General features: G+C 59.0%; 51 protein-coding genes (1 of these 51 running past the window's edge). 35 read left to right on the forward strand and 16 right to left on the reverse strand.

Annotated features, from left to right (window positions below; all coding sequences use genetic code 11):
- Nucleotides 1-106 precede the first annotated feature (106 nt).
- On the reverse strand, nt 107-673 hold the full coding sequence (locus ACNAZA_RS17825) for a hypothetical protein (protein WP_415797870.1): 567 nt from the start codon (nt 671-673) through the stop codon (nt 107-109).
- A 2,106-nt stretch (nt 674-2,779) separates the two neighbouring features.
- On the opposite strand from ACNAZA_RS17825, the gene ACNAZA_RS17830 reads away from it, so the two are divergent.
- Genes ACNAZA_RS17830 through ACNAZA_RS17845 form a run of 4 tightly spaced genes read left to right on the forward strand, consistent with a single transcriptional unit; the run spans nt 2,780 to nt 7,492 of the window.
- Nucleotides 2,780-4,732 carry a transposase gene (locus tag ACNAZA_RS17830; RefSeq protein ID WP_415797871.1) on the forward strand — a complete coding sequence of 651 codons (1,953 nt, stop codon included), beginning with the start codon at nt 2,780-2,782 and terminating at the stop codon, nt 4,730-4,732.
- A 3-nt stretch (nt 4,733-4,735) separates the two neighbouring features.
- Complete coding sequence (locus ACNAZA_RS17835; RefSeq protein WP_415797872.1) at nt 4,736-5,701, forward strand: TniB family NTP-binding protein; 966 nt, start codon at nt 4,736-4,738, stop codon at nt 5,699-5,701.
- Between the two features lie 25 nt (nt 5,702-5,726).
- Nucleotides 5,727-6,668 (forward strand): TniQ family protein, encoded by a 942-nt coding sequence (locus ACNAZA_RS17840; RefSeq protein WP_415797940.1) that lies wholly within the window; start codon nt 5,727-5,729, stop codon nt 6,666-6,668.
- Nucleotides 6,665-7,492 carry a TniQ family protein gene (locus ACNAZA_RS17845; protein ID WP_415797873.1) on the forward strand — a complete coding sequence of 276 codons (828 nt, stop codon included), beginning with the start codon at nt 6,665-6,667 and terminating at the stop codon, nt 7,490-7,492. The genes ACNAZA_RS17840 and ACNAZA_RS17845 overlap by 4 nt, the downstream gene beginning before the upstream one ends.
- Nucleotides 7,493-7,592: 100 nt before the next feature.
- Here ACNAZA_RS17845 and dmpG read toward each other — a convergent pair whose 3' ends face one another.
- Complete coding sequence (gene dmpG, locus ACNAZA_RS17850; RefSeq protein WP_415797874.1) at nt 7,593-8,630, reverse strand: 4-hydroxy-2-oxovalerate aldolase; 1,038 nt, start codon at nt 8,628-8,630, stop codon at nt 7,593-7,595.
- Between the two features lie 14 nt (nt 8,631-8,644).
- Nucleotides 8,645-9,604 carry an acetaldehyde dehydrogenase (acetylating) gene (locus ACNAZA_RS17855; RefSeq protein ID WP_415797875.1) on the reverse strand — a complete coding sequence of 320 codons (960 nt, stop codon included), beginning with the start codon at nt 9,602-9,604 and terminating at the stop codon, nt 8,645-8,647.
- A 724-nt stretch (nt 9,605-10,328) separates the two neighbouring features.
- Between ACNAZA_RS17855 and ACNAZA_RS17860 the strand changes: the two genes are divergently transcribed.
- From ACNAZA_RS17860 to ACNAZA_RS17940, 17 genes are all read left to right on the forward strand, one after another.
- Complete coding sequence (locus ACNAZA_RS17860; RefSeq protein ID WP_182284422.1) at nt 10,329-11,159, forward strand: alpha/beta fold hydrolase; 831 nt, start codon at nt 10,329-10,331, stop codon at nt 11,157-11,159.
- A gap of 67 nt (nt 11,160-11,226) precedes the next feature.
- Complete coding sequence (locus ACNAZA_RS17865; RefSeq protein WP_415797876.1) at nt 11,227-12,132, forward strand: VOC family protein; 906 nt, start codon at nt 11,227-11,229, stop codon at nt 12,130-12,132.
- Nucleotides 12,133-12,190: 58 nt separating this feature from the next.
- Nucleotides 12,191-13,363 carry an acyl-CoA dehydrogenase family protein gene (locus ACNAZA_RS17870; protein ID WP_415797878.1) on the forward strand — a complete coding sequence of 391 codons (1,173 nt, stop codon included), beginning with the start codon at nt 12,191-12,193 and terminating at the stop codon, nt 13,361-13,363.
- Between the two features lie 106 nt (nt 13,364-13,469).
- Nucleotides 13,470-14,654, forward strand: a complete 1,185-nt coding sequence (locus ACNAZA_RS17875; protein WP_415797879.1) for a flavin reductase — start codon at nt 13,470-13,472, stop codon at nt 14,652-14,654.
- Nucleotides 14,655-14,711: 57 nt separating this feature from the next.
- Nucleotides 14,712-15,599 carry a LysR family transcriptional regulator gene (locus ACNAZA_RS17880; protein ID WP_415797880.1) on the forward strand — a complete coding sequence of 296 codons (888 nt, stop codon included), beginning with the start codon at nt 14,712-14,714 and terminating at the stop codon, nt 15,597-15,599.
- A gap of 159 nt (nt 15,600-15,758) precedes the next feature.
- On the forward strand, nt 15,759-16,235 hold the full coding sequence (locus ACNAZA_RS17885) for a hypothetical protein (RefSeq protein WP_182284417.1): 477 nt from the start codon (nt 15,759-15,761) through the stop codon (nt 16,233-16,235).
- A complete protein-coding gene (locus tag ACNAZA_RS17890) occupies nt 16,214-16,849 on the forward strand; it encodes a DoxX family protein (RefSeq protein ID WP_415797881.1) in 636 nt (211 codons plus the stop codon). Before ACNAZA_RS17885 ends, ACNAZA_RS17890 begins: the two co-directional genes overlap by 22 nt.
- Nucleotides 16,850-16,863: 14 nt before the next feature.
- Nucleotides 16,864-17,661 carry a 2-keto-4-pentenoate hydratase gene (gene mhpD, locus ACNAZA_RS17895; RefSeq protein WP_415797882.1) on the forward strand — a complete coding sequence of 266 codons (798 nt, stop codon included), beginning with the start codon at nt 16,864-16,866 and terminating at the stop codon, nt 17,659-17,661.
- Between the two features lie 208 nt (nt 17,662-17,869).
- Nucleotides 17,870-18,955, forward strand: a complete 1,086-nt coding sequence (gene dctP, locus ACNAZA_RS17900; protein WP_415797883.1) for a TRAP transporter substrate-binding protein DctP — start codon at nt 17,870-17,872, stop codon at nt 18,953-18,955.
- A gap of 61 nt (nt 18,956-19,016) precedes the next feature.
- Nucleotides 19,017-20,393, forward strand: a complete 1,377-nt coding sequence (locus ACNAZA_RS17905) for an MFS transporter (RefSeq protein WP_415797884.1) — start codon at nt 19,017-19,019, stop codon at nt 20,391-20,393.
- A gap of 180 nt (nt 20,394-20,573) precedes the next feature.
- Nucleotides 20,574-21,704, forward strand: coding sequence for a porin (locus tag ACNAZA_RS17910; RefSeq protein ID WP_415797885.1), 1,131 nt, complete (start codon nt 20,574-20,576; stop codon nt 21,702-21,704).
- Nucleotides 21,705-21,794: 90 nt separating this feature from the next.
- The gene (locus tag ACNAZA_RS17915) at nt 21,795-22,268 is read left to right on the forward strand and encodes a hypothetical protein (RefSeq protein ID WP_415797886.1); all 474 of its coding nucleotides are present in this window, start codon (nt 21,795-21,797) and stop codon (nt 22,266-22,268) included.
- 45 nt (nt 22,269-22,313) lie between these two features.
- Complete coding sequence (locus ACNAZA_RS17920; RefSeq protein ID WP_182284411.1) at nt 22,314-22,496, forward strand: hypothetical protein; 183 nt, start codon at nt 22,314-22,316, stop codon at nt 22,494-22,496.
- A 72-nt stretch (nt 22,497-22,568) separates the two neighbouring features.
- Nucleotides 22,569-23,267, forward strand: a complete 699-nt coding sequence (locus ACNAZA_RS17925) for a hypothetical protein (protein ID WP_415797887.1) — start codon at nt 22,569-22,571, stop codon at nt 23,265-23,267.
- 20 nt (nt 23,268-23,287) lie between these two features.
- Nucleotides 23,288-24,799, forward strand: a complete 1,512-nt coding sequence (locus ACNAZA_RS17930; protein ID WP_415797888.1) for an MmgE/PrpD family protein — start codon at nt 23,288-23,290, stop codon at nt 24,797-24,799.
- A 144-nt stretch (nt 24,800-24,943) separates the two neighbouring features.
- Entirely contained in the window at nt 24,944-25,648 is a 705-nt protein-coding gene (locus ACNAZA_RS17935; RefSeq protein WP_415797889.1) for a TetR/AcrR family transcriptional regulator, read from the forward strand.
- 90 nt (nt 25,649-25,738) lie between these two features.
- Nucleotides 25,739-26,710, forward strand: coding sequence for a Bug family tripartite tricarboxylate transporter substrate binding protein (locus tag ACNAZA_RS17940; RefSeq protein WP_415797891.1), 972 nt, complete (start codon nt 25,739-25,741; stop codon nt 26,708-26,710).
- 9 nt (nt 26,711-26,719) lie between these two features.
- Here ACNAZA_RS17940 and ACNAZA_RS17945 read toward each other — a convergent pair whose 3' ends face one another.
- From ACNAZA_RS17945 to ACNAZA_RS17985, 9 genes are all read right to left on the reverse strand, one after another.
- Nucleotides 26,720-27,154, reverse strand: coding sequence for a bacteriohemerythrin (locus ACNAZA_RS17945; protein ID WP_415797892.1), 435 nt, complete (start codon nt 27,152-27,154; stop codon nt 26,720-26,722).
- Between the two features lie 5 nt (nt 27,155-27,159).
- Entirely contained in the window at nt 27,160-28,128 is a 969-nt protein-coding gene (locus tag ACNAZA_RS17950) for a PDR/VanB family oxidoreductase (protein WP_415797893.1), read from the reverse strand.
- Nucleotides 28,129-28,131: 3 nt separating this feature from the next.
- Nucleotides 28,132-28,995 (reverse strand): fumarylacetoacetate hydrolase family protein, encoded by an 864-nt coding sequence (locus ACNAZA_RS17955; RefSeq protein WP_415797894.1) that lies wholly within the window; start codon nt 28,993-28,995, stop codon nt 28,132-28,134.
- 16 nt (nt 28,996-29,011) lie between these two features.
- Nucleotides 29,012-30,025, reverse strand: coding sequence for a cupin domain-containing protein (locus ACNAZA_RS17960; protein ID WP_415797895.1), 1,014 nt, complete (start codon nt 30,023-30,025; stop codon nt 29,012-29,014).
- Between the two features lie 10 nt (nt 30,026-30,035).
- On the reverse strand, nt 30,036-31,022 hold the full coding sequence (locus ACNAZA_RS17965; RefSeq protein WP_415797896.1) for an ABC transporter substrate-binding protein: 987 nt from the start codon (nt 31,020-31,022) through the stop codon (nt 30,036-30,038).
- A 20-nt stretch (nt 31,023-31,042) separates the two neighbouring features.
- Nucleotides 31,043-32,179 (reverse strand): CaiB/BaiF CoA transferase family protein, encoded by a 1,137-nt coding sequence (locus ACNAZA_RS17970; protein WP_182284401.1) that lies wholly within the window; start codon nt 32,177-32,179, stop codon nt 31,043-31,045.
- Between the two features lie 13 nt (nt 32,180-32,192).
- The gene (locus tag ACNAZA_RS17975) at nt 32,193-33,371 is read right to left on the reverse strand and encodes an acyl-CoA dehydrogenase family protein (RefSeq protein ID WP_415797897.1); all 1,179 of its coding nucleotides are present in this window, start codon (nt 33,369-33,371) and stop codon (nt 32,193-32,195) included.
- Between the two features lie 96 nt (nt 33,372-33,467).
- Nucleotides 33,468-34,670, reverse strand: a complete 1,203-nt coding sequence (locus ACNAZA_RS17980) for a Rieske 2Fe-2S domain-containing protein (RefSeq protein WP_415797898.1) — start codon at nt 34,668-34,670, stop codon at nt 33,468-33,470.
- Between the two features lie 26 nt (nt 34,671-34,696).
- A complete protein-coding gene (locus tag ACNAZA_RS17985; protein ID WP_415797899.1) occupies nt 34,697-35,614 on the reverse strand; it encodes an SDR family NAD(P)-dependent oxidoreductase in 918 nt (305 codons plus the stop codon).
- A gap of 838 nt (nt 35,615-36,452) precedes the next feature.
- Between ACNAZA_RS17985 and ACNAZA_RS17990 the strand changes: the two genes are divergently transcribed.
- The 6 genes from ACNAZA_RS17990 (at nt 36,453) to ACNAZA_RS18015 (ending at nt 45,682) form a co-directional block, all read left to right on the forward strand.
- Nucleotides 36,453-36,950 carry an RNA polymerase sigma factor gene (locus ACNAZA_RS17990; RefSeq protein WP_415797900.1) on the forward strand — a complete coding sequence of 166 codons (498 nt, stop codon included), beginning with the start codon at nt 36,453-36,455 and terminating at the stop codon, nt 36,948-36,950.
- Between the two features lie 119 nt (nt 36,951-37,069).
- Complete coding sequence (locus tag ACNAZA_RS17995) at nt 37,070-38,092, forward strand: FecR family protein (RefSeq protein ID WP_415797901.1); 1,023 nt, start codon at nt 37,070-37,072, stop codon at nt 38,090-38,092.
- Between the two features lie 133 nt (nt 38,093-38,225).
- Nucleotides 38,226-41,078, forward strand: coding sequence for a TonB-dependent receptor (locus ACNAZA_RS18000; RefSeq protein ID WP_415797902.1), 2,853 nt, complete (start codon nt 38,226-38,228; stop codon nt 41,076-41,078).
- An 81-nt stretch (nt 41,079-41,159) separates the two neighbouring features.
- Complete coding sequence (locus ACNAZA_RS18005; protein ID WP_415797903.1) at nt 41,160-43,673, forward strand: PKD domain-containing protein; 2,514 nt, start codon at nt 41,160-41,162, stop codon at nt 43,671-43,673.
- 67 nt (nt 43,674-43,740) lie between these two features.
- Nucleotides 43,741-44,346, forward strand: coding sequence for a biliverdin-producing heme oxygenase (locus ACNAZA_RS18010; protein ID WP_415797904.1), 606 nt, complete (start codon nt 43,741-43,743; stop codon nt 44,344-44,346).
- Nucleotides 44,321-45,682, forward strand: coding sequence for a tetratricopeptide repeat protein (locus ACNAZA_RS18015; RefSeq protein WP_415797905.1), 1,362 nt, complete (start codon nt 44,321-44,323; stop codon nt 45,680-45,682). Before ACNAZA_RS18010 ends, ACNAZA_RS18015 begins: the two co-directional genes overlap by 26 nt.
- 33 nt (nt 45,683-45,715) lie before the next feature.
- On the opposite strand, the gene ACNAZA_RS18020 is transcribed toward ACNAZA_RS18015, so the two are convergent.
- The 3 genes from ACNAZA_RS18020 to ACNAZA_RS18030 form a co-directional block, all read right to left on the reverse strand.
- Nucleotides 45,716-48,202: a TonB-dependent siderophore receptor gene (locus tag ACNAZA_RS18020; protein ID WP_415797906.1), complete on the reverse strand. Its 2,487-nt coding sequence runs from the start codon at nt 48,200-48,202 to the stop codon at nt 45,716-45,718.
- Between the two features lie 104 nt (nt 48,203-48,306).
- On the reverse strand, nt 48,307-49,320 hold the full coding sequence (locus ACNAZA_RS18025; RefSeq protein WP_415797907.1) for a FecR domain-containing protein: 1,014 nt from the start codon (nt 49,318-49,320) through the stop codon (nt 48,307-48,309).
- Nucleotides 49,321-49,323: 3 nt separating this feature from the next.
- Nucleotides 49,324-49,839, reverse strand: coding sequence for a sigma-70 family RNA polymerase sigma factor (locus tag ACNAZA_RS18030; RefSeq protein WP_415797941.1), 516 nt, complete (start codon nt 49,837-49,839; stop codon nt 49,324-49,326).
- A gap of 35 nt (nt 49,840-49,874) precedes the next feature.
- Between ACNAZA_RS18030 and ACNAZA_RS18035 the strand changes: the two genes are divergently transcribed.
- The 7 genes from ACNAZA_RS18035 to cutA all read left to right on the forward strand — a co-directional run bounded on the left by ACNAZA_RS18035 (nt 49,875) and on the right by cutA (nt 56,088).
- A complete protein-coding gene (locus tag ACNAZA_RS18035; protein WP_415797908.1) occupies nt 49,875-50,075 on the forward strand; it encodes a hypothetical protein in 201 nt (66 codons plus the stop codon).
- A 162-nt stretch (nt 50,076-50,237) separates the two neighbouring features.
- Nucleotides 50,238-50,708: a (2Fe-2S)-binding protein gene (locus ACNAZA_RS18040; RefSeq protein WP_415797909.1), complete on the forward strand. Its 471-nt coding sequence runs from the start codon at nt 50,238-50,240 to the stop codon at nt 50,706-50,708.
- The gene (locus ACNAZA_RS18045) at nt 50,709-53,012 is read left to right on the forward strand and encodes a xanthine dehydrogenase family protein molybdopterin-binding subunit (protein ID WP_415797910.1); all 2,304 of its coding nucleotides are present in this window, start codon (nt 50,709-50,711) and stop codon (nt 53,010-53,012) included.
- Between the two features lie 237 nt (nt 53,013-53,249).
- Nucleotides 53,250-53,789, forward strand: a complete 540-nt coding sequence (locus tag ACNAZA_RS18050; protein ID WP_415797911.1) for a MarR family winged helix-turn-helix transcriptional regulator — start codon at nt 53,250-53,252, stop codon at nt 53,787-53,789.
- Nucleotides 53,790-53,832: 43 nt separating this feature from the next.
- Complete coding sequence (locus ACNAZA_RS18055) at nt 53,833-54,579, forward strand: class II aldolase/adducin family protein (RefSeq protein WP_415797912.1); 747 nt, start codon at nt 53,833-53,835, stop codon at nt 54,577-54,579.
- Nucleotides 54,580-54,592: 13 nt separating this feature from the next.
- Nucleotides 54,593-55,606 (forward strand): 2-dehydropantoate 2-reductase, encoded by a 1,014-nt coding sequence (locus tag ACNAZA_RS18060; RefSeq protein WP_415797913.1) that lies wholly within the window; start codon nt 54,593-54,595, stop codon nt 55,604-55,606.
- A gap of 101 nt (nt 55,607-55,707) precedes the next feature.
- Nucleotides 55,708-56,088, forward strand: a complete 381-nt coding sequence (cutA, locus tag ACNAZA_RS18065; RefSeq protein ID WP_415797914.1) for a divalent-cation tolerance protein CutA — start codon at nt 55,708-55,710, stop codon at nt 56,086-56,088.
- 98 nt (nt 56,089-56,186) lie between these two features.
- On the opposite strand, the gene ftsY is transcribed toward cutA, so the two are convergent.
- Nucleotides 56,187-57,401 (reverse strand): signal recognition particle-docking protein FtsY, encoded by a 1,215-nt coding sequence (gene ftsY / locus ACNAZA_RS18070; RefSeq protein ID WP_415797915.1) that lies wholly within the window; start codon nt 57,399-57,401, stop codon nt 56,187-56,189.
- Between the two features lie 64 nt (nt 57,402-57,465).
- Between ftsY and ACNAZA_RS18075 the strand changes: the two genes are divergently transcribed.
- On the forward strand, nt 57,466-57,671 hold the beginning of the coding sequence (locus ACNAZA_RS18075) for a M16 family metallopeptidase (RefSeq protein WP_415797942.1). Its footprint extends 1,243 nt past the window's final position; 206 of the gene's 1,449 nt are visible here — the first part of the coding sequence; its start codon is at nt 57,466-57,468; the stop codon falls past the right edge of the window.

Consider the following 57,671-nt stretch of genomic DNA (forward strand, 5'->3'; position numbering starts at 1 on the left):
CGCTTTGAGCGCTGCGTTGTATTGCTTCCAGTTGGTGGTGCGATAGCGAGGTTTGGACTGCGGGGAATGACTCATCGCACGAGGCTACCTGACCCTAGCCTGCGATTTATGCAACAACGCCAATAGGGTTAAAAGCTGCTTGTAAATCCCATCCATAATTTCCATTAAGTGATTTTCTTGCGTGAAAAATTATTTCTCTGGTTTTTATATTTGCATAGTCTAAATTACCTATATCGCTTAATCCAACCATAAGGTAATGATGCAATGTTGAATACATTGAGAGTGGGTATGTATATCTCAAGTTTTTGTATTTTATTTTCTGGAGTAAAACTTCATTGATTTTCTCAAAAATTTCTTCTTTTACTCCACTGATGTGAAAGAATTCAGAATTAATTGCCATATATCTATAAATATATCTGCTCCACTCATGTGCATCTTTTTCATTATTAGATATATAGCAGCTCTGGCACATTAGCATCATAACTGCAAGGGCATCTAAGTTATGTATTATTTCAAGCTTATGGGCTAATCTTCGAATTCCAGGGTTTCTTCCATTGCGAAAATTATTTCTCCATTTTTCGACTACTAGCTTAACCTCTGCACTTAATTTTGATTCTATTTTAGATATTTGATTTTGATTTATTGAAGTATTTTTTAGAATTACCCAAAACATAGAGTTAATAACCTGGGCGCTTCCAGGAAATAGGCGATCGGCGGTGTTGACAAGTGTGGATCGAGGCCGATGTTGGCCTTTTTGATATTTGGACCACTTGTTCCGGTGATGGCCGATCCCTTCCTCAGTTCTCCAGTAAGCGTCACTCTCGATTAGGCGCCCCAGTGCATAGGCGCTTTTGCTCTGGCTTAGGTGTTGGAGATATCGGACCCAAGCCACGGTAGATAAGACATCGACATCACATCGTCGTGCCTTTTTCGTTGCTGGATCTTGTCCCAAGTCGGTGTTGGGAGTGCTGGGGGGGCGCAAAGGTATGTCTTTATTTTCAAAGGCTTGCATAACTTTTTCTGCGATGAAAGCGGGTAAATTTGGACCCTATATGCCCCCTCGACTATGCCGCAAACCATCTTTAGGATGGTGACAGAGCGAAACTAAGTGAGACAGGCGCTATGCGAGACAGCGGTGACCACCCAATCAAGCGTGAAGTGCTAGAGGAACTGACGGCTAGGCACGGTCTGGTGATGGGGGGGCGAGATCTTCAGCAGGCACTCGGTTACCCCAGCCCAGCAGCCTTTCGGCAGGCGGCATCACGAGGAAATTTACCTGTAGCTGTGTTTGGTATGCCGAAGAGGCGCGGCCGGTTCGCGCTGACTCATGAGGTCGCTACGTGGATATGGAAGTGCAGGCTTGGAGCAACCGAGCCCTCCACCGCTTGTAGCGGCGAGACCTGTGATGCAGAGCACATAAAGGACTGCTAGATAGCTAGCGATCGTTATCGAGCACCAGAAAACTGATGTTCCTAAACCTCGAGAAACAAGGAGAAATTCGCCGCCGGAAAAACAAACGCCAATCCCCTTTTCAGAAGACTGGCGCTGCTCGGTAGCTCAGGATAAGAGACCACCTAGGATTGGAACCCTTAGGTCGGAATTTACTCCTGTGCTGCTGGCAACGTCAAGCCATGTCTGCAGCATTTTTGCGGTGGACTGGATCAACTCATCCTCGCAAACAGGAGTTTTCATGACTCATAAGGCACTACCTCGTCCCAACTCATCAAGAAGTGCACTCCATCCATGGCCGATGGTTGCGGCTTCATACCGCTGGAAACATATCCAGTTCAAGATTCCGCCTCGTCGTATTAGCTCTGAGCTGTCAGGTGCAGCGTCAGCCCTTGAGGCAAGAACAGCGACTCTTATCTCTTTATTCAAGATGTTGCAGGCGCTGACTTTTGTCAGCCCTTGTTTGCTTGTTGATCTCACCAGAAGTGACTTAAGGAATGAAACTTGGGACTTTATGAAGGAGGTCGAGCAAGGCTTGAATGTGGCAAATGAATGGGTTCATGAGAAGACAACCTGCTCAAGGGGACGTGGGGGGGATCATCGATTGCGCGTGGTTTCCTCGGGACATGCAGTGCGTCACAAACGCCGGGGTGCCGTACTCCCCTTCCTTGGCCCAACTTGCCGCAGCTAGGAGAGAACCATGGAACCCTCGACGAGAAAAGTGGTTCAGCGTTCGCCTGCCCATACCGTGCGGTTGCTGCACCTCCCACACCTTCAGCCTGATGCAATCGAAGCAGATTCCTCGGTTGAGCGCGACTTCGTGCATTGCGCCGCGCTCTTTCCCAATGTCACATCAATCACATCTCAGCCTTTCAAACTCACTCTACCCTCGGGAAAAAAGTACACACCTGACTATCTGGTGACGTTCCAAGATGGGTCACGGCGGTAGTTGAAGTCAAGCCAGAGAAGTTTGCGGCCTCTTTCCAGGCGCACTTTGAACAAGTTCGTCTGAAGCTGAGTACATCTGGTATCCCCTTTCTTCTGGCCTTAGACAACGTGCTGCGTCGCGAGGGGCTAGCGGAGCGCGCGCTTTACATCCGCCGGTATGCCAAAGGAGCTTGCGACGCCGAGGCGATGCACAAATGCAAGGCGCTACTGGAGCAAGTGGGAGACCATGGGCTTTCAGTTAAAGAACTCACTCAGGCTGGAGTCACCCAAGCAACCATGCTTTACATGGTGACGCGTCGTCAAGTGTTGCTCAGTGCTGACCTGCACTATGAAGGCAATGCGAAGGTGCGGTTGTTTAAGCAATCTGTTTCGGGGGGGAGTCATGCAATTCGCTTTGCAGACTGGCTTGACGCTTAGAGCGGGCCAACGGACCCTGGAACTCACCAGGGAATTACCTGATCAAGAGTACCAATTCGAGGACGTGATTACCCGTCGGGCTGTGATTTTGGGCGTTGCGGAGCTGATCCATCGAATCTATAGCAAGGAATACCAAGTGGTGCTGGGAGGTGCACCCGAAGGCCGGTTTGCTAATAGAACAGTGGTTTCCGTGCTGGATTTAAGTGCCTTGAAGGAGCACGAGAGAACCGAATTGGAGCGCCGACTTGATTACGTCAGTCGCCTGCGACGGCAGGGCATTACAAAAGGGCAACGCAAGAGGATCGAAGAAGCCATCGCTAAGTTGGCCAACTCAAGAGGCGAGGCGGTTCCGTCGGCAACCACTGTGATGCTCTGGATGCGCAACTATGAAATCTCGGGAAATAACGCACTTGCTTTAGTTAACAAGCACCGCATGCGAAAGAGAGCACGGCGCTTGATCGACTCTGTGGAAGACGTTATCTGGAGGATGCTGAAGCAGCACTACCTCACTCCACATAGGAACTCTTTGAGGTTCACCTATGACCAGCTTGAGAGCGAGCTCAAGCGCTTGGTTAAGAGCGGTCAGTTGGAGCAAGACACGGCTCAGATGAGCTTTCCAACTTTGGCACGCAGAGTTCAGGACATTGATCTGTATACGCGAGTTGCTGCTCGTGAAGGTGTGGCGAGAGCTCGGATGGTTTGCAGAACGGCCTTCCCGGAGGGAGTAGCTGCGTATCCGTACCAGCGAGTTGAAATTGACCATACCCCGTTGAACTGGGTCGTGATTTGTGACCGTACAGGGCTACCTTTGGGGAGGCCTGTTTTGACGGTGATGATTGATGCGTACTCGGGCTACATCCTTGGTTTCTATATCTCCTTTTATGGCCCCGGGCTGACTTCTGTATGCGGAGTGGTTCGTAATGCGCTTTTGCCCAAGGCCCCGCTTTTGCATGGGCTCGATCTCCAAAGTGATTGGCTATCCATGGGGCTTGGCGATGAGTGGGTGATCGACAACGGGCTCGAATTCCACTCATTCGGGTTCAAGACCATGGCGATGGCACTGGGCGTTGACTTGATGTACTGCCGTGTCAGGACACCATGGCTCAAACCGCACGTTGAGCGCTTCTTTTCCACGTTGAACACCTTGACATTGATGAAGGGGCGTATTCGCCCATCCGTGGCCAACGTCGCAAGGATCGACCCTTACAAGGATGCCTCGATCACTTTCAGCGACTTGGTTCGTGGCTTGCTCATGTTTGTGGTCGATGTGTACCCACATCAACCGAACTGGAGAAAGATGGCAATGCCTTATGAGTTGTTTGCTGAAGGAATACAGCGTTGCCCACCAGCTACTTTTCCTGGCAGCTTGGAGCAATTGACGTGGGCTTCAGGAATGTCAAAGCAGTTGACTCTGCATCAGGGAGGAATCGGCTTCCACGGGTTGCCCTATGGCAGCTATGCCTTCAAAGACATTGTCAAGAAGTATGGGCCGAAGCAAAGACTATTGTGCAAGTTCGATCCTGATGACATCTCCATCATGAAGGTGCTGGATCCCGACGGGCTGTCATGGCATGACGCTGTATGCCGGTGGCCGGCCTATGCCAGGGGTTTGAGCTTCAATCAGCACCAACTGATCAGGAAGTTCGCAAAGGCGGATTTGAGCTCTCCAGAGAGGTATGAGTCGTTGCTGGCTTCTCGTCAACGGCTGCATGAGCATTGGATGGAGGCGACAAATCATCGAGGGCGGGCAGATGCACTGCGCGCCGGGCGCTATGCAGACATGACATCCCACAAGGTCCTATCGAGCTCGGATTCGTCGCCCCAACTGCCGCTTTCTGAATCGAAACAACTCATTGTTCCTAGTGAATACCGAATCTCTGAGAAAGAAATTCCAGAGTTCGAATCTCTTGCGTTTTAAATCATGCGAAACGACCAAAAAAAGATATTCGACCAATCCATGCAGCTTGATGCCCCCGATCCGGAGCAACTGGCATTGGATGCTCGTCGCTTGTCTACGTATAGCGTGGGTGCTTTGCGCGTGGCAACAGAAGCTGATCGAGCGTTTGTACTGTTTCCGGATGCGGTTCGTGCTCTCAAGGCACTAGATAGGCTATTCCAGCTGGGAACGGAGTTCAGCATGCCTCAAGGAATGTGCTTGATCGGCCCCAGTGGGGTTGGCAAAACTGATTCATTCAAGTACTTCCGGGCGTCATTGCCGCAGTCCGCACTTTTCTCGCAAGACTTTGCGGCGATTGGTGTGCGGGTGCAAAGCAGGCCGAAGACTGGGCATCTGGTACAGGGCATTTTGAAGGCTCTCAAGTATCCGTTTGCTGGTGGTTCTGGCAAGCAGTTGTATATGCGACGCTTTCTGGTGTTTGACGCCCTGAAAAATTGCAAAACACGTCTCATCTGGATCGATGAGGCACATCACTTGCTCTATCCGCGGCGTGTCTCTGCCTCCAGCGATTTGGAAAACGAGGCGACGGAATTCCTCAGAGAACTTATGGACGAATGCAACATTAGTTTGGTTCTTGCTGGAACCTCTGAGCTAGATACCTTGCCTGATGCCGCGTCTCATCTTGCTTCGCGAGTCCCTATCCGAGAGGAGATGAAGAACTTTACATCGGACGGAAACTGGGTTGGCTTTGTTCGTGCCTTTGCAAAGCAATGTCAGTCGTTTGATCTTGGGTACATTCATGCTCCGGAAGTGGCGATGCTCCTGCATTTGGCCACCGATGGAAATCTGCGTGCTTTCAAAAGACTGTTGACGGAAGCCATCCTTATCGCGTTTGACCGTGGTCACTCTGCGGTGGACAAAGAGGCTTTCTGCAGCGCCTTCAAACAAGTCTGTGGACAGGCAACTTTGAGGAGTAATCCCTTTGTCTGAAAGCCCATTTCCAATCTCCAGTGAGTTGCGCGACGACGAATCAGGTCTTGGCTTCTGTCTACGCTCTGTGGCCATGAATGGAGGGAGGCTGTCAGCTCTGCATCGGCTACTTGGTATAGGAGCTTCGGAACGACTCAAGTCTGTACATGCCCCACGACTTGCGCAATGGTTCGGCGTCGACAAAGCGAGGCTTGCCCATCGTTTGCCTGCAACTTTGCCGCGGTCTATGGGGGCACGACGGGCATGCTATGGACACCTTTTTCGTCAGCCGGGAGTGTTGCGGACGAACCAGCCTCAGGTATGTCCGCAATGCGTTTTTGAGAAGGGATACTTGCTCGATGCATGGGATTTAACACTTTCGACATGCTGCCTGGAGCACGGCCTGTCCCTGACAGGAATATGTCCTCAATGCCAGGCAGTGATCAAATGGGATCGTAAGGGAGTGCAGTGGGGTGGATGCCGACATCACTTGGGCTGCACAGACAATGCAGTCCTGGCAACGCCTGAGCTTCTGTATGCACAGCGCATTTTGCAGGCTTCGCTTCGATCGGAGCCGTGTTCTGGTCTGGCAGAGGACACCGGCGTCCCGAGGTGGCTCACAGGTCTATCGCTTGATGGTTGGATGCAAGTGTTCTATGCGTTTGGCTTGTTGCCAAGCTCATGGTCACCGCTATGTCCGAGGGAGCTTTCTCGTTGTCTGGCGCCCGCTGCAGCGCAAGAAGTCGTGAGACGAGCGCTGGGGCGCCTTCAAGCCTTTACTGCTAGGGCCGAGGATGAGGGTGCTTGGGCCTCTTTGGTTGCGCGCGCACCACTAGTGAGCTTGATGACTTGTCCGACAGGTTGCCAAGATGAAGCCGTTGGGCGCCAACTGTTTCAGCGGGTTTTTGGTCAAAAGGAAATGGATCTCTTGGTTCGCGGATATCCGGAGCTAGGACAGTTGGATCTGTTTGAAGGGGCTGCCACATGAGACGTTTGGTTGGCATTCCTCCTATTCATGGCCATGAAAGTCCTGCCTCTTGGCTCACCCGGGCAGCATTGAGCCAAGGTGTAGAAGTGAAGGAGTTGATGACGTATGTAGGGCTGTCGGTAAAGCGCGATCCGGACCTGACGCTGGCGGGAAATGCTCTTTGGAATGTGGCGAACTTAACTGGACAAGCTGTCTCATCCTTTGGCTTCGCGGAACACATGTTCTCCGGCGTCCGCAGCATCGATCCTACGGGTGAAGATTTTTTGCTCTGGACAAAGAATGGAATGCCTCGATACAGGTATTGCTCGTTGTGCTTGCATGAACCCGGATGCAAGCATTTTCCTCTGCACTGGCGATTTAAAGCTTGGCGTTGGTGCCCAATTCACGATTGCTTGCTAGGCGAGCGTTGTCCTCATTGCAGGTGTGATTTGCAGTTGCCTGGAGACATGCTCAATGCAGGCTTGAAACGAGAGGGGGTCGCCCATTTAGGCCATTGCCTAAAGTGTGCAGAGCGCTTGGACACTGGTTGGGAGAGTACGCCACATCCTCTAAAAGAGGGACTCGTGGCAGGATGGGAAAAGGCTGTTCTTGAAAATGGAAGGGCTTTGCTGGCGGCCATCTTCCATCGACACTTTTTCATCACAGGTAATGCCAAAAGACACTCTCTCGATAGCCTGACGCGCTTCAAGAAGATGGGTGTTCTACCGCAGGACCTTCTTTTGCTTTCCGGCCAGTCTCTCCAGGTAAGGCGAAACCAGCGTAAAGCGACCTTGCGGAATCACCCTGGCTTCTATGAAGGGAGAAGTGCACGCGAGAGGTCATGAAAAATTAGCTCACGCGTTCAAGAGAATCTGACTGTGTAATTCATCTAATTACTACTGGCATTGGCGGAGATATGCCGCCGATGCCAGTGTCACCGTCAAGCTAGGTTTTTATGGTTGTTGCGTCGTGTTGCCTCAGCAGGTCCAGTGCTACGTCGACAATCATGTCTTCCTGCCCCCCGACCATGCGGCGCTTGCCCAACTCCACAAGGATGTCCACGGCCTTCAGTCCATATTTGGCCGCCGCGGCTTCGGAGTGACGCAGGAACGAGCTGTAAACGCCTGCGTATCCCAGTGCTAGTGTTTCGCGGTCCACGCGTACCGGACGGTCCTGCAGCGGGCGCACGATGTCGTCGGCCGCATCCATGAGCTTGTAGAGATTGGTGCCATGGTTCCAGCCCAGGCGCTCTGCGGCTGCGATGAACACCTCCAGCGGCGCATTGCCGGCGCCCGCGCCCATGCCGGCCAGGCTGGCATCCACGCGGTCGCAGCCTTCTTCCACCGCCACGATGGAGTTGGCCACGCCTAGACTCAGGTTGTGGTGGGCATGCATGCCGGTCTGTGTTTCCGGCTTGAGGATGTCCTTGAAGGCCTTGAAGCGATCGCGCACATCGTTCATGCCCAGCGCACCGCCGGAGTCCACGACATAGCAGCAGGTAGCGCCGTAGCTCTCCATCAGCTTGGCCTGTTCAGCCAGGGCCTTGGGTGAGGTCATATGGCTCATCATCAGAAAGCCCACGGCTTCCATGCCCAGATGCCGCGCATATTCAATATGCTGTTTGGACACGTCGGCTTCGGTGCAATGGGTCGCCACCCGCACCACTCGTACACCGGCTTCGTAGGCGGCCTTGAGGTCGTGGACGGTGCCGATGCCCGGCAGTAGCAAGGTGGTGATCTTGGCATGCTTGACCACGCTGGCCACGGCCTCTATCCACTCCAGGTCAGTGTGGGCACCAAAGCCGTAGTTGAAGCTGGAGCCTTGCAGACCGTCGCCGTGAGCGACCTCGATCGAATCGACCTTGGCCTCATCCAGTGCCTGGGCAATCTGCCTGGCCTGCTCCACGCTGTACTGGTGACGAATGGCGTGGCTGCCGTCGCGCAGGGTCACGTCGGAGATGTAGATTTTCTTGGTTGGCGTCATGGTGTGTCGTCTCCTCAGGCGGCTACGGCGAGCGTCGCCAGCATGCGCTCGGCCATGTGCTCTGCAGTGCGCAGTCCGGCGCTGGTCATGATGTCGAGGTTGCCGGCGTAAGCGGGCAGATAGTGGGCTGCGCCCTCGACTTCCAGAAAGATCGAGGTTTTCAGGCCCGTGAGGGCATGGCCCACGCCGGGGATGCGGATCGGGGTGTCGATACGGTCGAACTGCACCTGCTGCTTCAGGCGGTAGCCCGGCACATAGGACTGCACGGCAGCGGCCATCTGCTCCACCGATGCGGCAATGGCGGCCTCGTCGGCCAGCTCGCTCAGGGTGTAGACCGTGTCGCGCATGATCAGGGGCGGCTCGGCCGGGTTCATGATGATGATGGCCTTGCCCTTGGTGGCTCCGCCCACGACCTCGATCGCCTTGGACGTGGTCTCGGTGAACTCGTCGATATTGGCGCGGGTGCCGGGGCCGGCACTCTTGCTGGCGATCGAGGCAATGATTTCGCCGTAGTGCACCTTGGCCACACGAGAGACGGCAGCCACCATGGGGATAGTGGCCTGGCCGCCGCAGGTGACCATGTTCACATTCGGCGCGTCCAGATGCATGTCGCCGTTGACCACGGGAATGCAGTACGGTCCGATGGCCGCCGGCGTCAGGTCGATCACGCGGATGTCGGGCTTGAGGCTGCGTAAGAAGGCATCGTTCTTCACATGTGCGCCGGCGCTGGTGGCATCGAACACAAAGTCGATCTCTGCGAACCCGGGCATGCGCGTGAGGCCTTCCACGCCTTCGTGGGTGGTGGCCACGCCCATGCGGGAGGCGCGGGCAAGACCGTCGGAGTGGGGATCGATGCCGACCATGGCGCCCATCTCGATGTGCTTGCCATGGCGCAGGATCTTGATCATCAGATCCGTGCCGATATTGCCGCTGCCGATGATGGCAGCCTTGAGTTTTCGTTGAGCGTTTGACACGTGTCTCTTTCTTTAAATGCAGCCTAACGTGCGGGTAGTTTAGGTAGATTCCCTGTTTTATTGACATGTAAATCTGTTATTCAATTTTCGATATATTTAACAAGTCAAATATATTTATAAATCGCCTTTTTCGAGCTACATGACAGGTCTCTAATTACTGCATCGTCCTGTGGCGTCCATGCTTATCGGCCAGTTCGTCCAGAGCCGTGAATAAGTCGATGTTGTGAGATTCTTGAAATTTGCATGCAGAGCTTGAGCTGTTGCGTCAGCTCAAGCATTTGGAAAAGCGGCCCGGTGTTTGGCTACTTCCACTAGAGGTCACAGTACTTGGTCGCGTCCCGTTCCGTGGTGTAGCTCCACTTCCTAAAGAAGGCTATGTGCACGGTACTCAGCGAGCCACTGCGCATAGCCGAGTGGGCCTGTATCACTCAAGGTCTGCAAGTCCTCCAATTGCAGTAGCGCCGGATGAGCGACCACACGTCGTTCCGCTAGAGCGTCATCGCGTCGATCAGTCGCGAGACAAATTGGCTTGTCTTTTATACGAACTGCAGCACTTTCACCAGTGGGGTAAGCGATTATAAATTCTAGAATGCAAGTTCTAGTACTATAAATCTACTGGAGGCTAAGTACCGCACATGCTGTATGTCCGAAAGACCGTCCAGTGACGATCCCCTGACAACTGAGCTTTGCCGAGCGCAAGGCGTATATCGAGCCGAGACAAGACATGACAACCCTGACCGAAGAAAACACTAGTAAACGAGTTAAGACGAAAAACTGGGACATCCACTATCACGAAGCTGGCAGTGGCCAGCCGCTGGTATTGGTTCACGGAGGTGGACCAGGTGCTTCGGGATGGAGCAACTTCCATCCAAACATGCCGTACTTGTCCGAGCGCTTTCGCGTATTCGCATTGGATCTGCCGGGTTGGGGCAAATCTCAGTCTGTGAAGTACGACCAGCGTGACAACAGCGGTGCACTGGCCGAGTTCATCGAGACATTGGGCCTGGGCAAAGTGGCGATCGTGGGCAACTCAATGGGCGGTTCGTCGTGTATTCGCCTGGCTTACGAGCGCCCGGATCTGGTGAGCCATCTGGTCACGCTGGGCTCATCGGCCGGCGTGCCGAGCATCTTTGACGCCACCGGCCTGAGTGAAGGCGTAAAGGCGCTGGAGGCGGCCTACTTTCAACCGGGTCCCGAGTCGATGCGCAAGTTCATCGCCACGATGGCGTTCGACACACGCCATGTGACGGACGCGTTCGTGCAAGAGCGTGTCGACATTTTGTTGTCCCGTCCAGACCATATCGAAGGCTGGATCAGCGGTCATGGCAAACCCATGGTGCGCATCGATCAGGCGCGATTGGCCGAGATCAAGGCTCCGGCGTTGTTGATCCATGGTCGCGATGACCGCACGGTGCCGTTCACTTCGGGTCTGCATCTGGTGCGCCAGATTCCCGATGCGCGACTGCTGCTGGTCACTCGTTGCGGTCACTGGGTGCAACTCGAGCATACGGACGAATTCAACCGTTCCGTAGCGTCGTTCATCCAAGGTCACTGAGCGAATCCGATAACAAATGAACCTCCGGACGGCAAGTGCCGACCGGAACAGGAGACAGGGATACAGCATGATTACGTCGCTGGCATATTTCGGTGCGACATCTCCATCGTTCAAGGACTGGGAGCAGTTCGGGACCGAGGTGTTGGGCTGCGAACTGGCACAGCCCGGGCCCGATGGCGCGGTGCGCCTTCGTTTCGATGAGGTCGCCCATCGCGTGGCCATTCACCCGGGCGAGAAAAACGCTGTGGCCTACATCGGCTGGGCAACGACGGGCGAGGAAGCGACGCAGGTCATCGTCGATCGCATCACGCAATATGGCATCACCGCGCACCGCGCTTCGCCTGAAGAGGCAACCGCGCGCCAGGTGATCGGCTACCAGTGGTTCGTCGACCCGGCAGGCATCCGCCACGAACTGGCATGGGGGCAGATGCGTCCGCGCAATGTGTTTCGGCCAGGGCGTGCGATGACTGGCTTTCGCACCGGCGATCAGGGCTTGGGCCACGTCGTGCTGGCAGTGCCGGACCTCGCGAAGAGCGACCGCTTCTACCGTGATGTGCTGGGATTCCAACTGTCAGACACAGTGGTGGATGGCCCGATCTTCGCGCACTTCTATCACGTCAATGGTCGTCACCATTCGCTGGCCATCGCCCGCTCACCGAACGACCGGGCAGCGTTCCTGCACCTGATGGTGGAGGTCAACTCACTGGAAGACGTGGGCCGCGCGCTGGACCTGTGCGAGGACCTCAAGGTGCCGGTCACCCGCACGCTGGGCTGTCACACCAATGACCAGATGACCTCGTTCTACCTGCAATCGCCCGCCGGATTCCGTATCGAATACGGATGGGGTGGGCTCGAGGTGGACAGGCACTGGGAGCCACGCTTCTACGACCGCACCAGCACCTGGGGTCACAAACATCAGCACAAAGAGCTGTCGCCGTTCCTGGAGATCCAGGCGCCTGCAGCCGCCGGTTGAGGCCGCACGCACACGTGCAGACACCGGACAGAAACCACATCTCAAGAGGATATAGAGAATGCATTCCGTAATCGAAAGTCTGCCCAAGCTTGCAGACGCTGTTGCGAACGAAGTCGATGCTGGAGAAAAGCGCGGCTACATCACCGATGAAGCGGCTCGCCTGCTACGCGATGCCGGCGTGGTGCGCATGCTGCAGCCCAAGGAGTTCGGTGGCGACGAGGCCCATCCCCGCGAGTTCTATCAAGTGCTGCTGGAATTGGCAGCGCGCGCTCCGTCCGTGGGCTGGGTGGGCGGCGTGGTGGGCGTGCATCCATTCGAATTCGCACAGACCGATCCTAAGCTGCAGCAAGAAGTGTGGGGCGAAGACAAGGATACCTGGATCGCTTCGCCGTACGCCTTCATCGGCCGCGCCAAGCGTGTGGATGGTGGCTTCATTCTGAATGGTCAATGGCCGTTTTCTTCGGGCACCGATCATTGCAAGTGGGTGGTGCTGGGCGGCAAGGCTGAGAAGCAGGGCGGTCCCGAGAACGAATTCGTCGAACCATTCCACTTCATCCTGCCTCGCAAGGACTACGAAATTCTCCAGGATTCCTGGCAAGTCATGGGCCTGTGCGGCACGGGCAGCAAAGACGTCGTGGTCAAGGACGCCTTCGTGCCAGACTACCGCACGCTGGAAGTGGGCAAGCTCAATTCCCGTGAGTACGCCAGCAAGTACCAGCCGGGAAAGGTGCTGTACCAGGTTCCGTTTGATCTGCTGTTCCCGGGAGCGATTGCGGCGGCGTCGATCGGCATCGCCGACGGCGTGGTGCGTCACTTCTCCGACTACTCACGTGAACGTGTCTCGCGCATGGGCGTGAAGGCGACGCAGAACCCTTATCACATGTCGACGCTGGGTGCGGCGATTGCCGATCTGGACGCGGCCAAAATGCAGTTGCTCACTGACATCACCGACGCCTATGAAGTGGCCAAGCGCGGTGAGCGCGTGACGGATGCCATGCAGGCGCGCGCACGTGTTCACCAGGTGCGCTCCGTGCATCGCGCGGCTGCAGCTGCGGCCGAAGTGTTCAAGAGCGCGGGTGGTAATGCGAACCGCCTGTCCAACCCGATCCAACGCCAGTTCCGCGATCTCTCGGTGGCAATGGGCCACGCCTGCAACGTAGAAGACCCGGTGTACGCGGCCTTTGCGGGCTCGCTGTACGGCATTCCCAAGCCGGCCGGCGTGATCATCTGATTGGTTTGTCGATCCGATGAGCGAATGGGGCAAGACAGTACGGGCACTGGTTGCCATGCTGGCGTGTCCCTGTGTGAAGTGAATTTCCACGCGGAGCTGACTGAAAATGGAAAACGTTCAAAGCCCAATCGACAGCGATCAGTTTCGCGCGGTGCTGGGTAACTACCCAACGGGCGTGGCGGTCGTCACCGGCCTTGACGCGGCGGGCGAGCCGATGGGCATGGTGGTGGGCACGTTCACCTCGGTGTCCCTCAATCCGCCGCTGGTCGCATTCCTGCCGATGAAGACCTCGCGTTCGTTCAACGTTCTGCGCGAAGCCTCTGAGCGTTTCTGCATCAACATGCTGGCCGCCGATCAGGAAGGCATCTGTCGCACACTGGCCGCGCCGGGAGAGCGCAAGTTCGAGGCGGTGAAGTGGCACGCGAGCCCGGCGGGCAATCCCATCATCGACGGTGTGGTGGCATGGATCGACTGTGAGTACGCGAACGTCGTCGATGGGGGCGATCACTTTATCGTGCTCGGTGCCGTCAAGACGATGGGGCTGGAGCGCGACGCCCTGCCGCTGTTGTTCTTCCAGCGCGGCTATGGGCGCTTTTCGACGGGACCGCTGATGCTGGTCAACGACCGTGACGTGTTCCAGTCGGTACGTCTGGCCGAGGCAGCGCGTGACGAGATCGAGGCCGTGGCCAAGGAACTGGGCATGGGCTGCAGCGTGGTCGCACCGGCTGGCACCGATTCCATCTATGTCGCAGTGGCAGACCATTCGAGTGCGCAGCGCGGCAAGAATCGCCTCGGTGCGCGTGCTCCACTGACGCCGCCACTGGGGGCGCTGTTCGTGGACAGCGTCAATGCGATTGCGGAGGATGCTTGGCTTGCGCGTCTTGGCAAGTGCAGCGAAGAAACTCGGTCGCGTGCCAGAGATCAGCTACAGCGCGTGCGCGAGCGCCGCTGGTCCATGTCACTGCTTGGCGACCAGAGCTCCGAAGCGCTAGATGCGGCGCTCGAACTGTACTCATGCCCGCACCGCACGCCGGAGCAGGAGCGGCGCTTTCTCTCAACCGTCTCCGCCATGTTCGATATGCACGAGCCGGTGCAGATTGAAGATGCGCAGATCTACCAGTTGCTGCACCTGACCGTTCCGGTGCAGAACCGCCGCGGCGAGACGGTGCTGGCATTACGTCTGAGCGAGTTTCCGGCAGAACTGCCGGGTGCGAAGGTCAAGGCGCTGCTGGAGCGCTTGCAGGATGCGGCCCAGCGCGTCGAGCGCCTGATTACCTGCATTCCTGAATGAGCCGGACCTGCCTGCTTGTTTGTCGCAGCCCATCTTAAAACGGAGCACTGAACTGCCATGGATATCTGTCAATTGCGTAGTTTTGTTGCTGTGGCGGAAGCGGGCAGCTACATCAAGGCGGCCGATGTATTGAACATCCCTCAGCCCACGCTGAGCAGACAGGTGCGCACGCTCGAACTGGAGCTGCGGGCCAGCCTCTTTCATCGCCATGGCCGGGGCGTGCGCCTTACTGAAAAGGGTGCCAAGTTCGTCGAATACGCGCGCTCGGTTATCCACACGATGGATGCCGCTCTGGTTTCGGTACGCGACAACGACTCAGTCTATGCCGGCCAACTGGTCATCGGGCTCACGCCCAGCATTGGCCGCATTCTGATTCCCACGCTAGCACCGCTGCTGAAGAAAAATTTCCCACTGGCCTCGGTTCGACTGACGGAGGGGCTCTCTGGCGCGCTCTATGAAAAGGTGCTCCTCGGGCAGGTGGACTTCGCCCTGGTGCTGAGTCCCGCAAGCTCGCCACATCTCACCATCGAGCCGCTGACCAACGAACAGTTGTATCTGATCGGACCGGAGCCTGCGGGCGATGGTGGCTCCGAAATCGGGCTTCAGGAGTTGGTCGATCTGCCTTTGATTCTGCCGCACAGCAACCAATGGACACGGCCCGCCGTGGAAACGGCTGCGGCCAAGCTCGGTATGCGTCTGCGCATCGAACTGGAAATCGATTCAACGGCATCCACCACAGAAATCGTCGCCAGCGGCGGGGGATATTCCATCATGCCGGGCAGCCTGCAGTCCCTGCGTTCATTGCCGCAACTGTCGTGGCAGAAGATCGTCAATCCGCCGCTGGAGGCCACGATAAGCATGATCACATCGACCAAGCAGCCGCGCAGCAAGCTGGCGGACGCAGCCGCTCTGGTGGTCAAGGAAACACTCAAGGAGCTGTACTGAACGACACAGGCGCTGACCCATGGTGAATGCGCATAGCTGAGATGCAGATGCCGGTCTTGAAGGGCCGGATGGCTGATTCGAGAATGAACGCGCTGTGCCAGCTTATGGATTGGCAACGCGGCAACTGATAAACCCATAACAATTGAGAAACAGAGACTCATGCAGATCAAGACCCGAACCTTCAACGCTCTATCGGTCATCGTCGGCATTGCGCTGACAGCCGCTGTGGCGCACAACATGGCCACCAATCCGCGCTGGGCGGGAGACAAAGGACCGGGCGTGGGCAAGCTGCCGCGCGAGGTTGTCGCTGGCTTCATGAAGATGGCCTACGACGAGGGTCATGGCGCGCAGGCTCTGGTGGCTTACACAACACCCAAGACCGTCGACCTCGCACCCGATGCGGCGGACCGCAAGGATGGCGCTCCTATCAAGCACACGATCCGCCGTGTGGTGGCGGAAGGCCTGAACGTCGTGGTCTGGCATTGCATCGATGGAAGCGATGGACAGAGCATGGAGACGGTGGACTTCTTCCGCACCAATAACGGTCGCATCATGGACCGCGCACGGCCGTCGAGTCAGGCGCTGCCCGCCGGCAAGACCTGCGATCAGGTGTCATGGCCAAAGGCCAGCCGATGAGCAACGCACCGAACCACGCACCATTCCGCCCATCGACATCGCCAGACAACACACGAAGTGACCGCACCATGAAAACCGCCTCTGACAATCAAAGCCAGGATGCCATCAAAATCGACGCATGGTTCACCGGAACCCTGCTCATAACCTTCTTCCGGCTCATGCTGGGCGCATGGATGATCGTGAACGGCCTCAACCATCTGCTGCCGATGTGGGGTCTGCCCAATATCTACCCGCAGCCGCTGGGCACGCTGCACCTGTCTAACGTCATGCTGGTCACCATGATTGAGACCGGCCTTTTCGATTATGTGAAGGTTGCTGAACTGCTTGTGGGACTGTGCCTGGTGTTCAATCGATTCGTGCCTCTTGCACTTGTGATTGCCTTGCCGTTGGGATTGGTTGTGTTTTACAACTCGATCGTTTTGAACCTACGCTTTGAGCGACTATTTAGCTTCTTCATGGCAGTCTGGTGCACATACATGAACGTAGTGCTGCTGTTGGCCTATGTGAAGTACTACATACCCATGCTGCAATTCAAGGCCCCAGTCGGCAAGGTGGAGGATCTTCGCCTACTCAAGAACATTTTCCACACGGAAGAACAGACCAAGAGTGAATGACAGAGGGACACCAAATGGAACAGCAGGATGAAGCAAAAATTTTGGAGCTTGCCGCGCTTCTGCGCGAGGCTGAGCTCACTCGTACGCCGATCGGTCCATTGCGAGACTTAATGCATGGTGATGCCGAGCGTTTAGCTTATGCGATCCAACAAGCCAACGTAAAACATGCGCAAGCTCAAGGCCGCCGTGTCATTGGTCGCAAGATAGGCCTTACCTCGTTGGCGGTACAAAAGCAGTTGGGAGTTGATCAGCCCGACTTCGGAACGTTATTCGCAGACATGCTGTATGGCGATGACGAGTCGATTGGGCTTGAGCGAACGCTTCAGCCGAAGGTGGAAGCAGAGGTTGCTCTGGTTCTCGGTGACGATCTACCGCGCATTGATACAACACTTGTGGAATTGATTGACGCGACAGCGTATGTGTTACCTGCCATTGAGGTTGTCGGTAGCCGGATTGCTGACTGGAATATTCACTTCGCCGACACGGTTGCAGACAATGCCTCAAGTGGTTTGGTTGTGCTTGGCGGAGTGAAGGTTCCACTCGAGAACCTTGATCTAAAGATGGTAGAGATGCGTATGACCTGCAATGGGCAACTTGTCTCTCAGGGCACTGGTAGTGCTTGCCTCGGACATCCTTTAAACGCTGCATTGTGGTTGGCCAGAAAGCTGGCAATGTTGGGCCATCCTCTGCGAGCTGGTGATCTTGTGCTCACCGGCGCGCTCGGTCCGATGGTGGCGGTGAATCCCGGTGATGTTTTCGAAGCGAACATCAGCGGCGTGGGCATAGTTCGGGCTCGTTTCGCAACTGATTGAGGCGCTCTGCGCCGCATAACTTACTTAAGGCGCTCATTGCCATGAGCGCCTTTTTTGTCGTTTTTTTGTGGAGCGTGGCTTCTTATGCGATGTTGACATAGCAGAGATGGCATTGCTTCATATTGATGTTCTTCAAATTTGGTATAAAAATTCTAGAAAATAAATTCCAGAAATAAAGCTGGAAGTACCAAATATTGGAGACAAATCAATGCAGTTGACACGTTTGCGCGACCGTGTGGCGCGCTGTTGCGGTCTGCGCGACGCCGGTGTGTCGGGAACGAGATCACTCGAAGTGCTGGTCTTGAGGGGGCTTGCTTTCAGAGTGAGTAGCCTTATGCGCACGTCCAGACACCTCGGGTTCGCGATGCTCGGGATGCCGCTAACAACACTGGCTACTGCTCAAACTGCAACAGTTCCGGGGCCCTCCTGGCGACTCAGTGTGGCTGATTACCGGCCGTATCTCGCTGAAACTCATTCAGTGCGCCGCGCCTTAAATGATTTTGCTGCAGCAGTCGCGCGTCGAAGCAATGGGCAGCTGGAGGTCGATGTGCTGTCCGGCACCGTCTCAGGAAGCCCGGCAGAGCAGATCGACGCTTTACGAAACGCGAGGCTAGGTGCACCGCAGATCATGCTAGTCGCCGCCACGGGTTTGGCTGAGCTGCAAAAAGAGTTTGCGTGGTTTGATCAGCCCTATGTTGTGCGCGACTCAGCACAGGTGGACGCGGTTGTAGAAGGTCCTAGGGGACGTGCCCTCCTAGACAGTTTGCCCGCTTTCGGCCTGGTGGGCTTGGCTTGGATGGAAAACGGCTTCAGACAACTCAGCACAACACGGACCGAGCTGCACAGCCTCAGTGATCTGCGCGGTATGAAGGTTCGCACGCTGCCTGTCCAGACATCCATAAATACTTTCACTGCTTGGGGGGCTGTGCCGGTTCCTATCGCGGCAGCAGAGGTGCGCCAGGCGTTGGAGCGGGGTGCCATTGAGGCACAAGAAGGCTTTGTATCGCAGTTACTGCAGGGCCGCTTATTTGAGACACAGAAGCATCTTTGGCTGACTCAACATTCTTATGGAGCTCAGACATTGGTAATCAACACTAGTGCTTGGCGATCACTGAATGAATCACAGCAGGGTTGGCTGAAAGCTGCCGCCGAGGAAGCTGCTCGGGTCCAGCGCCTGCGTGCGCGCGAGGAGGAGCTGCAGGCTTTGCAGTCTCTCGAGCGCGCTGGTATGCAGGTACACCATCTGACTCCTGAGTTCACTGCCTCACTGGCCAAAGCTACTTTAGCGCAATGAATAACAGGGACTTGTGTATCCCTTTCTCCCTTTTGCTTAACCCACGAGACAGTTAATTCCTATGACTCATTCCACCCATATGCAAGAGCGTGAAAAGCAGAAGCGGCGAGCGATTCTTGCCAGCTATCTTGGCACCACGCTGGAGTACTACGACTTTCTGTTGTATGGGATTGCCGCTGCGCTGGTATTTCCGAAGATCTTCTTCGTGACGCTTGATCCCTTCGCTGCAACGTTGTCTTCGTTTGCGACCTTTGCTGTGGGTTACTTCGCACGCCCGCTTGGTGCGATCGTCTTCGGTCATTTTGGTGATCGGCTTGGACGAAAAAATGTGCTGGTGGTCACACTGATCATGATGGGCGTAGCAAGTACCCTGATCGGCCTTTTGCCAACCTATGCTCAAGTAGGTGTCGCTGCTCCGGTGTTACTTGTGCTCTTGAGGCTCATGCAGGGAGTGGCAATGGGCGGCGAGTGGGGAGGCGCGACGCTTATGTCTATGGAGCATGCTAAGCCCAAGGGACGTGGTCTCGCCGTCAGCATAGTGAGTGCAGGTGGGCCTACGGGCGCAGTGCTTGGCACTTTAGTGATGACACCATTTTCTCTTCTGCCAAGTGAGCAGTTTCTGAGCTGGGGGTGGCGTGTCCCATTCCTCATCAGTGCCTTGCTGATGGTGGTTGGCCTGTTGATTCGTTTGCGCGTTACGGAAACACCTGAATACGAAGCAGCACGCAAAGCGCAAGCAGCCAAGGGTGGACCAAAGTCCATCCCACTGGTAACTGTGCTGCGCTACAACAAGGGGCAGATTCTGTCAGGAGTGCTGGGTGGTCTAGCGCCATTGTCATTCTCGACGTTTGCCGCTGCATTCCTGCTGAACTATGCCGTGGAAGTTGGCCACACACGTACCAGCGCTCTACTAGCGATGACCGTGGCGAACTTCTTCAACATATTCACACTGCCGATGTTCGGCGCGATCTCCGATCGCATCGGCCGCAGGCCGCTGATGCTCACCGGTGCAATTTCCGGAGTGATCCTGATCTGGCCGATCTTTCTACTTGTTCAGCAGCCTAGCTTCCTGGCATTGATGCTAGCCATGGTGCTTGCGATGCCCGTGATCCAAGCATTGATGGGGGGCGTGTTCAACACTTGGATTAGCGAGAAGTTCGCCGCGGATGTGCGCTACAGCGGAATTGCTTTGACATTCCAGATTGCTTCCACGCTTGGGGCAGGTCTGTCACCTCTTATCGCGGCGATGTTGCTTGCAGCGTCCGGTGGAAAGCATCCTGAATGGGTCGCTGCGTATTTTGGAGCAGTCTGCCTGGTGAGCGCAATTGCTTACTGGATGGGCAACGAGCGCTTCGACAAGGAACTCGCGGCATACACGATGCCTGACGAGAAGGAAGTGTCCTCAACCACTCAGGCATGTACCAAACAGATGGCATGACAGGCACTCAAGTTCGGTAACGGACTTGGATTCGACCGCACATGCAATCTTTCCAGTGCGAGATCGGTGCACATCGCGCGCAATCATCCACGATCTTCGATGGCAGGCATGTCCCGTCAGAGGAGCGTTGCGCATGGCACGGACAGAACGGGTGTATTCAAAATAAAACCAGGAGACATAATGAAGCGAAAGTGGATTATTGGGGTAGCTGCTTTGGGGGCCATTTCGATGGCAAATGCACAGCAGCAGGATTCGTCAGGAAGCTCGGTGCGCATTTATGGTGTCGCTGATCTTGCTGTTGCTCATTACCGGACCTCCGGTCAATCAAAAACAGCGATGCACGCAGGAGGATCCGGATCTCGTCTGGGATTCCTCTCTAGTGAAGACTTGGGGCAAGGGTTAAAAGCGAACGCGCGGCTTGAGGCTGGCATCAATCTTGATTCCGGTACATCAAGCTCCACCAATGGCATGCCTAACCGATTCTGGAGCCGTCAAGCATATGTCGAACTAGAGAGCAGGGCCTGGGGAGCAATTCGTGCTGGACGACTGGAGGGGCCAACCTACAATTTTTTCCCGAAATTTGATCCTATGCTATTGCCCGCGATGGATGCCTGGGGCGTGCTGACAACCTTGGGGTCTGGTGCTCCAGGTAGTGCTTCAGGTAAGGGTGTCTCCACAGGATTTCTTATTAATCCGACACAGCGAACAGAGAACACACTTGCTTATATCTCGCCGCGCTGGAGCGGTCTTCAGGCCAAGCTGTCTTACAGCTTTAATGAAGGATCTCAGACTCAGCCTAAGTTAATAGAGGCTGCGGTGGATTATGACAATGGACCATTGACGCTTGGAGCTCTGCTTGTGCGGGCTTCCAGTACACCTGGTTCGGGCAGCGTGCGTCCGACAAAGTCGAACACCGAGTATGCGCTGGGCGCCAGTTACAAGGCGGGGCCAGTCCAGCCATACTTCACCTACATACACCGTGACACTACCGATCCAACACTGAGTAGCAACGGCGCGGCACTTAACGGAAGCTCAGAATCCGTGAAGCTGCTGGGAGCGGTTATTCCTGTCTCTGAGCGAGGCAACGTACGTATGACCGTCGGCCGATACTCAAGCGGCACGAATGAAAGCGATGCGACTAGCTATGGCGTCGCCTATACATACGACGTTAGTCGCTCAGTAATGCTGATGGCGGCGGTCACACGCCTTACCCAGAACGGCAAATCTCGTTGGCCAGTGTTCCAAAGTCCCATTCCTAATGCCGGCAACTCGGTGAATGGCGTCATTGTCGGTATCACCTCGCGCTTCTAAAGCCCTTCCAGGAAGTACGTCTCGCTAAAACGAGCGTGCTTTCTTGACGCACTCCTACCTCCAATATTTCAAATTGCAAGGACAAACGCCATGGCTTCCCGCTCACCCTGGTACTACATCATTCACTGGATCCGGTTCTACTTCGGCGCCCACCTGCTGTTCTCCGGCATCCGCTACGCGGCTACGGGCTACGTGCCCGACATTCCTGGCATCGGTGGCGAATGGGTGCAGGCCAATGCCAATATCTATCTCTACCAGATCATCAAGTATCTGGAGATCATCACCGGTGCGATGATCTTCTTCAACCGCCTGCCCTTGCTCGGTCTGATTCTCGAGTTCCCGGCTACGGTCAACATCTTCTGGCTCAACACCGTCATCGTCGCTTCGCCTGCGATGCCACGCCAATATTTCACCGGCCCGCAGGAATTGTTCCTCAACGGCATTCTGCTGCTTGCATACAGCGGCTGGATATTCGCCGCCGTGAAGCCCAAGCTCGAACCGCTGTGGCTCTGGGACGGAGCAATGGCCTACAAGCAGGACATCGGCCGCCGCATCGTCGACTGAAGCACGCACTTCACTCGCAACTTTCTTTTGTCTGGAGCTGAAATCATGAACAAGAACAAATGGATCGCCGTCTTTGTATGCCTCGTGCTGACGGCCGCCGCATTCATTGGCTCTACGGGCCTGTTCTATACCACCTACCGTCCGATCCGCAACTACGACATCGTGGCTTTCGTCGCATCGTGGGTGGGTCTGATCTATTACCTGTACCGCGATCGGAATCGGGACTGAAGTCCAAGCGCGGCGCGACTGACAAGTCACACCCCGAGCAAAAGCACAAGAATCGAACTTCAAGGAGACACAATGATCAAGGCACAAGATGGTCCCTGGAAATACCTCATCCTTTGGTTGCGGTACTACTACGCCATTCATTTTTTGAAGTCAGGCATCAACTTCGCCGTGTTTGGCGTCGTGCCGGATTTCAGCAAGGCCGGGGCGGTGGGTCCCTACATGCACGAAATGAACGTGGTGGGGTTCTATCCCTTGGTCAAGTACATGGAGATCGTGCTCGGCTCCATGCTGCTGCTCAATGTTCTAGTGCCGGTGGCATTGGCGTTCATGGCAGGAATCGCGTTCCAGATCATCTATCTGAACCTGTTCGTTTCGCCGCATCCGCGGCAACTGTTCACCGGAACTCAGGAACTGTTGCTCTGCGGGCTGCTGATCCTGGCATACGGCAAGAGCTTTGTTGGGCTCTTTCAACTACGCGCCAAGCCGGGTTTCCTCTGGCAGCCACAGCCGTCTGATGGGCGCGCGCTACTGGCAGCCGACAGTACGCCACCGTATACGGTGCGATCCAAGGATATGTTTCTGATCATCGCCGTTGCGGTGGTGTGGACTGTGGTCGTTATCGGCTTTTCGACCTCCATGGGAAGTCGTCCCTTGCGCATCTATGACTGGGGTCCTCCGGTGGGAGCGCTCCTATTGACTTTGATCGCCATGCTGATCGACAGGACGGGTTCCGCATCCCAGCGTATGAACCGCGAAGTCACGCCGGCGTGAATAAGAAAAGGAGTCACAACATGAATTTGAATCGAAGAGGCTTTACTCAGTTCGCAGCTCTGTTCGCGGCTGGTGGCACAACCGGAGCAGTCTGGGCACTTTCCGAGGAAAAGGCAGCACTTTCTGCGACACCATCTCGCACGCTGCCCGACGCAATCTACGCGCTGGTGGACTATTGTCTCGAAACACCTTATGCGGCGTTGCCTGCAAAAGTGGTTGAAGCGACCAAGTTCCAGATTCTGGATACGGTGGCGGTGGCTTTGCCCGCGTTGAAATCGGATGGCATACGACAACTGTATGACTGGACGCGCGAAACCAGTGGTAAGGGTGAGAGTCTTGTGCTGGGCACAAATGTGCGAGTGCCGGCAGAGAGCGCCGCGCGGCTGAATGCGTCTATGGCTGCGGCGCTCGAGTTCGACGATACCTATGAGCCCTCGCTGATGCATGCGTCCTGCGTGACCATTCCAACCGCGCTGGCTACGGCCGACTGGGTCAAGGGTGTGAGCGGCCAAGAGTTGGTAGCCGCAGTAGCCGTCGGCACTGATCTTGCCTGTCGCCTCTCGCGTGCGGGTTCGCCGGGCGTGTCGCCTTTCGTCGTCGGGTGGGATCCCACACCTATGTATGGCTTTCTATCGGCGACGATGGTGGCTGGTCGTCTCATGAAGCTTTCGCGTGACCAGGTGGTTGCGGCCGTGGGACTCGCCTATCACCAGATGTCCGGGAACGCCCAGGCGAGCGTGGATGGCACGCTCGCCAAGCGCCTCGGCGCGGGCTTTGCGGCCTATGGCGGGATGATGTCAGCGCGCCTAGCTAAGCATGGCGTGTTCGGCTCCGATCATGTTCTGGAGGGACTCAAGGGACTGTTCAAACAATACCACGGTGGAAAGTATTCGAAGGAGTCCCTGCTCGGAGGGCTGGGTAGCAGCTTTGCTGGTCCGGATATCGCGCCAAAACCCTATCCCTCCTGCCGCGGTGGCCATGTGGCCATCGACGCCACGACAGAGCTGGTGATGGTGAACGACCTACGCCCGGATCAGGTGGCCAAAGTCACGATCTACAGCCCACCGGCTGAGATGATGCTGCTAGGAGCGCCCCTTGAAAAGAAGCGCAATCCCAAGACGATCGTTGAGGCTCAGTTCAGCAATCCCTGGATGGTGGCTGCAGCAATTCAGGACCGTGAGGTCGGTCTTCGACATTTCACGCTTGAGGCTTTGCAACGCAGAGACCTCAAGGAGTTGACTGCGCGGATCGTAACTGTCGAGGACAAGAGTCTGGTGCGTCCGGATGGCGGCCCTGGCTTTGCCCGTGTAGAGATTGAGACACGCAATGGTCAGACCTTCACCAAGCAGGTCGAATTTGCCAAGGGTGATCCCAAAAACCCGATGACAGTCGCCGAATTCCATAAGAAGTTGTTCGAATGCACTGATGCAGCAGGCATGAGGCGCGGGCAGGCACAGCGGATTCTGCAGCGCATCCAGAATCTGGAAGCTGAGGTTGATGTGTCTGCGCTCCAGACTGCGATGGCGATTTGAAAACAGAGGGATGGGCCCATGAACGCCAACATTGGGTACCATCAACAATTCACCAATACAGATAGCTTGTGGAGACATGTTGGAGAGGTTCCCGGATGCCGGGCCACCAATCCAGCGACATGAGCCAAATAAAAATTCAGCCCAATGGTCACCAGCGAAAATAGTCGAACCCGCAAGCATGGCGAGCACAAGTCGAGTGCTGCCGTTCGTTCACGCATTCTCGAGACGTCCTTTAACGTCATTTCGACGAATGGCTATAGCGGCATGACGATGGCGAAGGTGGCGAGTATGTCGGGCCTGCCCATTGGCAGCGTGTACTGGCACTTCGAAAGCAAGGATTTACTGCTCAACGCGATGATCGAGGACAGCTTCTCGCGTTGGCATCGTGAGACTGCAGAGCGCAACAAGCCATTGCCAAAGGAAAGTTTCGAGCAGCACGTCACTCGCATCTTCGGAAGTGCCACCACACCCAAGTATTTCGCGGCCGACTTCTGGCGACTTGGTGTGATATTAAGCGTCGAAAAATCTGTGCCTGAACAGACTGCTCGTTCGCAATTTCTGAACATTCGCGAGACCCAGCGCGAAGAGCTGGCCACTTGGTGGCGAAGCATTCTTCCTGCACCGCTGCTGAAGTCTCAGCCGGGGCTTCCAAAGAAGCTAGCCTCTTTCACATTGGCCATGCAAGATGGAAATGCCATAGCGGGCGCATCTGGAGAGTCTCTGGATGATTTCCAGAGCACATTGGTGTCGTGCCTTATCCATTTGGTGGCCCAGGCCCAAGCCGGCCTGAATGGCGCTCAGGAGGAAAAACCGAAGCGCGCTCGGGTTGCTAGCGCCAAAGCAGCCTGAAGAAAACGGTATATCTGCGTTGCGGATTCGAGTGTTGATCCTCATAGGCGAGATGATAAGAATCGATCGACTCACTTGTGGAGGACTGATATGCGCAGAAGACAACTGCTGCGTGCTTTGCCGTTTTGCTCAGCATGGAGCGCCAGCTTCGCGCTAACGGCTAGCGCCGCCAAACCTACGACATTGATAGTGCCGTTTGCACCAGGTGCGAGTGTCGATCTGCTGTCAAGATTGCTGGTACGGGAAGTGACCCGCATCTCGGGCGAGACCATTCTTGTTGATAACCGGCCCGGCGCCAACGGCATCATCGGTGCGGAATATGTCAAGCACGCGGTACCCGATGGCAAGACTCTGTATGTTGCCAATGTTGGCTCGCATGCCATCAACACGTCGTTGTACGGAAAGCGCTTGCCTTATGACGCCTTGAAGGACTTCGCACCTGTTTCGTTGCTCTGGCGTTTCCCGAGTGTCCTTTCAGTTCCCGCTGACAGCCCTGTCCAAACGGTAGCTGAGTTGGTAGAGCTAGCGAGACAGCGAGCGGGCGGTATCACCTACGCGTCTGCAGGCAGCGGATCGGGCGGACATCTGTTGGGGGAAATGCTTAGGGAGCAAAGTGCCGCACGGTTCATCCATGTGCCTTACAAAGGGGCGGCTCCGGCTGTGATTGACCTGCTCGCCGGGCGCGTGGACTGCTTTTTCGTTTCATACAGCTCGATCCAGAAGCAGGTAGAGCAGCGACATTTGCGCGTTCTTGCGGTGGCAGGGGAAAGTCGACTCATGGTCCTGCCTCAAGTGCCAACATTGCGAGAAGTCGGGTTTGATCAGGTAGTGCTACAGAACTGGTTTGGCCTGGTTGCTCCGGCCAGAACCTCAATGTCCGAAGTACAGGAGATCCACCGGCGGTTCACTGCCGTATTAGCTCTAGCCGGGGTGAAGCGACAGATGACAGAGCAAGGCGTCGAGGCACTGAGCTCCACGCCCTCCGAGTTGAGTGCGTTGATGCAAAGCGATATTCAACGGTTGGGCGATGTGGTGCGGGCTGTAGGTGCCAAAGTGGAGTGACTCTGCGGCTTAGTGTGCAGCGGGAGGGGATTTAACGCTGCGTTTCAGCACGACAGGCTTTCCTCCAAAGCGTTGCTTGGAAAGCCAGTGAGCTAACGCCGAATCGAGATGCGTGGCATGTTTGGGAAACCAATCCGTCAGCGCGTTGATCAGATCGCGGCAGATGGCGACGTTGCCCTTGGCGAGCAGCTCACAGACCTCGCACACAGAGCGCAGCACCGCAGCGTGCTCGTCGATATGGCAATCGCGCGGCGGGAAGGCGGATCGTCTCATCCACTCGTTCTCCTCTTTGAAATGCTGCTCTAGATGCGCTCGCATAGCCTGAAGCCGTTCGGGCAGTTGTGCGTCGCTCGCGGTCTGCAGTTGGCCGATCAACTCGACGAACTCCTCGTGCAGGCCATCCATTTCGGAGTGGCCGAGAAGGAGATGTTCACCCCAGGTCATGGGCATCATAGGTCTAGCACGAGGCGCGAGCATTTGGCACCGGAGCAGCAGACCATCATGGTCTTGTTGGCGGCGCGCTCGGCCTCGGTAAGGATGGCGTCACGGTGATCAACCTCGCCCTCGAGTACAGCGACCTCGCAGCAGCCGCAAATGCCTTCTTGGCAGGAGGAATCTACTTCGATGCCATTGTCGAGAAGCACCTTGAGCACACTCGCACCTTGCGGCACGACGAGATCCCGGCAGGAGCGGGCCAGCGAGATGACGAAGCCGCCATCCACCGATGCCGCCTGCTTGGCCGCGAAGCGTTCAAGATGGATCTGCTCGGAAGGAAAGCGCGCTGCAGCGGCGGCCTCGTAGGCGTTGAGCATGGGGGTGGGGCCGCAGCAGTAGAAATGCGTGTCAGTCGGAGCCGCGGCGACGATGGCGGGCAGATCCAGAATCTTGCCGGCCTCTTCGTCGACATGCAGATGCACGCGCGCGCCCGTGGCCTCAAGCAGCGGCACGAAGGCGAGGTCGGCGCGCGAGCGCACGCTGTACCAGAGTTCCCACGAGGCACCGATGGCGGCCAGGCGCTGGGCCATGCACCAGATCGGCGTGATGCCGATGCCGCCAGCGATCAGCACCGTGTGTGCGGCATCTTCGTGCAGCGGAAAGTGGTTGCGCGGCATGGAGACCGGCAGCAGGCTGCCCACGCGCAACTGTTCGTGCACGTAGCGCGAGCCACCGCGGCTCTTGGCGTCGAGCTTCACACCGACGACATAGGACGCAGGATCGTCACCCGACTGCACCAGCGAATACGAGCGGGTGATGCCGTTGCCCAGATGCAGATCGATGTGGGAGCCCGGGGTGACCGACGGCAGGGGCGTGCCCTGTGGATCGGTCAGCTCGACGAGATAGGTATCCTTGGCCGCATAAGTGATCGACTGCACGCGCAGCGTGAGCTTCTCGTGCGCCGATGAAGTGGTGTCCGTCATCGCTCAGGCTCCTGCCGCTTCGACGCGCACGCGCATGTCGCCGACCGATTCGATGGTGGCGTGCATCACGTCACCGGGCACGACCGGGCCGACGCCCTCGCAGGTGCCGGTCATGATCACATCGCCGGGATAGAGCGTGTAGAAGCTCGATGCCCATTCGATCTGCTCGGCGATGTACATGATCATCTGCGAGGAGTTGGTGATCTGGCGGGTCTCGCCGTTGACGGTGAGGTGCAGGTCGAGCTTCTGCGGATCAGCGATCTCGTCGGCCGTCACCAGCCAGGGGCCGAGCACCGAGTAGGTGTCGAGCGACTTGCGCAGCGAACGGTCCTCAGGGCCGCGCACGGTCATGTCGAGCGCGATGGCGTAGCCCGCGATGCAGGACAGCGCCTCTTCCTTCGACACGTTCGAGACCTTCTTGCCGATGATGGCGGCGAGTTCGATCTCGTGGTGCGTCAGGCGCTCGGGCATGGTGATCTTCACCGCGTCGCTGCAGCCGATGAGGGAGCTGTTGGCCTTGAGGAACAGGCCTTGCTCCTTCACGCCGCCGGTGTAGCGGTTGGTGAAGATGGCCACGTCGCGATTGGCTTCTTCCACATGCGCCTGGTAGTTCACCGGCACGCCGATGATCTTGCCGGGTTGCGCCACGGGGCTGAGAAAGCGCACGGAGTCGACGGGATGCGATGCGGCGGTGGGTTGCAGACGTTCGATTTCCGCGCGCAACTGGGGCAGGTTCGCGACCACGAGGTCGCCCGTGGTCCGCGGGTAGGAGGGCGCAGGCAGGGCCTTGAGCGCATCGGTGACGTCAACCACGCGGCCATCGGCCACCACACCCAGACGGTGTTCATTGAACCAGCAAATCTTCATATCGTTCTCTTTTCTCTCAGGGCGCAGGCGCGCCCACTTCTTCGCGCAGCAGATTCAGGCGCTGCATGGCATCGGCATCGGAGACCACGAACAGGCGCGCGTCCTGCCCGAAGGCCTGGTGCGAGGCCCAGTTGTGCTGCGGCACCGTGAAGACGTCGCGGGCCGACCAGCGGATGCTCTGCTCGCCGATCCGGCTTTCGCCTTCGCCTTCGACCACGGCGATCACCAGATTGGCATTGCTGCGCATCGGCAGCGAAGTCGTGTCCGCGTCAACCTGTATCATGCTGGCTTCGAGCAGCGAGAGCGCGCCCTGGCCATTCAGCGGGTTGATGTAGCGGACGCGGCGCACGCCGTCGGCGCTCCTGGGCGCATGCTGGAGCGCGCCGACGACGTTGGCATACGGGTAGCGGAACACTGGCGAGTGGTCCGTGCGGCCCTGCGTCACCAGCGGTGCCACGTTGGCGTAGGCGAAAGCCGCATCGGGCATGGTCACCGGTGGCTCGGGAATCGGGCCGGGCTGGAATATCACCGAGCCCATGTACATGTGCAGCGGCACGTCCAGCACGTCGAGCCAGACCACCGGCTCGCTGCCGTCATGGCGATGTTCGTGCCAGGTCATGCCGGGGGTGAGCACCAGATCGCCGAATTCCATCGGGCATTCCTTGCCGTCCACCAGCGTGATGACACCCGAGCCTTCCAGCATGAAGCGCAGCGCATTCATGGTGTGGCGGTGCGGGCGCGCGGTCTCGCCGGGCAGCAGGCACTGGTAGGCAGCCAGCACGTTGCCGCAGGTGTGCTCGTCTGTCAGCGATTCGGCTTCGGGACTGAGCATCTGCAGCACGCGGCGCTGCACCGCTTGCGGCGAAGTCTCCTGAAACGCCAGCTCGATCAGCGGACGCATGTCACTCCAGCGCCACAGATGACTGGGCACCGGGCCCGGCGGCGGCTTGTGCGCGTTCGGGCTGTTCCACAAGGGAGCCAGGCGCGCGGCATGCCACTGCTGCAAGATTTGTTCGCTGCTCAAGGACATGGCGTTTTCCTCAGAGGCTGAATTGCTCGAACGTGCCGGGGTGGAACAGGTCTTCGGGCGTGACCAGACGCGGCGACAGGCCCTGCGCGTGGTGGTGCTTGAAGAAGTTCTCGAGCACATGACGGTTGGCCTTGATGCCGTAGGACCAGTGGTCCTGACCCATCAGGTCGCGTGCTTCCTTGAGGCGTTCTTCCACGAATGGCAGCGTGATCTTGGTAGCCGAGGTTTCGGACAGATGCTCCAGCGCCTTGGTCTTGGATTCCTCGAACGCCTTGTAGATGGCGCCCGGCAGCCACGGATGGCGATCGGCCAGTTCGCGGCGCACGCCGAGGATGTGCATGATCGGGAAGATGTTGGTGCGGCGGTAATAGTCCTTGGCGGCCTCCACCGGGTCGCGGAACAGCCAGCCGATGTTGGGCGTGCCGGCGGGAACGTCCGGCGCGCGCGGGGCCACGTAGCCGTCGATCTCGCCCTTGGCGAGCAGACTGGAGATGGTTTCGCCTTCGGGCGCATCTTCCACGCGCACGTTGTCGGGCAGCTTGATCTTGATTTTTTCGGGGCGACCGGCATGCGACATGCCGCCGCGCACCCAGGTCACATCCGACGGAGCGATGCCGTAGTCATCCTGCAGGATCGCGCGCACCCAGACGTTGGCGGTGAGCTGGTACTCGGGCAGACCGATCTTGCGGCCCTTGAGGTCTTCCGGCTTCTGGATCCGGTCGGTGCGGCAGTAGATGGCCGTGTGGCGGAAGGCGCGCGACAGAAAGATCGGAATGCCGACGTAGGGGAAACTGCCTTGCGCGGCTTGCAGCGTGGAGCTGGACAGCGAGAGCTCGCAGATGTCGAATTCCTGACCGCGAAATGCGCGGAAGAAAATTTCCTCGGGCGACAGCGTCATGATGACGGGGTTCACGCCGTCGATCTGCACGGCGCCGTCGATGAGCGGACGGCAGCGGTCGTAGTTGCCGATGGCAAGAGAGAGTTCGAGTTTGGACATGGTGCGTCTCTGTGTGGGTTTCAGGACAGCGAGAATTCGCTGCGGATGGCGGCGCTGTGTTCGCCGAGCACGGGGGCTGCAAGCTCGCTCGGGCCGCGCTTTCCGCCGATCTTCACGGGGCGGTGGATGGCGACGAGTTCACCGTGTTCCGGGTGCTGGATGGTGTAGAACGGCTGTAGCGTCTGCACCTGTGGGTCCTGTATGACTTCGGGGACGGTCTTGACCGGGGCGAAAGGCACATCAGCCGCCGTCAAGCGTGCTTCCCACTCGGCATAGGCATGCTCGGCGAACACCTGAGCGACGAGTTCGGCGATCAGCGTGTAGTGCTGGGTTCGCAGCGCGGCCGTCTTGAAGCGCTCGTCGGTGAGCAGCTCGGGGCGCTCCAGCGCATTGACGAACGCCAGCCAGAACTTCTCGACCGAGGACAGATGCACGGCCAGCAGCCTGCCGTCCGCGCAGCGGAAGGCGTAGGACTGCGAGATCGCCACGCGCGACATCGGCGTGGGCGCAACGCCCAGACGTGTGAACTGCGAGAAGCCTTCGGGCGAGAACGCGATGGAGGCTTCGAGCATGTTGATCTCCACGCGCTCGCCCTGTCCAGTGCGCTCGCGGGCGTGCAGGGCGCCGAGAATGCCGTAGGCCGCGTACATGCCGGTGATGTTGTCCGACAGCGATGGGCCGTTGAGAATCGGTCGCTCGGGGTCGAGCTTCTGGCTGGCCAGACCGCTGATGGCGAGCGCCACTGCGTCGTAGCAGGGACGGTCCTTGTAGGGGCCTTCGGCGCCGAAGCCGGTGATCGAGCAATGGATCAGGCGTGGATTCATCGCCTTGAGCACCTCGTCGCCGAAGCCCAGGCGCGGCAGCACACCCGCGCGGAAGTTGTCTAGCAGCACGTCGGCCTTGGCGATCAGCTTGGCGAGGTCCGCCTTGCCCGCTTCGGATTGAAGATCGAGCTGAATGCTTTCCTTGTTGCGGTTGTAGGCCGCGAAATGCGGGCTGTAGAGCTTGCCCGCGTGGCGGCGGAAGGGGTCGCCGCCTTCAGGATGCTCCACCTTGATCACGCGTGCGCCCAGATCGGCCAGCATCATGCCGGCCAGCGGGGCGGTCAGCACGGTGCCCAGTTCAATGACCAGAACGTCTTTCAGTGCGTCTTTCACGATGTCTGTCCAATCAGGCGAAGTTCTTGAGAATCTGGCGGGCGAGCGTGGTGCGCAGCACCTCTGTCGGCCCTTCGGTGATGCGGTAGCTGCGCAGGTCGCGCCAGAAGCGCTCGATGGGCGTGTCCTGCGTGAGGCCCATGCCGCCATGCAGCTGCATGCAGGTGTCGAGGACGCGAAAGCCCATCTCCACGGCGAAGGTCTTGATCATGAAAGTCTCTAGCTTGGCGTCCACGCCGGCTTCGACCTTGCGCGCCGCGTCATAGACCATGAGGCGCGAGGCGTAGACCTCGGTGAAGCCGTCGGCGAGCATCCATTGCACGCCCTGGCGTTCGGACAGCGGCTCGCCGAAAGTCTTCCGCTGTGAGGCATATTCGGCCGTGAGGTTCAGGCAACGCTCGGCAGCGCCGATGGAATGTGCACCTTGACGGATGCGGCCGTGATTGATGTAGCCCTGTGCCAATGCAAAGCCCTTGCCTTCGACCCCCACCAGATTGTCGAAGGGGACATCTACATCTTGCAGAGCGATCTCGCACGGCGAATCACCCATCAAGGTTTTCTCGGAACTGGCCAACGTGACCCCTTGCGCTTTCATGTCCACGATGAAGCATGAGATGCCGCCGCGCGCGCCCTTCTCGGGATCGGTCACCGCCATCACCAGCGCGAAATCGGCCTTGGCCGCGCGGGTGATGAAGCGCTTCACGCCATTGAGGCGATAGCCGGTGTCGGTCTTGACCGCGCGCGTGCGCATGGCGGACGGATCGGAACCCGCATCCGGCTCGGTCTGGGCAAAGCAAAAGCGCTTGCGGCCTTCCACGACGGGGTAGAGGTATTCCTTGCGCTGCGTTTCGTTCAGGCCCATCAGGATGGGGCCGACCATCGGTCCGAAGAGACCGTGATCGCGCACCCACGAGGCGACCGTGCTGCGTCCAACCTCTTCCCAGAAGACGGTGAGCGGCAACAGCGAGAGGCCCTGCCCGCCGATTTCTTCGGGGACATCGAGCAGCCAGAGGCCAGCGGCCTTGGCGCGCTCGCGCACCTGCTGTGCGGTGGCATCATCCAGCAAACCGGTGGAGTCCAGCTTATGCTCGAGTGGAATCAGTTCCTTCTCGACAAAGCGGCGCACAGATTCGCGAAACATCAGCAACTCCTCGGGGAGCGCTTCGTGAGGGGTGAGGTCGAGCATCGACATACCTGAAAGAGAATCGAGGGGAAAAGCGAAAGAGAAATGGGCAGCGCTCCGCCGACACCGCCGTGGGACGACGGTGTCGGCACAGGGGCGATTGCGTCAGGCCTGTGCGGCGACTGCGGGCTCGTCTCCGGGCTGATGTGGCAGCTCGACAGGTTCATCAAGCGACGACCACGTCTTAATTGGCTGACCTGCGCGTACCAGATCGAGCTCCCGCCAGAACAGCTTGCGCAGCGTGACGATGCCAAGGTCCGAGCGACCTAGAATCTCGTCCTCACGCTTTGTCACGCGCTCCTGTCCACGGATGGACAGGTAGTCCTGCGCGGCGGTCAGGCCCACGAAGGTGTCTTCCGGATCCTTCCAGACGCGCGAGCTGAACAGCTCGTCATGGTGGTCCGCCGGGTCGTACTTGCCGTACTTGGCGAAGTAGGCCTTGAAGCGCATGCGCGAGGCTTCGCTGGCACCCGGCGGCAGGCTGTAGATCATGAAGCGCGTGGTGTTCAGATCGTCGTTGGGCGTCATCCAGACAAACACGTCGAGCCACGGGTCGTCAGGCGTCAGGCCTGGCACTGTGATGTGGTTGTTGTTCGGGAAAGTCCAGTCACTCTGGCGTATGTTGTCCTTGCTGCGGCGAGCAGTCTGGCGGATGCCGGCAGACGTTTCTTCGTAGCTTAGTTCGGGAATGCCGGTGGTCACGGCCTTGCCGAAGGCGCCGACGGTGAGTGCCATGTGCACAAAGCTCACGTGCACTGCGTCCATCGAGTTCTCTACTTGCTGGAACCAGTTGTTGTCCCAGCGCTCCATGCCGTTGGCAACGATGGCGCCTTCGCGCTCGGTCAGCAGCTTGCGCGGCAGATCGAACTCGGGGGCTTCGCCTTCACCCATGTAGGCGAACACCAGACCCTGATATTCCTTGACGGGGTAACCCGCGATCTTGGTCCGCGGCATACCGGTGTCGGCTTCGGCGGGGCGGTTGACGCAGGAGCCAGTACTGTCGAACTGCCAGCCGTGGTAGATGCAGCGGATCTGCTCGCCGTCGACCCATCCGGTGTGGAGCAACGTGCGGCGGTGTGCGCAGCGACCGCCCACGAGATGCAACTTGCCGCTCGCGCCGCGATACAGCGTCAGCTCCTCGTGCATTATCTTGAGCGGGATGGCCGCCCCCACTTCCACGCTTTCGCTCAGCGCGATGGGCTGCCAGAAGTGGCGTAGCAGCTTGCCCATGTCTGTGTGGGGACTGCTTTCGGTGAGGCGGTTGAATTGCGCGGCGCGTGCGAGGCGGCGCTCGTCGAGTTGACTCATTGTTTGTCTCCGATGCAGGGTGGGGGTCAGACGGGTTTGCCCATCAGGTCCGTGAGCGGGCCCTGTGGTTCACCATATTTCGTCCACTCAATGGAGCGGGCGTAGTCCTTGACGTCTAGCGGGTAGTGGCGACCCGGGGACCAAGTGGGATACTTGTGCCGCAACCCCCCATCTACGGCCATGTCTGAGCCCGTCATGCACGCCGACTCGTCGGATGCGAGGAACACGGTCGCCCATGCAAGATCGGATGCGCGTGGAAAGCGACGAAGCGGCATCTGATCGAGATATTCCTGGCGCGAGTAGAAGCCCTTGCTAGTGGGTATCTTCCATTCGGGATTGAACATTTCGTCCCGCATGGTGGTCCACAGTTGGTGTTCCATGGAGCAAGGTGTGACGCTGTTCACACGGATGCCCAGATGTGCGAGATCCAGCGCAGACGAGCGAACGAAACTTAGCAAGCCGGCTTTGGCAGAGCAGTAGGCTGCGCCATCGGCTTCGCCAAAGTGTGCCGCGGTGGAAAGGATGTGGATCATGCTGCCACCGTTACCTGATTTGATCATTGCACGCGCACAGTGTTGCGTGGTGATCAGCGCGGCGGTAGCAAAGCTAGCGACAGAGTCGTCCCAGTCGTCGTGCTTCATGTCCAGAACATGGCTCCAGTGAACGCGTCCGGCCATATTCACCGAAATGTCGAGGCGTCCGTAACGGGCCATGGTTTCGTCCACTGCGCGTTTAACGTCGGCATCGACGCGAGCATTGCCTTGCATAGCAAAGGCTTCAAGTCCGCGCTCGCGTAGAAAGTTGACTGTGTCGTTTGCTGCGGATTCGCTTACATCGGTGACGCAAACGCGTGCACCTTCGCGGGCCATGAAGTGAGCAATAGTGCCGCCGATATTGGGACCCGCACCAAACACAATGGCGACTTTGTCCTTGAGTCTATCCATGACTTTTTCTCGTGAGTTGTCAGCAGTTGCCGGTATTGAAGAATCTGAAAATGATTCTCGGAGGCGGGCTGCCACACAACAAGATGAGAAGCTCAGAGGCTGATATGCGAAATATGCATACCGGATGTGTGAGTCACTCCACAGATCCCCATACTGGGTGACTTGTTGGACTCCTCCCTATAGGGAGTCCAAGTGTTCACTGAATTGCTTCTAGGGGGAGAAAGCTTTTCCTGCCAGTCATCCCGATGCAATTTTTCGTCAATGAGCGAATTTGCATTGCCTTGGGTCAATGACCAAGCACACGCTTCGTTTTAGAGAGTGCCAGCGCTGGGAAATTTCTGTGCATTCAGGTTAGTGCGGAAAATACAAAACTGAGTGAGAAGAATTCCGGAAAGTACAACACTCAGTGAGAAACGAGTACAAAACTAGCCTCTTCACAGGGCGCTAAGTCATTGATTTTTTATCTAGGTGAGTACAAGACTCAGTGAGAATCGACAGAAAATTCCCAGTCGCTGGGAGTTTTGTATCTCGCTCACTGAGTGCGGTATTCGTGATGCATCGATAAAGAACTCAAGCCCATGATTTTACTAAATAAATATAGATGTTCTGATTGTGGGTAAGTGGTTTGACGCCTGCCATGCACACCGGCAGGTGTTCTCGGATCTGGGCGGCTTGGAGCTTGCTGTGCAGGGCCACGCAGCGCTGCCACATAGGCCAGCAAGAGCCTCGCCAGATCATAAAGTTCGAAGGTCTTGCGATGCTGGCCAGCAAGGTACAGGCTTTGCAAGAAAATGAATGAGATTTATTCTCAATTGAGAATAAAATCCACGTCTTTATCATGTCCAGCGATCCTCAAAGCATCTTCATTGCCCACCGCCGGGAATTGCTGGCCTGGCTTACCTATCGCGTGCACGATATGCATGTGGCTCAGGACATGCTGCAGGAGCTTTTCCTGCGCTTCATCGAAGTCACAGCGGTAGCGCCTGTGCAGGATGCTAGGGCTTATCTATTCCAGATGGCGCGCAACATGCTCATCGACATGGCTCGCCAGCAGGAGGCTCGCAAGACTGCAGCGGTTGCACCTGAGGAGCTGGTGCACATCAAGGATACTGCGCCTGGTCCAGATCAGTCACTGGCAGGTCGTCAGCGACTGCTCCAGCTGGCTGAGGCTTTGCAGGAGCTGCCGCCACTCACACAGGACATCTTCATGCGCGTGCGGGTGCAGGAGCAAAGCTATCAGCAGGTGGCCAATGCGCTGGATATCTCCACCAGTTCGGTACAGAAGCATCTGGCGCGGGCTTTGGCCCACGCCATGGCCCGCTTGCCGCTTCACTGAAGCGTTGCAGTATTTCAGACCGCCTGATGCGTACCTTGGATGAAAATTACTGGTTTGGTAATACTTAGACGTCTTCCCATCATGCTCTCCAATCGCTTGTATTCAGACAGCAGCTTTTTGTGAATCCTCTTTCTCAACCCAAACTCCTCCCCGATGCGGCAGATGACATCCGCCTGCAGGCTGCCGCCTGGCTGGTGCGAAGAGCGGACGAGGACTGGCTGCTTGAGGATGAACAGGCTTTGCAGCGTTGGCTGGATGCAGATGTCGCAAATCGCCAGGCCTATGCCCATGCGCAACATGTCTGGGCCGAGTTGGGTGCGCTGGGACAGTCGGGGCTGCTGCCGGATCGAGGCACAGACACGGTTTTGGAGACCCAGCCTTTGTTGCAAGGACGCATGCGGCGACGCATGTTGTGGAAAGGTGCCGGAGCTGCAGTTTTTGCTGCAGGTGCCTTGTGGGTGGGGGCAGGCAGCCAGATCATGCTGGCCTTCGAGGCTGACTACCGCACCGGGGTGGGCGAGCGGCGTGAAATAGCGCTGCCCGATGGCAGCCGGGTGCATCTGGGCGGTGGCAGCGCCGTGGCCGTGCGCTACGACGCACAACAGCGGCAGGTGATTTTGCTGCGAGGCGAGGCCTTGTTTGATGCGAAGCCCGTTGATGTGCCCAGTAGCCGTGATGCGGAGAAACGACCTTTTGTGGTTGCCGCAGCCGACGGGCGTACCCGTGCACTGGGCACACGCTTCATCGTCGAGCGATTCGACGAAAGAACTCAGGTGACCGGTGTGTTCCACCAGGTGGCGGTGTCGCTGGACCATGCGCCGCAGGATGCGGTGGTGGTCTCACCGGGCCAACGCGTCAGCTACGACAGGCAGGGGGTGAGTTCTGTGCAGGATTTGAGTGAGGATGTGGGCCAGTCCTGGGAGCGTGGGTTGCTGGTCTTCGAGCGCATGACGCTGGCCGATGTGGTGGGCCGCCTCAATCGCTATCACACCAGCCGCATTGTGGTGCGTGGACAAGCACTGGCGCAGCGCCGGGTCAGTGGTGTTTTCCTGCAGTCCGATGTGCCGGGTGCGGTGCAGGGCGTGGCTCAGGAATTGGGTGCGCGTCTGCTGCAACTGCCGGGTCTGGTAGTGCTTTTCTAATTTTTAAATAATTTTGATTCGTATTTACTGAATCTCGCGCGTCAACCGTCTTCTCTGAAGAGAGGCATCGCGGGCATCACCCAGCATCTGGGTGTTGTGCCTGCCTTGCGGTCACAGAACTTCAGAGGACGCCATGAACCGATGGGCAACAGGAGCCAGCAGTGCTCTGCCGCAGACATACAGTCGCCAATTCAATGAATGTGTCAAGGGACGCCGCACGGCCATCGCCATCGCCATAGGCATGGCCTTGATGTGCCAGGCCTGGGCCGACGAGAACTCGGCCCGGCCTGCTGCCATGGCACAAGACGCGGCAGCCCAGACGCGTGTGGAGTTCAATCTGCCCAAGGGTGATCTGGGTCAGGCACTGGTGGCTCTCGGTGCGTCAGCCGGACTGCGTCTGGTGTTCGATCCGCAAAAGCTGCAAGGCCTGTCTGCTCCAGCGGTACGGGGTGTGATGACGCCGGCCGAGGCGCTGAGCCGGCTTTTGCATGGCAGCGGTTTTGCGCATGTGTTCACGGGCAACGGTGTGGTGCGGCTGAAGCCCGTGCCCGCATCGTCGGCAGACGCAACTCCATCCGTGGTGGCACAGGAGGATGAATCGCCAAGCCGCGTCATGCCTACCGTGCTGGTTACGGCGGACGCCGAACGGGATGAAAAGGATCGGCAGTACCGAACGGCAGGCTCCAGCAATGTGCTCAAGCGCGAAGACATCGAACGCTTTCGCGGCACCTCGGTTGGCGATATCTTTCAGGGCACCCCCGGTGTGCTGATTGGCGAGAACCGCAACAGTGGCGGCCTGGATGTGAATATTCGTGGCATGCAGGGTCAGGGGCGCGTGCCTGTGCTGGTCGATGGTGCGCGCCAGGAAACCACGGTTTACCGTGGCTATGCAGGCGTGGCCTCGCGCTCCTATATCGATCCTGATCTGATTGGCGGAATACAGATCGAAAAAGGACCGGTCATGGGCGCGCAGGGCACAGGCGCCGTGGGTGGCTTGGTCAGCGCGCGCACCCTGAACGCCGATGACATCGTGCGCCCAGGTCAGACCTTTGGCATCCGCCTGCGCGGCAGTCTGATCGGCAACAACAGCGGCTCTGCACCTGCACCAGGCACCAAGGCTGGCTTCAATACCGGTGGCAGTTCCAGCAACGGCACAGGCGGCGTTTACCGCACCAATTGCGTGATTGCCAGCCTGTGTGACGGCCCATTCAATATCGCCAATGTGGTGCCATCTTCCGAGAGCATGAACCGGCCGGGCCTGATGCAACCCAAGAGCTGGGCCGGCAGCATTGCGCTTGCCAAGCGTTTCGAGAAAGCCGATATCGTCGCGGCCTACGCGCGCCGCAGCCAGGGCAACTATTACGCGGGGACCAAAGGGCCAGTGCCGTCTCTGGATCTTTCTGAGACCTATAACCGCGGCTTCTATACCGAGGTGGTTCCCAAGGTGGTGGGAGCCACACGTTTTCGGGGTGGTGAACGCATCGTCAACACCAATTACGAGAACGATTCTGTGCTGCTCAAAGCACGCTTGTACCTCCCCAATGATCAGGAACTGGAGGCGGGCTATATGCGCTACTCCAGCACTTATGGAGAGTTGATGCCATCGCAACTGCTGTGGCTGGGGCAGGTGGCCCAGACCTCCAACAGCAAGGTGACGGCAGGTACCTATACCCTGCGCCATCGCTGGAACCCCGAGAACAATGACTTACTGAATCTGACCAGCAATCTCTGGCACACCAACACAGACAGCTTGAATCAGAACTATTCGGAAGAAACCGTCAACCAGATGTTTGGTGCCGGCTCCGAAAACTACAAGCGCTGGGGCTTCGACGTCAGCAACAGCATGCGCTTTGCCAGCGCTGGTGGTATCAAGCTGGACTATGGGCTTGCCGCGCAGCTCGAGAAAGTGAATGGTGTCGGCACAGGCAATATGCTCACATCCGGTGGGCGCTTGGGTCGGCGTACGGAATGGAGTCTGTTCACGGATCTTCAGTGGAAACCTCTGCCTAGCGTGACCTTGGGTGCGGGGCTGCGGCATACCCGCTTTGAATCGCGCGATGACAAGCCCATGATGGTCAGCCCCGACAGCGCTTACTGCATGGACAGCAAGGGCACAGGCTCCTGCGATCCGCTGATGATGAGCAGCCGCAACAACGGAACATCGCCCATGTTCAGTGCGCTATGGGATGTCACGCCCAGCGTGCAGCTGTATGGCCGCCATGCGCGTGCGATGCGCATGCCCAGCCTGTTCGAGACCACGGCCGGCTACTCGGTGTCGCCGTCGCAGGACATTCATCTCAAGCCCGAGCGAACGCTCAACCGGGAGATCGGCATCAATTTTCTCAAGGATGGTGTCTGGCGCAGCAACGACAAGCTGCGCGCCAAGCTGGCTTATTTCAGCAACACCACCAAGGACTATCTGACCCGTACTTTTCCCAACACCTGGGAAGAAGGCTCCGGTCGCCAGTTCTTCTCCTTGCGCAATATTGAAAGCGTGAGCTTCGACGGCTTCGAGGTTTCGGGCTCTTACGACATGGGGCCGCTCTTCATGGAGGCCAGCGGCACGCGCTACACCTTTATTGAGACATGCCACTTTGGCAGTTTCCGGCGCTACACCTGCACCGATTACGGTATTGCCAATAGCTATGTCAACAACATGATTCCGCCCAAATGGCACGCCAGTGCCCTGCTGGGTGCACGTCTGCTGGAGCGCAAGCTCACCGTGGGCGTACGCGGCACCTTCATGGGCAAGCGCAATCCGACACCGGAATTCAACAACGAGACAGCCCAGGGCTTCAACCAGGTCGTGCCTTGGCACTCGTATGTGCTCTGGGATGTCTTCGCCAGCTACAAGCTCAGCGACCGCGTGAACGTGGATTTCAACGTGGACAACGTGACTGACCGCTACTACCTGGATGCCCTGAGCCTGGGCATGGTCCCGGCGCCCGGGCGCACGGCACGCCTGAGCGTGACCCTGCAATTCTGAAAGCGCATCGCGCGCATCCTCCGCCCTGTTTTCGATTCTTTCGCAGCATCAGCCTGCTTTATTGCAAAGGAAATTTCAGCCATGAAATTCTTGTCTCGCCATGTCCTTTGGGGTCTTGGCTTTTCCATGTTACTGGCCGCCTGTGGCGGAGGAGGCGGTGGAGGTGATGACGGTGGCGGTACGGGTAACCTCAACCGTCCCACGGCCCGTGTCACGGCTTCTGCTGCTAGTGTGAGCGCCGGCGATACCGTCACGCTGGACGGTTCTACCAGCACGCCAGCCAATGGCAGCACGCTCAGCTATCAATGGAATGTCACGCAGCGCCCCGCAGGCAGCGTGGCCGTACTGTCAACGGCCACCTCGGCTGCAGCCAGTTTCACGCCGGATCTTCCAGGTAACTACACTTTGGGTTTGGTGGTGACTGATTCTGTGACATCGAGCAATGAAGTCAGCGTCAAGCTGGAAGTCCGCAACCCCAACCCGGTGGCCGTGGTGCTGCCGGAGCTGGCGCAACTGGTCAATACCACGGTGCAATTGGATGGCACAGCCAGCCAGCCGCCCGCAGGCGGACGCGCCGCGGACCTGCGCTTCAACTGGACGCTGGTGGAAAAGCCGGACGGTAGCGAGGCCGCACTGGACAATCCTCATCTGTCCCAGCCGCGCTTTTTGCCGGATGTGGTTGGCCTGTACCGCGCAACGCTGGTGGTCACGCATGGCAGCAAGAGCAGCCAGCCGGTGACCATCAAGATCAATGCGAACCAGATGCACACGGCTCCGGTGGCCAAGGCTGGATCGAATATCGACAATGCGGTGCGCGGTCAGCGTGTGCAGCTTGACGGTTCGGCCAGCACCCATGCGGCAGGCAGCACCTTGCAATACCGCTGGTTCTTCGCACCTGCCGGGCGGCCCTGGGGTTCGCAGGCCGTGATCGAGAGCAGCAATACGGCCAGGCCGACGCTGACTCCCGATTTCGCCGGCACCTACCGCTTGACACTGGTGGTGTATGACGGCACGACCACCGCCTTCAGCGAGGTTCAGATCAAGGTCAAGAAGCCGGACGGCGCGTCCAACACCAAGCCTGTGGCCGTCATTTCGCGTCCTTTTGGCAAGTCGTTTGAAGCCGAACTGGGTACCTCCATCATTCCCATCGGCGCCTATTCGCAGGACAAGGACGAGGACACGCTGACGCGTGAATGGACGCTGATGTCTGCGCCCGCCGGCTTTGATGCCGCCACCAAATTCAACCCCACCTGGGGCAATTTCACCGGCACGCATTACGGCAGTTACGTGGTGCAGCTGCGCGTTAATGACGGCAAGGAGTGGAGCGAGCCGGTGACGCAGGTCTTTACCGTGCTCAATGGTGCCAATCGTCCACCGGTGGCCAAAGCCGCAGTCATGGGAGGCGCGAGTGCCATTGGGGTGGGCACCACGGTCACGTTGACGGGCGAGGCCAGCACCGACCCCGACAACAACCGCATGAGCTATGCCTGGACCCTGCTGGACAAGCCCGATGGCAGCACCGCCAAGCTCAGCAATGCGGCCGCCATGAACCCCAGCTTTGTGGCCGACAAACCGGGACCTTACTCCTTCTCGCTGGTCGTGACCGACGAGCATGGTACGCCCAGCTCCGACGGCGTCTCCACCCTGGACACGCAGCTCAGCGTGAACGTCAAGACCAGGAACAACGCGCCCATTGCACGCCTGGCAGTGGACGCCTTCTACACCCAGGAGCAACCCCTGGTCATCGGAAAAACCGGCAGGCAACTGCGCTTTGGCGATTCGCCGGATGCTGCGGAGATCTGGAACAGCTTCCTGTTCAATGGCAACGGCTATGACCCGGATGGTGACATGCTGACCTATCTGTGGACGCTGTCGCGTGAACCTGCAGGCAGCAAGCTCCAGGTGCCTGAAAACAACTATATGTGCGGAAACACCGGCAGCAGCCAGTGGCCTGGTGCGACTGTCTCCACGTTTGCGAACTGGATTCAGAAGAGCCTGGCCCTGCGCCAATGGACTTGCCTTGACCGTATCGGCATTGCGCCTACGGTGGCCGGTGCTTATGAGGTGCAGCTGGCGATCAGCGACGGTATGGCGTTTGCCGGTCCTTTTGCCATGACGCTTCACGCCGTGGAGCGACAGAACTACCCCAGCTTGCTGCTGGAGTATCTGGGCCCCGCTACGAATTCCGGCAGCTTGTCCGAGCACGCGCACCCCAACCGTCTGCCGCAGCAATTGTTCCCTTACGCATCCGTGCAAGGCTCGTCATTCCCCATCTGGTCGCATGAGCTGACTGGTGGTGTGCCGATGGTGATTCAGCGTTATCGCCTGACGGCCTCTGGCGGTGACTACACCATTGCCGATCTGGCCGCCACTTCGGCACAGAGTGGCTATGCATTGAGTTTCCAGGGCTTGAGCAATAGCCGGGTGATTCGCAAGGGTGAAACAGTGGAGTTCAGTTTGGTGATGCAGGTGCCGTCGCCCGTACCTGCTGCTGCCGACCTGAACAAGGCCAGCGAAGGCATGCAATGGTCCTTCCGCATTGCCGAGAAGAGCGGCTGGACCTTCAGCCATAAGCCATACATCTTCCCCAACTGATAAAGGCGTCGGCGGGCATCGGATCCTGAGGGGCCGGTGCCCGCCTTTTATTGAAAGCACATTCCCGATGAGTACATCAAGCATCGAAGCCACGGGGCTGAGCGCTGCTCTGCGCTCTGCTTCCCGTACCAGCCATGGCACGCTGGACAAGCGCATCATGGCTGCAAAGCCTTTTTCCAGCCGCGAGCGCTATGCAGATTTTTTGCAGGTGCAGTACCGCTTTCACCGTGATGTGGCGGCACTGTTTGCCAACCAAGAACTGAACCGCCTGCTGCCCGGACTGGCCGGTCGCCAGCGCCTGAATGCCGTCGTCCAGGACCTGAACGACCTGGACAAAACCCTGCCGCAGAATCTGGATGCACCAGAGTTTGCCGAAGCCACTGACGTGGATCTGGCCTCGGCTCTCGGCTGGCTATATGTGGAGCAGGGATCCAACTTGGGCGCGGCCTTTTTGCTCAAGGCTGCTGCAGCGCTGGAGCTGAATGCCGACTTCGGCGCGCGTCATCTGGCTCCGCATGACCAGGGGCGTGCGCTGAGCTGGAAAGAATTCAGTGCTCAGCTTGATGCCGTAGAGCTTGACGATATTGCCAGGGCGCGCGCTGTTGAAGCTGCGCAGGCGGCTTTCCGCAAGGTGCATGACTATGTGCATGCGCATTGCCAGATCCATGTCTAGGCCAGGGCTGGTGCAATCCCTGGCGGTGCTTGCATTGCTGGCCGGCTCGATGGCAAGCCCGCCACTGCTGGCGCAGACTGCGCAGTGGCAGAGCCTTTATGACAAAGCCATGCGTCAGCAGGCGGACAAGGCCTATGGCCCTGCCGAACAAAGCGCACATCAGGCGTTGGAGCTGGCACAGCAGCAGCGTCAGGGTCAGCAGCCCTACATGGCCAGTAGTCTGAATTTGCTGGGCCTGATCCAGCAAGCTCAGGGCCGCAATGCCGAAGCCGTGCGGTCTTTGACCAAGGCGCTGGAATTGAGTCAGGCCAGCCTGGGCACGCATGCCAATACTGCATCGGTGGCCTGGAATCTGGGCAATGTGCAGCAGAACATGCAGCAGCCGCGCGAGGCGTTGCAAAGCTATCAGCGCAGTCTGGATGTCGCGCAGGCCCTGCCTTTGGACGCCACTTCACTGGCGCTGCGCGAAAAGACGCTGCAGGCTTTGAGCAGCCTGTATGCCAGTCTGAGCGAACATGACAAGGCGCAGGCCTATCTGCGGCAACTATCGACCTTGCTGGCCGATGGAGCGGCTCAGACCGATGTTGCGACCCGTGTGCAAGGCCTGCTGACGCTGGCGCAAAGCCTGGAGCAGCAAGGCAGGCTGCAGGAGGGGCAGCAGGCATTGAGCCAGGCACTGGCTCTGCAGGAAAAGGCAGGCGCTAGCAGCACCAATCTGGTGCCCATCCTGCTGGCGCAGGCCGGGCTGCATAGTCGGCAGGATAAAGATGCGCAGGCCGCCGCAGAATACGAGCGCGCCAGAGTCATCCTGACGGAGCAGGCTCCGCAGGCCTTGGTGCTGGCCCAGGTGCTCAACGAACTGGGACTGTGGCAGGCGCAGAGCAAGGACTATGTACAAGCCTATGCATTGTTTGAGCAGGCGCAAGCCATCGCCAGTCAGCATGCGCCAGATGTCCTGTGGCAGGCGCATCTGCTGTCCAGTCGTGCACGCATGGCCGAGGCCATGCGTCAGGAGGATACGGCGCAGACGCTGTATGCCGAGTCACTGGTGTTGTACCGCAGCCAAGACAGGTCTGAGGCCTTGCTGGGGCAAGCCGGAGCGCTTAACGGCCTGGCCGGTTTGGCCTACCGCAAGCGTCGTTTCAAGGAGGCGCAGCCCATGTTTACCGAGGCACTGGGACTGATGGAGCAGGCCGTGGGCCGCAGCGATGCGCGCCTGTTGCCGCTGCTGGACAATCTGGCTGCCTTGCACCGCAGCCTAGGCAGGCCTGGCGAGTCCGAGCATGCGCGCCGGGCAACGGCATTGCGCAAGCAGCAGGGCCGGCCCGGAGAGTGATCCTTCAGGGGCCGATGCGGCCCTGACGCCGGCTCAGAACTTGCCGCGCAGCGTGACCATCACATTGCGCGGTTCGCCAAAGTAGTTGGATCCGTAGGCGGCCCACACGCGCTGGTAGTACACCTTGTCGAACAGGTTGTTGACGGTCAGTGTCGCTTCCAGGTTTTTGTTGAAGCGGTAGCCGATTTGCAGTGCCGCCGTGGTGACGGGGCCTTGGGAGAATTTCACGTCACCGTTGAGGCGGTACATGCGGCTGGTGCTGCGCAGGCCGCCACCCACGCTGAAGCCTTCCAGGGCACCTGCCCCGAACTGGTAGCGCGTCCACAGATTGAAGTTGTGGCGCGGTGCAATGAAGGTGTAGAGCTGGGCTTTTTCGTCCGGTGTGCCTTCCAGCGTCTTGGTCTGGGTGTAGGCGTAGCCCACGGACAAATTCCAACCTGGCGCAATACGGCCGTTGACTTCGGCTTCCACTCCCTGGCTGCGCATCTTGCCGGAGGCAACGGAGAACAGTGGATTGGCGGGATCCGTCATCGCGCGGTTGGTGTCTTCCATGCGGAAGATGGCGGCGCGGGCGTTGACTTGCTTGTTCAGCCATTCGCCCTTGAGGCCGGCTTCGAACTGCTGGCCCACACGGGGGCGCAGCGTATTGCCTGCGGCATCGTTGGCGGTCTGCGGCGCAAAAATGCGCGTGTAGCTGGCGTAGGCGGACAGCTGTTCGTTCAGATCCAGCACCAGGCCGGCATAGGGCGTGAACTTGCCGCTGATGCGGGTGTTGGTCTCCGAGAACTGATTGAAATAGGCGTTGCGGTTGACGGCATGGTTGTCCCACCAGCTCATGCGCCCACCTAGGCTGAGCAGCACGCCGCTGGCCGGACGCAGATTGGCGCGTCCGTAGAGGCCATATTGCTCCGTGCGGTTGTCATTGCCGTTGGAGAAGCTGTAATTCGTCGGCTGTGGGATGTTGTTGTCCGGGTTGAAGATGTTGATGGGTGCATCGTTGCCGCCGCCGTACTGGAAATTTTTGTGCACCTTGCGGTAGTCCGCTCCTACGGTCAGCTCGTTGTTGGCAGAGCCGAAGGCGCTGAAGGGAGTGGTGATGAAGCCATCGAGTCCATGCGTTTTCCAGTGGCTGCGATAGGCCCAGCTGATGAGGCAGCTGTCGCCGGTGGCCGGGTCGGCGGCACAATCCGACCAGCCAAACAGGCGCGAGGGCTCGTCCTGCTCGCGATAGGTGGCACTGAGCTTGATCTGTCCGCCATTGTCCAGACGGTGTTGCAGCTCTGCGAAGTATTCGGTGTTGCGTTCGGTGATGTGGTTCCAGATCGGATCCAGATAGCTGGAGCGCGGAATGTCCAGCAGTCTGCCGTCAGGATAGGCGGGCAGGCCGAATGCCGGGCGACCCTTGTATTCCTGATAGCTCGCACCGGTCGTGAGCATGGTGGATGGTGTGAGATCGGCCTCCACCACGCCGTAGACCAGGGGTTTTCTGGAGTACACATGGTCCACGAAAGAGCCGTGATCCTGATAGGCGGTGACCAGGCGGCCGCGAATGCGCCCGTCGCTGCTCAGCGGTCCGGTCATGTCGGCTTCGGCGTAATAGCGGTTCCAGGAACCGGCAGACAGCTGCGTGTTGAACTCCGCCTTTGCCTTGGGGCGCTTGCGCACCAGGTTGATGGAACCCCCGGGGTCGCCCGCGCCCTGGAACAGACCTGCAGGGCCGCGCAGCACTTCGATACGGTCATAGATGGCCATGCCGAAGCCGGTGGACAGGTCATTGCCGGTGCTGGCCGGCGTGTTCACGCCGTCGATCTGCACGGTATCCACGGCATAGCCGCGCAGATAGAAGTTGCCGTGGTTGCCTCCCGTGCTGCCGGGCTCCACGGTCACGCCGGGCACGGTGCGCATGGCGTCATCCAGGCTCTGGATGTTCTGGTCTTCCAGCATCTGGCGCGTCACGACGGACACCGACTGCGGTATCTCGCGCAAACTTTGTGCGCTCTTGCCAATGGTGATGGTCTGTGCCGCGTACGAGTGCGTGTCTTCCGAGAAGGTCGAGGTTTCCGCAGGCGCGGTCACCAGCACTTCGGCCAGGCTGGGAGCGGCGGCGCTTGCCGCAGGAAGAGAGATATTGCTTTTGCGCAGCACAAAGATGCCAGGGCTGGTCTGCACGGCTTCAAGTCCCGTGCCGCGCAGCAACTGGGCGAAGCCGCTGGCCACCGCAAACTTTCCGTTCAGGCCCGGTGACTGGAACTCGCCTGTCAGCGTCGAATCAGCGGAGAGCGTCACGCCCGATTCGCCGGCAAAACGAGACAAGGTCTGGCTCAGCGGCCCTTGGGGAATGCTGTATTCACGCTGAGCCGGTGCGCTGCTGGCGCTGGAGGCCGGCTGTGCCTGAACCACGCCGGCAGCAGAAGCACCCAGAAGCAAAATCAGCGCCGCCTGTAGGGAGCTATGCCTGAATCCTGCGAGGGAAATCGAGGTTGCGAACGCATGTCTGGAGATACGCTGTGCCGGGGCCATGGAGAAAAGTCCTTTTGAAGAAACGCCGATGAATTGCTTGTCTTATGGGTATGACCGGCGACTCGTCAAAAGGGGACATGCAAGCGCAAAAAAATACGAAAACTTCAGCGCGCAGCGATGGTGACCCAGTAGCGGGTGCGTTGCAGAATTCTCACGGGCAGGGAGGCCGCCAGAGCCATCAGGGCTTCATCGGTATTGCGCAGCTGAAAGGCACCGCTGACCGGCAAGGCCGCGACCGCAGGATCGCAGCGCACAATGCCGGGCCGGTAGCGCGAGAGTTCGGCCGTAAATACGCTGAGCGGTGTTTTTTCTGCATACAGCACGCCGTATGCCCAGCCGTCGGCGGCAAGGCTGGCGGGCTCGGGCAGGTCTATATGCTCGGCCGTCATACGTGTCTGGCTTCCTGCATCCAGGCGCACGGCCATGCCGCCATTGGCAGGGATGATCTCCACTGCACCTTGTTGCACGGCAATTAGCGAGCTTGGCACCGCGCCCTTGGACCTTGGTTCCATGCGCACGGTGTAGCGCGTTCCCAGGGCGCGAGCCGTGCCTTCGCTGGTCTGCACCAGAAAAGGGCGCTGCGCGTGATCGGTTGCCGTCTGAACCCAGACGGCACCGGCGCGCAGAATCAGACGGCGCTCCGTGGCGGAGTACGCCAGATCGACAGCGCTGCCGGTATCCAGCTGGATTTTGCTGCCGTCGGCCAGGGTTGCTTCGCGCCGTTCGCCGGTCGCGGTACGCAGATCGGCCGACCACTCGTTCCACGGCGCAAGGCGCCAGCTGGCATAGCCGGCGGGTCCTGCCACAATGGCTGCGGCCAGCAGGCGCGTGGCCATGCGCCGCTGTGTGCGGCTGGACTCGCGCAGTGCGGCAGCACTCAAGGCTCCTAGCCGGTTGTCGGCGCTGATATCGGCACCGGCTCGGCTGGCGCTGAGCTTGCCAAGCACCCGCTCTGCGCGCTGCCAGGCCATCTCGTGGCGCGGGTCCGAGGCACGCCAGCGCATGAGCTCGGCTTGACGGGCAGCATTGTTCCCCTCGGTTTGCAGCCGCACCAGCCACTCGGCTGCTTGCAGCGCCACGCGTGGATCAACTTCTGCAGGAGAGGAGGATGAGGCCATGGCTCAGATCGCCAGCAAAATGCACTGCGCGAACGCCTGGGCCATATAGCGCTTGACGGTGCGATCCGTGACACCCAGCTGCTGCGCCACTTGCGCATAAGTCAGGCCATCCAGTTGAGACAGCAGAAAAGCCTCGCGAACCTTGGGCGGCAAGCCGTTCAGCATGGCATCGATCTGATACAGAGTCTCGAGAATCAGCAACTGCTGCTCGGGCGACGGCGCCATGGGCTCGGGCAATTGCGCCATGGCATCCATCCAGGCATGCTCCAGAGACAGGCGCTGCACATGGTTGATGAGCAGATTACGCGCCACCGTCGTGAGATAGGCGCGCGGCTCGCGCAAGACCAAATCCCGCTGCTCTGTCTGGGCCGTCAGCACCCGCACGAACGTGTCTTGCGCCAGGTCGGCCGCGTGATCGGAGCCACCCAGCTTGCGCCGCAGCCATCCCAGAAGCCAGGGATGGTGATCCCCGTAGAGCGCGGCTACGTCGGATGCGGCGTTTGAGAGCTGGGACAAGATACAGGCAATGGTTTATTTGAGAATGAGAATTATTGTTGATTGATGGCGAAAATGAAATAGCTGCAGCCTCCATGAACGCAAGGCACGAGCGCGGTTGTTGTTTTCTTGGTGCTTGTTTGGGGTGGCCCGAGGTCCGGGTCATGGCGCTGGATGCAGTCCCGCTTTCACGGCAGATGCTGATGGGAAGCGCCGTCGATCTGGTTTTTGCTATTGAATATATAGCTTCTGACGAATGATGGATAAGCGAGGAAGGCGGTTTTTATACTTGTTTCGACTGTGTTCACACTTGCGCAGGCTGACAGGCTGTCGTCCGGGTTTTGCGAATGGGGCAAGGGATTTGTATGCTGGGTGCGGACTTGTTCGGGCTCAGCTCTCCCCACTCCAAGAAAGAAGCCTCCATGACGAATCTCCAGATCAACGGCCAGACGCAGTCGGCCGATGTGGCGCAGGAAACTCCTTTGCTCTGGGTGCTGCGCGATGAGCTAGGCCTGTGTGGCACCAAGTTTGGCTGCGGCATGGCCTTGTGCGGAGCTTGTACCGTGCACCTGGACGGGGAGCCCATCCGCTCCTGCATCACGCCGCTGTCTGCGGTGCAGGGCAAGGCGGTGGCCACCATCGAGGGCATGGAGTCCGACCGCGTAGGCAAGGCCGTGCAGGCCGCCTGGGTGGAGCTGGGTGTGGCCCAGTGCGGCTACTGCCAGGCCGGGCAGATCATGACGGCTGTGGGCTTGCTCAAGAAAACGTCGGCCCCCAGCGACAAGCAGATCGACGAAGCCATGAGCGGCAATATCTGCCGCTGCGGCACCTATCCACGGATTCATGCGGCGGTCAAGCTGGCATCCAGGCTTTTGACCGTGGGGGTGAAGTAAATGCAAGACCTTTTTGACACCTTCGACATCAGCCGTCGTAGCCTGCTGCAGGGCGGCGCAGGCCTGGTCTTCAGCCTGGGCGTCAGCCACGGCGGTTGGGTCTTTGCCCAGGATGCGGCCAAGCAGCCCAAGGCGTATGGCGCGGACTCCATGCCTGGCGGTACGGTCGATGATCCTCTGGCCTTTGTGGGGATCGCCCTCGATGGTGCGGTGATCATCGTGGCTCACCGGGCCGAAATGGGCACCGGCGTGCGTACCAGTCTGCCCATGGTGGTGGCCGATGAGATGGAAGCGCGCTGGGAGCGGGTCAAGGTCGTTCAGGCCCAGGCCAATGAGGCCAGGTACGGCAACCAGAACGTGGACGGCTCGCGCAGCATGCGCCACTTTCTTGGGCCCATGCGCCGCGTGGGCGCTGCCGTGCGCCAGATGCTGGAGGCTGCAGCCGCAGCTCGCTGGGACGTGCCGGTGGAGGAGGTCAGGGCCGTGCAGCATGAGGTGATTCATACGCCCAGCGGCAAGCGCCTGGGTTTTGGCCCTCTGGCTATCGATGCCGCCAAGCAGCCCGTGCCCAGGGGCGATGCGCTGCGGCTGAAGAGCGCCGCCGATTTTCGCTACATCGGCAAGGGCCAGGTTGCGGCGGTGGATCTGGTGGACATAGGCCGTGGCAAGGCCGTGTACGGCCAGGACATGCGCTTGCCGGGCATGGTCTATGCCGTGGTGGCCAGACCGCCGGTGCTGGGTGCCAGGCTGCGCAGCTACAAAAGCGATCATGTCAAGCAGATGCCGGGCGTGAAAAAGGTGCTGGAGCTACCGGGCTACAAGGGCGCTCCCATGTTTCAGCCTTTGGGGGGCGTGGCCGTCGTGGCCTCCAACACCTGGGCGGCGATGCAGGGCCGCAAGGCGCTGGAGCTGAACTGGGACGAGGGGGAGAACGCCAGCTACGACTCCGTCAAATACCGCAAACTGCTGGAAAAAGCCGCCAGCAGCCCCGGCAAGCTGGTGCGCAAAAATGGCGATCTGGAGTCTGCGGTCAAGGCAGCGGGCGACAGAAAACGGGTGGTTGGCGACTACTACATTCCCCATCTGGCCCATGCTTCGATGGAGCCGCCGGCGGCCACGGCCTTGGTCGCGGCGGACAAGAGTCGCTGCGAGATCTGGACTTCGGTGCAGGACCCGGAAACCGCCAAAAAACTGGTGGCCAGCTTTCTGGGCCTGAAGCCCGAGCAGGTGACGGTCAACGTGTTGCTGCTGGGCGGCGCCTTTGGTCGCAAGTCCAAGCCCGACTTTGCGGTAGAGGCTGCGCTGATTGCCCAGTCCATGCCGGGCACGCCGGTGAAGCTGGTGTGGACGCGTGAGGACGATATCCAGCACGACTTCTATCACGCCGTCTCGGCCGAGCGGCTGGAAGCCGTGCTGGGCCGCGACGGCATGCCCATCACCTGGTTGCACCGCACGGCAGCGCCCACGATCGGCTCGCTGTTTCAGCTGGGGGCCAAGGGGCAAAGCAGCATGGAGATGGCCATGTCGGCCATCAACATGCCCTATCAGATTCCCCATGTGCGCATAGAAACCGGCGAGGTGGCAGCCCATACCCGCATCGGCTGGTTTCGCTCGGTCTACAACATTCCCCATGCGTTTGCGGCCCAGTGCTTTATTGCCGAGCTGGCCCACCGTGCGGGCAGGGACCACAAGCGTTACGCGCTGGATCTGATAGGTCCGGCGCGCAAGATCAACCCTGTCGACCTGGGCGACGACTGGAATTACAGCGAATCGCCCACGCTCTATCCCTATGACACCGGCCGTTTGCGTGCCGTGATCGAAGCGGCGACACGCGGTGCGCGCTGGGGCAGAAGACTGCCCAAAGGTCATGGCCTGGGCTTGGCCTTTTGCTACAGCTTCATGAGCTACTCGGCCGTGGTGGTCGAGGTGGCCGTCGATGCCAAGGGCGGCATCAAGCTGGTGGCCGTGGATACGGCGCTGGACTGCGGCCCCCAGATCAACCCCGAGCGCATTCGTGCGCAGATGGAGGGCGGTGTCATCATGGGATTGAGTCTGGCCATGAGCAGCGAGATCAGCTTCGAGAAAGGCCGCGTCAGGCAAAGCAACTTCCACGACTATGTGGTGCTGCGCCACGCCGAGCAGCCCGGCGTGATTCGCTGCCATCTGGTGGGCAACAGCCTGGAGGTGCCGCCCGGCGGCGTGGGCGAGCCGCCGCTGCCTGCCGTGGCTCCGGCATTTGCCAATGCCATTTTTGCGGCCACGGGCAAGCGGATCAGGGCCTTGCCCATTCAGTCGCTCAGCTAGCTGGCGGTTCATCCAGGCAAAGGTCGGCGGGCAGCATGCCCGGCCGGCCTTTTTGCATCTTCAAAGGCGGGGCTGCGTCGCCTGAGTCTCTGGGGTTGATACCGATGTTGATAAATCAACATTGAGTAAAGATGCATTGCGTTTTGTGCACATGTGAATCACATGGGCGCGTGTGCAGAGGCCGATCCAGGGTCGATCTGGCCGGCATCTTTCATCTGCTTTATCCATCGCATTGCCATGAGCTCCGATTCCGCTTCCCAAGAGACCGTCTGCAGCCAGAGCTTGCCGCTGGACGAGTTTCTGACTTTCAAACTCATGGCCCTGGCCAATGCGCTGCAGATGCAGGTGACGCGTCACTATATTGCGCCGGTCACTTCCGTGGGCTTGGTCGAATGGCGCCTCATGGGTCTGCTGCAGCAGCATGGTGAAAGCCATGCCGGGGCGCTGGCGCGCATCAGCCTGATCGACAAGGCGCAGATCAGCCGCAGCCTGCAACCGCTGATTGAGCGCCAGTGGGTGCAGCGCCGGGTGGACCCGCAGCATGCGCGCCGCCATCTGCTGAGCTTGACGTCGCAAGGGCTGAGCCACTTCAACTGCGTGCTGGCCCAGGCCAGACCGTTTCAGGCCGCGCTGCTCAATGCGCTGACGCGGCAGGAACGCGAGTCTCTCAATCAGATCATGGCCAAGCTGATGCAGGCCGCCGAGGCCATTGATGCCCAGGCCTCGCAGCAAAGCGCGGATTCAAAGCCAAACAGCTCTCTAGCCATTGAACCGTAAGCGCTGAATGCTCTTGTTTTGATAACAACCACGGAGACCGACCATGCACCCCGATGAAATCAGCGCACGCCGCGAGCTGGCTGCCTGCTACCGAATTTTTGCCATGCTGGGCTGGGATGAGCTGATCTACAACCACATCACCGTGCGCCTGCCGGACGGCGTGACCGGCGGCGAAAAGCAATTTCTCATTAACCCCTTTGGTTTGCACTACAGCGAGGTCACGGCAGCCAATCTGGTGCGTATCAACGTCAGGGGCGAGGTGGTCGGCCATTCGGATCATCCCGTCAACCCGGCCGGTTTTGTGGTGCATGCGGCCATTCACGATGGCCTGGAGGGTGCGCACTGCGTGATGCATACCCACACCACGGCCGGCATGGGCGTGGCCTGTCTGGAGAACGGCCTGAGTCAGAGCAATTTCTACAGCGCCCAGCTGCATGGCATGGTGGCTTATCACGACTTTGAAGGCATCACCATCCATGCCGGTGAAGGCCCGCGCCTGCTGCAAAGCATAGGCCGCTGCAAGGCGGTGATTCTGCGCAACCATGGCCTGCTGAGCTGGGGCAGCCATCTGCCCCAGGCCTTTGCCGTGTTGTGGACGCTGCAGCGCGCCTGTGAGGTGCAACTGGCCACGCTGGCCATGGGTGCGCCGCGCATGATTGGCGAGGCCACGGCTGCGCGCTGCAACGCGGACTCGCTGACCTTTAACGACGATCACGGCGGCCCCCGCGATGTGTTCGACCATCTGGTGCGGCGCGTGAATCGGATCGACAGCAGCTATCTGGATTTGTAAGCGGAGTGTGGTGATGAGTCTGAAAAAAGCATGTATTTACGGCGCCGGCGCCATTGGCGGCTGGCTGGGTGTATCACTGGCCAAGGCCGGTTGTGAACTCAGCGCGGTGGCACGTGGCCAGACGCTGGCGGCCTTGCAGCAAAACGGCTTGACGCTGGTGCACGGCGATCAACGCGAGACCGTGGCCGTGCGCGCCGCGCAGGACCCGGCGGCGCTGGGCGTGCAGGACGTGGTGGTAATTGCCGTCAAGGCCCCGGCCATGCCTGAAGTTGCCAAGCAGATCGCACCCCTGATAGGTCCGCAGACCCTGGTGCTGACCGCCATGAATGGCGTGCCCTGGTGGTTTCTGGCCGGCGGTGTGGATGCCAGCCTGCAAGGCCTGCAGCTCCAGACCGTGGACCCGGGCGGTGAGATTGCGCACGCCATTCCTACCTCTCAGGTGATCGGCTCGGTGGTCCATGCCAGTTGCTCGCTGGATGCTCCCGGCGTGGTGCGCTGCCATTTTGGCAACAGCATCATCGTGGGCGAGCCCATGGCCGCAGCTGGCGCACGGCCTACGGAGCGCCTGCTGGCGCTGGCCGAGCTGCTGCGCCAGGGCGCTCTGGAGGTCAAGCTCTCCGAGCACATTCAGCGCGAAGTCTGGTACAAGCTCTGGGGCAATATGACCATGAACCCGGTCAGTGCCATCACGGGGGCGACCACGGACAAGATTCTGGGCGACGAGCTGGTGCGCAACTTCATCACGGCCGTGATGCTGGAGGCCAAGGAAATCGGGGCCCGTATCGGCCTGCCGATTGCGGATTCGCCCCAGGATCGCCACCAGGTGACGCTGAAGCTGGGCGGCTTCAAGACCTCTATGCTGCAGGATGTGGAAGCGGGCAAGCCTGTGGAGCTGGATGCGCTGGTGGGCGCGGTGCGCGAGATGGGCGCTTTGTGCGGCATGGCCACGCCTTGTACCGATGCGCTGCTTGGCCTGACCCGGCTGCGCGCCCAGCAGCTGGGTCTGTATCCGGCACCCAAGCATTGAACAGGGGTTCACCCAAGTCCTGGTGAGTGCATTCGGAAAAAAACGTATGTGCGTGTATGCGGCTATGCAGCGAACGGAGCTTGGCCCTAGACTGGGCGACCATGAGCACCCCTACCTCCAGCAAGCCCTCTCCTGCCGCTTCCGGCCAGGACAGTCGTGACAACCAGTGGGCCACGCTGTGCGTGGTCGTCACCACGGTGGACAGTGCCGAAGCTGCCGAAGACATGGCTCGCGCCATTGTCTCGGGCAAGGCCGCCGCCTGCGTCCAGTCCGAGCGCATCAACTCCTGCTATATGTGGGACGGCGTGATGCAAAACACGCCCGAGTGGCGACTGATTTTCAAGACCCTGCCCGATGCGCTGCCCCGGCTCACCCGGCTGATTCATGAGCAGCACAGCTATGAGGTGCCGCAGATCACCATGCGTACCGAGCGCTGCCTGCAGGACTATGCCAAGTGGCTCAAAGCCCAGATTCAGCCCTGAATGAAAAAAGGAGTGCCCAAAGCACTCCTTTTTTTTGTATCAAATCGGCCTGAAGCGCATATCCATCAAGCGCTTGAAGCTATCGAATTTGTATTTTTTCAGGACAACAAGGCCTGGGCAAATTCCTTGGCGCTAAAGGTTTCCAGGTCTTCGATCTTCTCGCCCACGCCGATGAAGTAGACGGGAATCGGGCGCTCCTGGGCAATGGCGGCCAGCACGCCGCCCTTGGCCGTGCCGTCGAGCTTGGTGACGATCAGGCCGGTCAGCTGCAGCGCATCGTCAAAGGCGCGCACCTGGGTCAGAGCGTTCTGGCCGGTATTGCCATCAATCACCAGCAGCACCTCGTGCGGGGCCGAGCCATCGGCCTTGGTCACCACGCGCCGGATCTTGCGCAGCTCTTCCATCAGGTGCAGCTGGGTGGGCAGGCGGCCTGCGGTATCGACCAGCACCACGTCTTTTTTGCGGGCCTTGCCGGCGGAAACCGCATCAAAGCTCACGGCAGCAGGATCGCCGCCTTCCTGGCTGACGATTTCCACGGTGTTGCGATTGGCCCAGACTCCGAGCTGCTCGCGCGCAGCGGCACGGAAGGTATCGGCGGCGGCCAGCAGCACGCTCTGGCCTTCGTCGGCCAGGTGCTTGGTCAGCTTGCCGATAGAGGTGGTCTTGCCTGCGCCGTTGACGCCGGCCACCATGATGACGGTGGGCGTGTGCTCGCCAATCACCAGCGGTTTTTCCAGCGGGGCCAGCAGATCGGCCAGGGCGTCGGCCAGCAAGGCCTTGACGGCTGCCGGCTCGGTGGTCTTGGTCTCCTTGACGCGGCGCTTCAGGTCATTGAGCAGGTGCTGCGTGGCTTTGACGCCGGTGTCGGCCATCAGCAGCGCATCTTCCAGCTCCTCGTACAGCGCATCGTTGATCTGCGTGCCGGTGAAGACGGTGGCGATGCTGGAGCCCGTCTTGCGCAGGCCTGCCTTGAGGCGCTCGGTCCAGCTTTGGCGGCTGGCATTGGCGGCTTCGGGCTTGGCGGTGGGCTCGGGCGCGGCGACAAAATCGGCCGCTGGCTCGGACTTGCCGCCAAAGGTCTTGCGCCACCAGCTGGAGCCCTGGCTGACCTCGGGAGCCTCAGCAGGCACCGGGGCTGTTGCCCCTGGCTTATCCTCTGAGCTTGTCGCCTGTGGGGCTTGCGCCTTCAGGTTGGGTGGCTGGGCGTCGCTTTGAACCGGAGACGGGGAGGCGGGCGCCGCTGCAGTTTCTGCAACGGGCACGTTTTCTGCCGCACTGGGCGGATTGGGCTTTTTCTTGAAAAAACTGAACATTGGCGGGTTCTTAGAATCACATCATTCTATGAAACATGTACGTGCACTCCCTGTACTGGGCTTAATGGCCTGTTTAAGCGCTGGGGCAGCCTTGGCTGCACCCAATGCATTGTCCAAATCCGAGCCTGCGGTCGCAAGTGCTGCGGCCCCGGTTTCCGCCAGCGCCGCCGTGCAGCAGTTCAAGCTGAAAAACGGCATGCAGCTGATTGTGCAGCCGGACCGGCGCGCCCCCACGGCCGTGCATATGCTGTGGCTGCGGGTGGGCGCGAT

This window comes from Comamonas aquatilis (assembly GCF_965139575.1).
GTDB lineage: Bacteria > Pseudomonadota > Gammaproteobacteria > Burkholderiales > Burkholderiaceae_C > Comamonas > Comamonas aquatilis.

What these genes read in the sequence shown, in the direction of transcription:
- ACNAZA_RS17825 (WP_415797870.1), bottom strand. Translation starts at nt 673, where the DNA reads ATGTTTTGGGTAATTCTAAAAAATACTTCAATAAATCAAAATCAAATA.
- ACNAZA_RS17830 (WP_415797871.1), top strand. Translation starts at nt 2,780, where the DNA reads ATGCAATTCGCTTTGCAGACTGGCTTGACGCTTAGAGCGGGCCAACGG.
- ACNAZA_RS17835 (WP_415797872.1), top strand. Translation starts at nt 4,736, where the DNA reads ATGCGAAACGACCAAAAAAAGATATTCGACCAATCCATGCAGCTTGAT.
- ACNAZA_RS17845 (WP_415797873.1), top strand. Translation starts at nt 6,665, where the DNA reads ATGAGACGTTTGGTTGGCATTCCTCCTATTCATGGCCATGAAAGTCCT.
- dmpG (WP_415797874.1), bottom strand. Translation starts at nt 8,630, where the DNA reads ATGACGCCAACCAAGAAAATCTACATCTCCGACGTGACCCTGCGCGAC.
- ACNAZA_RS17860 (WP_182284422.1), top strand. Translation starts at nt 10,329, where the DNA reads ATGACAACCCTGACCGAAGAAAACACTAGTAAACGAGTTAAGACGAAA.
- ACNAZA_RS17865 (WP_415797876.1), top strand. Translation starts at nt 11,227, where the DNA reads ATGATTACGTCGCTGGCATATTTCGGTGCGACATCTCCATCGTTCAAG.
- ACNAZA_RS17870 (WP_415797878.1), top strand. Translation starts at nt 12,191, where the DNA reads ATGCATTCCGTAATCGAAAGTCTGCCCAAGCTTGCAGACGCTGTTGCG.
- ACNAZA_RS17875 (WP_415797879.1), top strand. Translation starts at nt 13,470, where the DNA reads ATGGAAAACGTTCAAAGCCCAATCGACAGCGATCAGTTTCGCGCGGTG.
- ACNAZA_RS17880 (WP_415797880.1), top strand. Translation starts at nt 14,712, where the DNA reads ATGGATATCTGTCAATTGCGTAGTTTTGTTGCTGTGGCGGAAGCGGGC.
- ACNAZA_RS17885 (WP_182284417.1), top strand. Translation starts at nt 15,759, where the DNA reads ATGCAGATCAAGACCCGAACCTTCAACGCTCTATCGGTCATCGTCGGC.
- ACNAZA_RS17890 (WP_415797881.1), top strand. Translation starts at nt 16,214, where the DNA reads ATGGCCAAAGGCCAGCCGATGAGCAACGCACCGAACCACGCACCATTC.
- mhpD (WP_415797882.1), top strand. Translation starts at nt 16,864, where the DNA reads ATGGAACAGCAGGATGAAGCAAAAATTTTGGAGCTTGCCGCGCTTCTG.
- dctP (WP_415797883.1), top strand. Translation starts at nt 17,870, where the DNA reads ATGCAGTTGACACGTTTGCGCGACCGTGTGGCGCGCTGTTGCGGTCTG.
- ACNAZA_RS17905 (WP_415797884.1), top strand. Translation starts at nt 19,017, where the DNA reads ATGACTCATTCCACCCATATGCAAGAGCGTGAAAAGCAGAAGCGGCGA.
- ACNAZA_RS17910 (WP_415797885.1), top strand. Translation starts at nt 20,574, where the DNA reads ATGAAGCGAAAGTGGATTATTGGGGTAGCTGCTTTGGGGGCCATTTCG.
- ACNAZA_RS17915 (WP_415797886.1), top strand. Translation starts at nt 21,795, where the DNA reads ATGGCTTCCCGCTCACCCTGGTACTACATCATTCACTGGATCCGGTTC.
- ACNAZA_RS17920 (WP_182284411.1), top strand. Translation starts at nt 22,314, where the DNA reads ATGAACAAGAACAAATGGATCGCCGTCTTTGTATGCCTCGTGCTGACG.
- ACNAZA_RS17925 (WP_415797887.1), top strand. Translation starts at nt 22,569, where the DNA reads ATGATCAAGGCACAAGATGGTCCCTGGAAATACCTCATCCTTTGGTTG.
- ACNAZA_RS17930 (WP_415797888.1), top strand. Translation starts at nt 23,288, where the DNA reads ATGAATTTGAATCGAAGAGGCTTTACTCAGTTCGCAGCTCTGTTCGCG.
- ACNAZA_RS17935 (WP_415797889.1), top strand. Translation starts at nt 24,944, where the DNA reads ATGGTCACCAGCGAAAATAGTCGAACCCGCAAGCATGGCGAGCACAAG.
- ACNAZA_RS17940 (WP_415797891.1), top strand. Translation starts at nt 25,739, where the DNA reads ATGCGCAGAAGACAACTGCTGCGTGCTTTGCCGTTTTGCTCAGCATGG.
- ACNAZA_RS17945 (WP_415797892.1), bottom strand. Translation starts at nt 27,154, where the DNA reads ATGACCTGGGGTGAACATCTCCTTCTCGGCCACTCCGAAATGGATGGC.
- ACNAZA_RS17950 (WP_415797893.1), bottom strand. Translation starts at nt 28,128, where the DNA reads ATGACGGACACCACTTCATCGGCGCACGAGAAGCTCACGCTGCGCGTG.
- ACNAZA_RS17955 (WP_415797894.1), bottom strand. Translation starts at nt 28,995, where the DNA reads ATGAAGATTTGCTGGTTCAATGAACACCGTCTGGGTGTGGTGGCCGAT.
- ACNAZA_RS17960 (WP_415797895.1), bottom strand. Translation starts at nt 30,025, where the DNA reads ATGTCCTTGAGCAGCGAACAAATCTTGCAGCAGTGGCATGCCGCGCGC.
- ACNAZA_RS17965 (WP_415797896.1), bottom strand. Translation starts at nt 31,022, where the DNA reads ATGTCCAAACTCGAACTCTCTCTTGCCATCGGCAACTACGACCGCTGC.
- ACNAZA_RS17975 (WP_415797897.1), bottom strand. Translation starts at nt 33,371, where the DNA reads ATGTCGATGCTCGACCTCACCCCTCACGAAGCGCTCCCCGAGGAGTTG.
- ACNAZA_RS17980 (WP_415797898.1), bottom strand. Translation starts at nt 34,670, where the DNA reads ATGAGTCAACTCGACGAGCGCCGCCTCGCACGCGCCGCGCAATTCAAC.
- ACNAZA_RS17985 (WP_415797899.1), bottom strand. Translation starts at nt 35,614, where the DNA reads ATGGATAGACTCAAGGACAAAGTCGCCATTGTGTTTGGTGCGGGTCCC.
- ACNAZA_RS17990 (WP_415797900.1), top strand. Translation starts at nt 36,453, where the DNA reads ATGTCCAGCGATCCTCAAAGCATCTTCATTGCCCACCGCCGGGAATTG.
- ACNAZA_RS18000 (WP_415797902.1), top strand. Translation starts at nt 38,226, where the DNA reads ATGAACCGATGGGCAACAGGAGCCAGCAGTGCTCTGCCGCAGACATAC.
- ACNAZA_RS18005 (WP_415797903.1), top strand. Translation starts at nt 41,160, where the DNA reads ATGAAATTCTTGTCTCGCCATGTCCTTTGGGGTCTTGGCTTTTCCATG.
- ACNAZA_RS18010 (WP_415797904.1), top strand. Translation starts at nt 43,741, where the DNA reads ATGAGTACATCAAGCATCGAAGCCACGGGGCTGAGCGCTGCTCTGCGC.
- ACNAZA_RS18015 (WP_415797905.1), top strand. Translation starts at nt 44,321, where the DNA reads ATGCGCATTGCCAGATCCATGTCTAGGCCAGGGCTGGTGCAATCCCTG.
- ACNAZA_RS18020 (WP_415797906.1), bottom strand. Translation starts at nt 48,202, where the DNA reads ATGGCCCCGGCACAGCGTATCTCCAGACATGCGTTCGCAACCTCGATT.
- ACNAZA_RS18025 (WP_415797907.1), bottom strand. Translation starts at nt 49,320, where the DNA reads ATGGCCTCATCCTCCTCTCCTGCAGAAGTTGATCCACGCGTGGCGCTG.
- ACNAZA_RS18040 (WP_415797909.1), top strand. Translation starts at nt 50,238, where the DNA reads ATGACGAATCTCCAGATCAACGGCCAGACGCAGTCGGCCGATGTGGCG.
- ACNAZA_RS18045 (WP_415797910.1), top strand. Translation starts at nt 50,709, where the DNA reads ATGCAAGACCTTTTTGACACCTTCGACATCAGCCGTCGTAGCCTGCTG.
- ACNAZA_RS18050 (WP_415797911.1), top strand. Translation starts at nt 53,250, where the DNA reads ATGAGCTCCGATTCCGCTTCCCAAGAGACCGTCTGCAGCCAGAGCTTG.
- ACNAZA_RS18055 (WP_415797912.1), top strand. Translation starts at nt 53,833, where the DNA reads ATGCACCCCGATGAAATCAGCGCACGCCGCGAGCTGGCTGCCTGCTAC.
- ACNAZA_RS18060 (WP_415797913.1), top strand. Translation starts at nt 54,593, where the DNA reads ATGAGTCTGAAAAAAGCATGTATTTACGGCGCCGGCGCCATTGGCGGC.
- cutA (WP_415797914.1), top strand. Translation starts at nt 55,708, where the DNA reads ATGAGCACCCCTACCTCCAGCAAGCCCTCTCCTGCCGCTTCCGGCCAG.
- ftsY (WP_415797915.1), bottom strand. Translation starts at nt 57,401, where the DNA reads ATGTTCAGTTTTTTCAAGAAAAAGCCCAATCCGCCCAGTGCGGCAGAA.